The sequence below is a fragment of the Rhodoferax fermentans genome, assembly GCF_002017865.1.
GTDB lineage: Bacteria > Pseudomonadota > Gammaproteobacteria > Burkholderiales > Burkholderiaceae_C > Rhodoferax > Rhodoferax fermentans.
The window spans coordinates 343,524-400,469 of the sequence record NZ_MTJN01000002.1; the positions used below are offsets into that span (position 1 = coordinate 343,524).

A 56,946-nucleotide genomic window follows, 5' to 3' on the forward strand; every position below is an offset into this window, starting at 1 on the left:
AGCAGCAGCGATCACAGCGGCGAGTACGAGAGTTTTGTTCATTTGTAATTACCTAAAAAAAAAGACAATTTCCGGAAATTGTTGATGCAGTCACCTGCATCCCAACAAGCATACATCGCTGAAGCGAGCGTTGCTTGGGGCTTGATTATAGTCACCATACCAATGGTTTCTACCATTGACATACCACATATCTTATGCTTACAGCCTAAATCAGGTGCAACCACCCTGCCACGGCCCATGCAGCAAGCAGCTTCTGAGCCTGCTTGCTGAGCTTTTGCAGCTCTTTGGCGCTCAGGCTTTTCTGATTGGCCAGCAAACGCATCAGCTCGGCATCCCGGCCAGCAGCCAGAAAACTCTCGCCGTTGATAAAAATGTGCTGCTGATCGAACATCATCCTGGTGCGGCGATCCAGTTGCACCGCACATCCGGCCAGCTCGACCTCGTCTTCCTGCGGCAAGGCTTCAAACCAGACCTGAGGCTTGGGTTCGGTCATGTATTCACCCAAGCCCCGCGCCAATGCCAGCGGGTCCTTGAGTGCATCCTCGACCGCTTGGTGGGCAAACGCCAACATGGCGGCCGGTATCTCGGCCGCTTGTGCCACCGCAGGCTGGCTGGCGTCGCGGTACAACACCTCACCGAGTTCATCCTCGGCCTGCTCCGCCACACGTTGCAACAGCTCGCGTGCCAACTCGGCTTTTTTGGGGATGCGAAAACCAATCGAGTAGGTCATGCACTCCCCCTGGGCGATGCCATCATGGGCATAACCTGGCGGCAGGTACAACATATCTCCCGGCTCAAGCACAAATTCCTGCTCCGGGACAAAGTTGTTCAGGATGCGTAACGGCACACCGTCCTGCAACACCGGCTTTTTCTGCCGCCCGATGCGCCACAACCTGCGACCATGGGCTTGCAACAAAAACACGTCGTAACTGTCGACGTGCGGCCCCACACCGCCACCGTCCGTGGCGTAGCTGATCATCACATCATCGAGCCGGGCATCGGGCACAAAACGAAACTGGTTCATGAGTTGGTGCACAGACTCGTCATGCAGGTCCACACCCTGCAACAGGATGGTCCAGCCGGCTTGTTTGAACGGGGGCAAGGCTTTGCGCTGAAACGGCCCGTGTTTGAGTTGCCAGCCAGGATTCTTACCCGGTTGTTGCACCACCAGACGTGAGGCCATATCCTCGTCTGCGGCCAGGGCCATCAGCTCGGAGCGGCTCAACAGGGGGGTGAACTGAGGCAGAGCCTGGCGCACCAGCAGGGGCTTTTTTTGCCAGTAGCGTTTCATGAACTGCTGCGGGCTGATGCCGCCCAGCAAAGGCAGGGCTTGGGTGATGTCCATGGAATGCTCCTCTAATGCGACAATTCTAGGTATGAAAATTACTGAACAATGCGTAGCCGCTTTAAGCTGGACCCTCAGCGACACCCTCGGTGAAGAACTGGACGTGCTCCAGGACCCGGTTGAATTTCTGATCGGCGGGGATGACCTGTTCCAGATCATTGAAGACGCGTTGCAAGGCTGTAGCGCAGGCGACACCGTCAAACTGCAGATCGAACCCGAACAAGGGTTTGGCGAGTACAACGAGCAACTGGTGTTCCTTGAAAGCCGCGCGCTGTTCCCCGATGAACTCGAAGAAGGCATGAGTTTTGACGGCAGCGCCCTACCCGCTGGCTGCAACCCCGATGCACCACATGACGCGCTCTACACCGTGACCGAGATCTATCCGGAACATGTGGTGCTGGACGGCAACCACCCGCTGGCAGGTATTGCCTTGCGCCTTAGCCTGACCGTGCGTGCGGTGCGTGAAGCCACCGAGGAAGAAATTGGCAGCGGCACCGCTGGCACCGGTTTTTTCCGGATCACACCGATGCTGCAGGCACCCGGCAGCGACAGCCTGCACTGAATGGCGCGGGCGCCCTCAGGCGCCCGTAACACTCAGGCTTTGCCGGTGGAGCCATAACCGCCCTCGCCGCGCTCGCTGGCGGGAAACTCGTTCACCACCTTGAAACGCGCCTGCATCACCGGCACCACCACCAGCTGGGCGATACGCTCCATCGGCTCGATGGTGAACGCAGTACTGCTGCGGTTCCAGGCGCTGACCATCAGCTGCCCCTGGTAGTCGCTGTCAATCAGCCCCACCAGGTTACCCAACACAATGCCATGTTTGTGACCGAGCCCAGAGCGCGGCAGGATCAACGCGGCGTAGCCTGGGTCCTTGAGGTAAATCGCCATGCCCGTGGGCACCAGTTGCCAGGCATTGGCTTGCAAGGTCAATGGCGCGTCCAGACAGGCGCGCAAATCCAGCCCAGCGCTGCCCGGTGTGGCATAGGTGGGCAGCTGATCGGTCAGCCGCGGGTCAAGAATCTTGATGTCAATATCTAGCATTTTTAGCCTGTAGCCCTTGTTTTGTGTGCGATGTCCGCTATTAATTTACGAGCTAATGCCAACTTGGTGTCACGCGACAACTCGCGCACACCTTGCTCGTCCACCAGCAACAAAGTGTTGTCATCCTGACCAAAGGTGGCCGGACCGATGTTGCCCACCAGCAGAGGCACGCCCTTGCGCAGCCGCTTGGCTTGGGCATTGGCCACCAGGTCCTGGCTCTCTGCCGCAAAACCGACGCAAAACAGCTCGCCGCTTTGCGCACGGGGTGACTGCGCCAGCGTCGCCAGGATGTCGGGGTTCTCTACAAAGCTCAGCGTGGGCGCTTGGCCCGAGCCGTCTTTCTTGATTTTCTGTTCGGCCTCTTGCGCCGGGCGCCAGTCGGCCACTGCGGCAGTTGCTACAAAAATATCAGCTACTGGCGCTTTATCCATAACGGCTTCAAGCATATTTGATGCTGAACGCACATCTACCCGGGTGATGCCACGCGGCGTCGGCAGGCAAACCGGACCGGCCACCAGCGTGACCTCGGCGCCCGCCTCGCGCGCGGCGCGGGCAATGGCAAACCCCATCTTGCCACTCGACAGATTGGTGATGCCACGCACCGGGTCCATCGCCTCGTAGGTCGGCCCGGCGGTCACCAGCACATGCTGACCTGTGAGTAACTTGGGCTGAAAAAAAGCGATCAGCTCGTCCAGCAGGTCCTGGGGCTCCAGCATGCGACCGTCACCCGTTTCACCACAGGCCTGCTCGCCACTGCCCACCCCCGGCACCACCGCGCCATCGGCCACCACCTGCGCCAGATTGCGCCGGGTGGCCGGATGAGCCCACATTTCGCGGTTCATGGCCGGCGCTAACAAAAGAGGTACTTTGTCAGCGGGTCGCGCCAAGCACATCAGGCTCAGCAACTCATCGGCCTGACCGTGCGCCAACTTGGCGATGAAATCGGCACTGCAGGGGGCAATCAGGCAGGCATCGGCTTCGCGACTCAAGTTGATGTGCGCCATGTTGTTGGCTTCACGCGCGTCCCACTGCGAGGTGGCCACGGTGCGCTGGCTCAGCGCCTGCATCGTCACCGGGGTGATGAACTGCTCGGCAGCGGCCGTCATCACCACCTGCACCGTCGCACCTGCTTTGATCAGCAGTCGGCACAGCTCGGCCGACTTGTAGCAGGCAATTCCCCCAGTGAGTCCCAGAACAATGTGTTTTCCAGCAAGATCTTTCATGCGCCGCAATGTAACAGAGCCGTACTCGGTTACATGGCCGCAACAAGGCGGCCTTCTATAATCCTTTTTTACCAGCTCCATGAGCGTGCAGCTCCCCTCGACATGACCAAATTTGTCTTCGTCACCGGCGGCGTGGTGTCTTCCCTGGGCAAGGGAATCGCCTCAGCCTCACTCGCCGCGATCCTTGAATCACGTGGCCTCAAAGTCACTCTGATCAAATTGGATCCCTATCTGAATGTCGACCCCGGCACGATGTCGCCATTTCAGCATGGTGAAGTGTTTGTGACCAATGACGGTGCGGAAACCGACCTTGATCTGGGCCACTACGAGCGTTTTATTGAAACGCGCATGAAAAAGGCCAACAACTTCACCACCGGCCAGATCTACAAAAGCGTGCTCGAAAAAGAGCGCCGTGGTGACTACCTGGGCAAAACCGTTCAGGTGATCCCGCATGTGACCAACGAAATCCAGGACTTCATCAAACGCGGTGCCGACTTTGGCACGCCCGACGCGGTGGATGTGGCGATTGTGGAAATCGGCGGCACCGTGGGTGACATCGAGTCGCTGCCGTTCCTGGAAGCAGTGCGCCAGCTCAGCCTGCGCTTAGGCCCGAACCAGGCCGCTTTTGTGCATCTGACCTATGTGCCATGGATCGCTGCAGCGGGTGAACTCAAAACCAAGCCAACACAACACACGGTGCAAAAGCTGCGCGAGATCGGTATCCAGCCCGACGCTCTGTTGTGCCGCGCTGACCGCTGCATCCCAGACGACGAGCGCGAAAAAATCTCGCTGTTCACCAATGTGGCGCAATGGGGTGTGATCTCCATGCCCGACGTCGACACCATTTACAAAGTGCCGCGGGTGCTGCATGAACAAGGCCTGGACGGTCTGATTTGTGACAAGTTGCGCCTGAACACACCACCTGCCAACCTCAAACGCTGGGATGACCTGGTGAATGAAACCGAACACCCCAAGGGCAATGTCTCGATTGCCATGGTGGGTAAATATGTCGAATTGAGCGACAGTTACAAGTCACTCAACGAGGCGCTACGCCACGCGGGCATGAAAAACCATGTGCACGTCAACATCAGTTACATCGACTCGGAAACCCTCTCGCCTGACAACGTGGCGCAGTTGGCCAAGTTTGACGCGATTTTGGTGCCTGGTGGTTTTGGTGTGCGGGGTGTCGAAGGCAAGATCTGCGCGGCGCGTTTTGCCCGCGAAACCAAGATTCCTTACCTGGGCATCTGCTTGGGGATGCAAGTGGCCACCATCGAATTTGCACGCCATGTGGCCGGTTTAACCGACGCCAACAGCACCGAATTTGTGCCCGATTGCCCCCATCCTGTGATTGCCCTGATCACCGAATGGAAAGACGCGGACGGCAGCATCAAGACACGCACCGAAGACTCGGACCTGGGCGGCACCATGCGCCTGGGCGCTCAAAGCTCGGACGTGGTCAAGGGCACGCTGGCGCACAAGATTTATGGCAATGTGGTCACCGAACGGCACCGCCACCGGTTTGAAGCGAATGTGAATTACCTCGACAAGCTGCGCCAGGCCGGGCTGGTGATCTCGGCGCTGACCCAGCGTGAACACCTGACTGAGATCGTCGAACTGCCGCAAGCGGTGCACCCGTGGTTCATGGGGGTGCAGTTCCACCCCGAGTTCAAGTCCACACCCTGGGCTGGCCACCCGCTGTTCAACGCGTTTGTGCGCGCAGCCCTGGACCAACAAGTCACCTCCACCCCTGAGAAAGCGTTGGCCTGATGAAACTCTGTGGTTTTGAGATTGGCCTGGATCGGCCGTTTTTCCTGATTGCCGGGCCCTGTGTGATCGAGTCCGAGCAATTGCAAATGGACACGGCGGGCACGCTGAAAGAGATCACGACCAGCCTGGGCATCCCGTTCATTTTCAAAAGCAGTTTTGACAAGGCCAACCGTTCCAGCGGCAACACCTTCCGTGGTCCGGGCATCGACAAAGGCCTGGAGATTCTGGCCAAGGTCAAACGTGAACTGGGTTTGCCGGTGCTCACCGACATCCATTCTGAAGACCAGATCGCCCAGGTGTCGTCGGTGGTGGATGTGTTGCAAACCCCGGCCTTTTTGTGCCGCCAGACCGATTTCATCCGCGCTGTGGCCCAGAGTGGCAAACCAGTGAACATCAAGAAGGGGCAGTTCCTGGCCCCCGGTGACATGAAAAACGTCATCGACAAAGCCCGTGCAGCGGCGCGTGAAGCGGGTCTGGTGGAGGACAACTTCATGGCCTGTGAACGTGGCGCCAGTTTTGGCTACAACAACCTGGTGAGCGACATGCGTTCACTGGCCATCATGCGTGACACCCAAGCGCCCGTGGTGTTTGATGCCACCCACTCGGTGCAACTGCCCGGCGGCCAAGGCACCAGCAGTGGCGGCCAGCGCGAGATGGTGCCGGTGCTGGCACGTGCGGCTGTGGCCGTGGGTGTGGCTGGCCTGTTCATGGAAACCCACCCGAACCCGGCGCAAGCCCTGAGCGATGGTCCCAATGCAGTGCCCCTCAAACACATGAAAGCCCTGCTGGAGACCCTGTTGGACCTCGACCGGGTTACCAAAAAGCATGGCTTTCTTGAAAATGACTTCTCGGCGTGATTCAATCACGCCCCATCTATAACCCCTTTTCCCGTGTGTTTAACTACTGAAAGAAGCCAATGAGTGCAATCGTAGATATCGTAGGTCGTGAAATTCTGGACTCCCGTGGTAACCCCACGGTCGAGTGCGACGTGTTGCTGGAAAGCGGCACCATGGGTCGTGCCGCAGTCCCAAGCGGCGCTTCTACCGGAAGCCGCGAAGCGATCGAGCTGCGTGACAATGACAAAACCCGTTACCTCGGCAAAGGTGTCCTCAAAGCCGTCGAACATATCAACACCGAAATTTCGGAAGCCGTGCTGGGTCTGGATGCGTCGGAACAAGCCTTCCTGGACAAGACCCTGATCGACCTGGACGGCACCGAAAACAAATCCCGCCTGGGCGCCAATGCGATGTTGGCCGTCTCCATGGCTGTGGCACGTGCTGCCGCTGAAGAGTCCGGCCTGCCGCTGTACCGCTACTTCGGCGGCATGGGTGGCATGCAGATGCCCGTGCCGATGATGAACGTCATCAACGGCGGCGAACACGCCAACAACAACCTGGACTTGCAAGAGTTCATGATCATCCCAGTTGGCGCCCCCTCTTTCCGTGAAGCCCTGCGTTACGGCGCAGAAGTGTTCCATGCGCTCAAGAAGATCCTGCACGACAAGGGCATCAGCACCGCTGTGGGTGACGAAGGTGGTTTTGCACCCAAGGTTGAAGGTGGCCACGAAGCCGCGATCCAGCTGATTTTGCAAGCGATTGACAAAGCCGGTTTTGTGGCTGGTGAACACATCGCCCTGGGCCTGGACTGCGCTGCCAGCGAGTTCTACAAAGACGGCAAATACCACCTCGAAGGTGAAGGCCTGGTCTTGAGCGCCGAAGAGTGGACCGACATGTTGGCCACCTGGGTCGACAAATACCCGATCATCAGCATCGAAGACGGCATGGCCGAAGGCGACTGGGATGGCTGGAAAGTCTTGACCGACCGTCTGGGCAAAAACGTGCAGATCGTTGGTGACGACTTGTTTGTGACCAATACCAAGATCTTCAAAGAAGGCATCGACAAAGGCATTGCCAACTCGATCCTGATCAAGATCAACCAGATCGGCACCTTGACCGAAACCTTCGCCGCCATCGAAATGGCCAAACGCGCCGGTTACACCGCCGTGATCAGCCACCGCTCTGGCGAAACCGAAGACTCGACCATTGCCGACATCGCCGTGGGTATGAACGCCTTGCAGATCAAGACCGGTTCCCTGAGCCGCTCTGACCGCATGGCCAAGTACAACCAACTGCTGCGCATCGAAGAAGACTTGGGTGAAGTCGCTTCCTACCCTGGCCGCGCTGCGTTCTACAACCTGCGCTAAACGCCAGTTGTGGGCAGACGCCTCGTCCCGACCCTGCTGATCACGCTGCTGCTGCTGTTGCACGCGCAGCTGTGGTTGGGCCGGGGCAGTTTGCCCAAGGTGGCGCAATTACGCGCCGACCTGAGCGACCAGCTTCAGAAAAATGAGCAGTTCCAGCAGGCCAACAGCCAGCTGGAGGCCGAGGTGCAAGACCTCAAGGAAGGCCTCGAAATGGTCGAAGAAAAAGCCCGGATGGAACTGGGCATGGTGAAAACCAACGAGATCTATGTACAGATGTCGCGTTGAGGCCGACCCGCTCGGCCTTGAACGGATGGCAGGCTGACTTCAAGCCCCTTGCCACAAAAATCCCTCTCACTGCGTGTTGACCCCAGATCGCCGCCTACAATGGAGCCGTCTGTCGTGTTCGCTGGGCTGTATATTCCTTGAACCAATGCTCATTGAGCCAGGGCTTGGAACATTGTGTTGTTGGCGTGATCATCTCGCGTTAGATGAACCCAAGACGACGCTGACCTCGCCCACCTGAACCCCGGTTCAGGATGCCGGTCTGGTGCCACGGCAGACACCTTTTTTTGATATGGCCAATGCACTTTGAACCCTCCCTGATTCTTGCCCTAGGCCTGCTGGGTCTGATCTCGGGCTTTTTGGCGGGGTTGCTTGGGATTGGTGGCGGCATGATCATGGTGCCGTTTATCACAGCCATTCTCTCCAGCCAGGGTGTTGACCCGCAGCTGTCCATCAAGATGGCCATTGCCACCTCCATGGCCACCATCGTTTTCACCTCCGTGTCGAGCTTACGGGCGCACCACAAACGTGGCGCCATCCGCTGGGACCTGGTCAAAAGCCTGGCGCCAGGCATTGTTCTGGGCGCGGGCATCGCCAGCATCGGGGTGTTTGCCGTCCTGAAGGGCTCGGCCCTGGCCTTGGTGTTTGCCTTGTTTGTGGGATTTTCCGCCACCCAGATGTTTCTGGACAAAAAGCCTGCGCCAAGCCGCTCGGTGCCTGGGCCGATGGGTTTGGTCGGTACCGGTTCGGTGATCGGCTTTTTGTCAGGGCTGGTCGGGGCTGGTGGTGGTTTTGTCAGCGTGCCTTTCATGACCTGGTGCAATGTGCCGATTCACGCGGCGGTGGCCACCTCGGCCGCCCTGGGCTTCCCGATCGCCCTGGCCAATGCGCTGGGTTTTGTGGTGAGTGGCTCGGGTGTGGCCCATCTGCCGCCCTACTCCCTGGGGTACATCTGGTTGCCCGCTCTGATGGTGATTGCCAGTTGCAGCATCCTGACCGCCCCCTTGGGTGCGGCAGCGGCCCACAAACTGCCTGTCAAACGTCTCAAACGGGTGTTTGCCAGCGTCTTGTACCTGCTGGCGACTTACATGTTGTACCGCGCGGTGGTCAGCTGGTAAGGCGTGGCCCCATTGCTGGTATCAGGTAGGTCACGCACTTGTCTCGGTGAAGGCCACAGCTGTGGCCCCCGTCTGGTTCAGGCGTCCACCCAGGCACACTCACACGTGAAGTGACGCAGAAAGGGCGGCTGTTTGGTGATCTTCACACCACGAATGCTGGCAGCCTTGTCCTTCACCTCGGCAATCACTTCGGCAGCGTAGTCAAAGTGGCTCTGGGTGTACATGCGCCGCGGGAACGCCAAGCGCACCAGCTCCATGCTGTGGTAGGTCTCGGTGCCATCGGCCAGGCGTTTGCCAAACATCACAGAGCCGATTTCCACACCGCGAATGCCGCCCTCGAGGTACAGGGCATTGCACAAAGCCCAGGCCGGGTAATGCGCCACCGGCATATCAGGCAATACGGTACGTGCGTCGATGTAGACCGCGTGGCCACCGGTGGGTTTGACGAAGCTGACACCCGCCGCCTCCAGCCGTTCACCCAGGTATTCGGCGGTGCGCAGTCGGTAACGCAAATAGTCTTCCTGCATGCCCTCCTCCAGCCCCACCGCCAGCGCCTCCAGGTCGCGCCCAGCCAAGCCGCCATAGGTGGGGAAACCTTCGGTCATGATCAGTACGTTGCGCACCGCGTCCATCCACTCTTCGCTGCGCAGCACGATGAAACCGCCGATGTTGACCATGCCATCTTTCTTGGCACTCATGGTCGCACCGTCGGCATAAGAGAACATCTCTTGCACAATGGCCTTGATCGAGGTGTGTTCATAACCCGGCTCGCGCATCTTGATGAACATCGCGTTCTCGGAAAAACGGCACACATCCATGATGAAAGGTTTGCCGTATTTCTTGAGCAAGGCAGCATAAGCGCGGATGTTGGCCATCGACACCGGCTGGCCACCACCGGTGTTGTTGGTGACGGTGATCATGCCAAATGGGATCTGGTCGCCGCGCGCTTTGAGCAAAGCCTCGACCCGCTCCAGGTCGATGTTGCCCTTGAACGGGTGGATGGTGGCGGGTTGCGTCCCTTCGGCAACCACCAGATCCAACGCCTCGATACCGAGGTACTCCAGGTTGGCACGGGTGGTGTCAAAGTGGCAGTTGTTGGGCACCACGTCGCCTTTTTTGCAGACGGCGGTGAACAGCACTTTTTCTGCGGCCCGGCCCTGGTGGGTCGGCACAAAGAAGTTCATACCGGTGATGTCCTGGATGACTTTTTCCAGCCGGTAGAAGCTGCGTGCACCGGCGTAACTCTCGTCACCTTCCATGATGGCGCCCCACTGGCGACTGGACATGGCGCCGGTACCGGAGTCGGTCAACCAGTCGATCAACACATCTTCGGCGTGCAATTTAAAAACGTTGAGTTTGGCCGCTTCCAGCAGGTGCACCCGCTCTTCACGGGTCGTCATACGAATGGGTTCAATGCTCTTGATGCGAAAGGGTTCAATCAGGGTTTTGGGCATGTTTTGCTCGTCTCAGTCAATGGAGGCGAGAAGGTAGCATCGGGCTTGGTCGCATGGTGTCGCTAAAAACCAACATGTTTGACAACTATCCGGCGACCAGACTGCCATAGCCAGCACCCCGTTTAGACCACGGAAGCTGGCAAAACACGCTCAGAGCTTGAAGACTGCCACCGTTTGCACCAAGTCATTGGCCTGGGACTTCAAGCTACTGGCGGCAGCGGCCATTTCCTCGACCAGGGCCGCGTTTTGCTGGGTCACCCGGTCCATTTGTGTGACGGCCTCACCGACCTGTGACACACCCAGGCTCTGTTCGCGGCTGGCTGCGCTGATCTCACCCACCACGTCCACCAGTCGGGCGATGCTGCTGACTACCTCGTTCATGGTGCTGCCCGCCTGATCCACCAGCGCTGTGCCAGTGGACACACGTTCCACGCTGGTACTGATCAGGTTCTTGATCTCTTTGGCGGCTGCGGCACTGCGTCCGGCCAAAGACCGCACCTCACTGGCCACCACGGCAAAACCACGCCCCTGCTCCCCGGCGCGGGCGGCTTCCACCGCCGCGTTCAGCGCCAGGATATTGGTTTGGAAGGCGATGCCGTCAATCACCGCAATGATGTCGCTGATCTTGCGCGAGGCCTCGTTGATGCCACCCATGGTCGCCACCACGTCGGCCACCACCCGACCACCCTGCACCGCCACACTGCTTGCATGTACCGCCATCTGGCTGGCCTGGGCAGCGCTGTCAGCGTTGTGCTGCACTGTGGCACTGAGCTGTTCCATGGAAGCCGCAGTTTGCTCCAGCGCACTGGCCTGGCTTTCGGTGCGGTCCGACAAGTCCTGGTTACCCTGGGCGATCTCGGAACTGGCAGTGGCCACACCTTCCGAGCCGTCGCGCACGTGCCTCACGATGGCTGCAAAACGGTCACGCATGGTTCGCAAGTCATACAAGATGCTGCTGTTGTCCTGGGCTCGCAGTTCAATGTGAGTGGCCAAATCACCTTGGGCAATCCGCTGGGTCAGGTCACTGACAACACTGGGTTCACCCCCCAGCTGGCGCAGGATGCTGCGTGAGATCAACCAGCCAAAACCCGCCAACAGAGCCAGCAGCAACAGGGTGCCAGCCGCAAAACCGCCGGCCCGACGCCAGACCGCCGCATTGACGTTGTCAACATACACCCCGGAGCCAACGACCCAGCCCCAAGGCCCAAAACCTTTGACATAAGAAATTTTCGGCACCGGCTCGGTGTTGCCTGGTTTGGGCCAGACATAGCTGACAAAACCATCACCTGCCGTTTTGACCTGCTTGACGAAGTCAACAAAAATGAATTGTCCGGTGGGGCTTTTGAGGCCTGAGACGTCCGTGCCTTCGAGTTCCGGTTTGATCGGGTGCAGCACCACGTGGGGGTGCATGTCATTGATCCAGAAATACTCGGCACCGCTGTAACGCAGTTGACGCAGTGTGTCGATGGCTTGCCGTTGGGCGTCATCCTGTGTCAGTTTGCCCTGTGTTTCTAGCGCGTGAAAACGCGTCAGCACACCCTGAGCAACCTCGACCGTCTGGCGAACGGCTGTTTGCCGTTCTTCCAGGATCAGGGCACGTTCAGACCACAGGAACACACACGCCAACAACACCAGACCCAACATGGCACCGGTGATCAGCAGGGTCAAACGCCAAACAATACTCATCGATGTCAATGTGGGCATACGTGTTGCCTCCGTGTGATCAGCGCTTTTGCAGCGCCATGGCGACCCCCCGATTTGCAAGTTCATCGGCTCGCTCGTTACCTGGGTGACCATTATGACCACGCACCCAGCGCCACTCGATCTGGTGAGTGCCACCGTTCACCAAAGCATCCAGCCGTTGCCACAGATCAACATTTTTGACAGGCTCCTTGGTGGCGGTTTTCCAGCCGCGCGCCTTCCAGCCCGGCAGCCACTCGGTCATGCCTTTGAGCACATACTGGCTGTCCACATGCAGCGTGATCTTGCAGGGGCGCTTGAGCGCCGACAAGGCCTCGATCACCGCCATCATCTCCATGCGGTTGTTGGTGGTGTCGAGTTCACCGCCACACAACTCCTTTTGCGCCTCTGGCGACTTCAGCAACGCGCCCCAGCCACCCGGGCCAGGGTTGCCCTTGCAGGCGCCATCGGTATAAATATCAATGCTGTTCAATGTGTTTGTCCATGTGTTTAAGTTTGTATGTCATTTTGGCCTGTAGCCCTCATGTTACCTGAGCTATTAGCTACAGTAACAGGAGCAACCGCCAAGCGCCTGACGGCCTTTCGGGCCGGGTTGATCAAGGTCATGCTGCGCACCCGCTTGACCGCCACCAGACAGTACACCGAACCCAGTATCGGCCACCAGCGCGCACCCGCCTTGTCCATCCAGTTGAAGCGCTGCAACCAGGCCTGGCTGGAGCAGGCGGGCCGGTAGCAGCCAAACTGGCTGTCTTCGATCTCCAGATTCAGCAGACTCAGCCAGTCACGCAATCGCAAATAGCCGATGCATTCCCCCGCCGAGGGCAACAGCAGGCGTTGCGCGCCCATCCAGCTAAACCAGTTCGGTCGCCGCTGGCAAAAGCCCCACATACTCAAGGGATTGAGTCCACAAATCACCACCCGGCCTTCAGGGACCAGCACGCGCGCCACCTCACGCAAGACGCCGTGCGGATCGGCGGACAACTCCAGCGCATGCGGCATCACCACCAGATCGAGGCTGTTGGCCGAGAACGGCAAGGCTGAGAAATCCGTGACCAGCGCCACCCGTGGGCTTGTGGCTGACTCTTGCGGCAGGATCGTGGCCTCAGCCGGGGTGGGGGTGGCCAACCAGCGGTGTGGCATGCGGTTGGCCTCGAGTGCATCGAGCTCGGGCAAGCCCAGTTGCAAGGCGTGATACCCGAAAACATTCGCCACCGCCTGCGCCATTTGGACACGCTCCCAAGCCAGCAGATACTGCCCTGGTGGCGAGGCCAACCAATCGTGCATCCCTATAATTTGACCGCTCATGAACTTAATTCCACTGCCTGCTTTCAACGACAACTACATCTGGATGCTGCACGATGGACAGCGTGCCCTGGTGGTGGACCCCGGCGATGCCCAGGTTGTTTTTGCGGCCATCAAACGCTTGGATGTCCAACTCGAGGCGATTCTAGTCACGCACCACCATCACGATCACACCGGCGGTGTGGCCGAACTGCGCGAGGCAACCGGTGCACGGGTGTTCGGGCCGCTGCTGGAGCAGGTGCCCGAACCTTTGATGCGCCTGGCCGGTGGTGATGTCATTGAGTTGCTGGGTTGGCGCCTGCAGGTGATCGACGTGCCCGGACACACCGCTGGCCACATTGCCTTCTACACCGAACCCGAGGGCGAGGACCCGCTGCTGTTCTGTGGTGACACCTTGTTCAGCGCGGGCAGCGGACGCCTGTTTGAAGGTACCCCTGCGCAAATGCTCAACTCGCTGGGCAAACTGGCCGCCTTGCCTGACCACACCCGCGTCTGCTGTGCCCATGAGTACACAGCCAGCGGCCTGGTCTTTGCCCATGCCGTTGAGCCCGATAACCAGGACGTGGTCAACCACCAGGCCACTGTCCAAACGCTGCGTGAACAGCACTTGCCCAGCCTGCCTTCGAGCATCGGTCTGGAAAAAGCCATCAACCCTTTTTTGCGGACACACCTCCCCAGTGTGATCCGCGCCGTGCAGCAATTTGACGCCACCGCGCAAGACCCGGTGGGTGTTTTTGCGGCGCTGCGAACCTGGAAAAATCAGTTTTGACACATTTTTTGAAATCGGCAGCCCTGCTGTTTTGCCTCGTTTTGGTAGGCTGCGCCAGCACCACCCCAAGTGGTCAACCGGACACCTACACCCTGGCCACCACACCCGGCGCACCCGGTGTGCGCAGCGACAACAACCCGCCGGGATTGCGCAACCCGGTCTACCCCAGTGGCGGTTTGCGCGCCTTGCCGAGCCTGACACTGAGCTCACTGCCGGTGCATGCCCTCACCCCGCCGGCCAACATGTGGGACCGCATACGCCTCGGCTTTGCCATGCCCGAACTCGACAACGACCTGGTGCGTGACCGCGAACAGTGGTACGCCACCCGACCCGACTATGTGCAACGCATGACCGACCGGGGTGGCAAATACCTGTTCTACATTGTGGAAGAGCTGGAGCGGCGCGGCATGCCCACCGAGCTGGCCCTGCTGCCCTTTATTGAAAGCGCGTTCAATCCGCAGGCGGTCTCCAGCGCCCGGGCGGCTGGCATGTGGCAGTTCATGCCCGCCACCGGCAAATACTTTGAACTCAAACAGAACATGTTTCGGGATGAGCGGCGTGATGTGCTGGCCTCCACCCGCGCCGCGCTGGACTACCTGCAGCGCCTGTACGGCATGTTTGGCGACTGGCACCTGGCCCTGGCCGCCTACAACTGGGGCGAAGGCAGTGTTTCCCGGGCCATTGCCAAAAACAAGAAGCTGGGCCTGGGCACCAGCTACCTTGATCTGAAGATGCCGATGGAGACGCAGTTTTATGTGCCCAAGCTGCAGGCGGTCAAAAACATCGTGGCCGACCCGGACAAGTTCAACACCCGTTTGCCCGCCATTGGCAACCACCCGTATTTCCAAACGGTGGAGATCCGCCGCGACATCGATGTGGCGCTGGCGGCCAAACTGGCCGAGGTGCCTTTGAGCGACTTCCGGGCGCTCAACCCATCAGCCTCCAAACCGGTGCTGTTGGCGGCAGGCACACCCACCATTTTGCTGCCCTGGGACAACGCCGAGGTGTTTCAGGCCAATCTGGAGGCCTATGGCGGCAGCGGACTCGCCAGCTGGACCGCCTGGATTGCACCGACCACCCTCAAACCGGCTGATGCCGCGAGCCGCTTCAACATGTCAGAGAACGAGCTGCGTGAGGTCAACAACATCAAGGGCCGTATGCTGATCCGTGCTGGCTCGACCTTGCTGGTGCGCCGTGACAGCAGCGTGCTCAATGACGTGAGCAACCATGTGGCTGACAACGGCCAGCTGTCGTTGGCGCCCGAGGTGGTGCTGCGCAAGACCAGCGTCAAAGCAGGCAAAAAAGACAGCGTGGCCTCCCTGGCCAAACGTTATGGTCTGAACGTGGCGGAAGTCGCACGCTGGAACAACGTCAATGCGTCAGCCGTCTTCAAAGCCGGTCAAAAAGTGGTGGTGTATTTGCCTGCACGTGCAAGCCGGGCCGTGAGGGCGGCACCGTCAAGCAAAGCCGCACACTCATCGCAGAGCAGCAATACCAAAAAAGCCGCCAAGGTGCCTGCGCGCAAAAAAACAGTTGTGGCGCCCAAGAAAACGGCACCCGCCAAGAAGAAGTGATCTGAGTGAGGCCGGGCGTTTGGCCACAGCGCCAGGCACCAGCCCGATTCGGTGCGCTACCGACCCGCGTTTTTAACGGTAGCCAGCAAACAAAATGCCGATGTTGAGCCCCAAGCCCAACAACCACACCACACTGCGCAGGCTCGCCTGGTTGGCCACATACAGCAGGATGTAGACCAGCCGCAGCACCACAAACAGGGCGGCCAGCACATCCAGCCGGGCCTGGTACGCGCCCAACTGGTGGGCGATCACCACCGCACCAATGAAAAACGGCAGCGCCTCAAAACTGTTGGCTTGCGCGGCATTGGCGCGGGCACGCCAGCCAGTCTGGCCAGCCAACCAGGCACGCGGGTGTTTGTTGTCAAAACCCCCTTGCTGTGGCGGCTTGGTGAACGTCCCCCACTTGGCGATACCGGCACACACAATCGGCAACAAAGCCGCGATCAACACACACCAGTAAGCCAAGGTGAACGAGGGCAACAGCATGACAACTCCTGAGGGGTTAACGCCGGTCGACCAGCGCGTGGGCAATGGTGCCCAAATCGACATATTCCAGCTCGCTGCCCACCGGCACACCCCGGGCCAGACGGGTGAGCTGCAGGCCCCGGCCTTTGAGGCCTTCTGCAATCACATGCGCCGTGGCTTCGCCCTCGGCGGTGAAGTTGGTGGCCAGAATCACCTCGTGCACGGTGCCATCGAGCGCCCGGTCAAACAGCTTTTTCAAACCAATGTCCTTGGGGCCGATGCCGTCCAGCGGGCTGAGTTTGCCCATCAGCACAAAGTACAGGCCCTTGTAAGCGCCGGTACGCTCCACCGCCGACTGGTCAGCCGGGGTTTCGACCACACAGAGCTTGCTGGTATCACGCCGCTCATCCAGGCAGGTGGCACAGACCTCGGCCTGGGTGAAGGTGTGGCACAGCGCACAGTGCTGGATGCTGTGGGTCGCCTCATTCAAGGCCCGCGCCAGCGTCTCGGCGCCCGCACGGTTGTGCTGCAACAGGTGAAACGCCATGCGCTGCGCCGATTTCACCCCCACGCCCGGCAGGCAGCGCAGCGACTGGATCAGCACTTCTAGCGCATTGGTGTCAGACATAGGTGCGGATACTCAAAGAAAATGTATTTGCAACGGCATGGCGGGCGTAGCGAGCCAGCGTCAGCCTAGGCGGACGGAGCGCAGCAACCGGAACGTACTTCTTTGTACGTGAGGATTGCGAGCAGCGCCCAACGACGGATCACGCTGGCTCGGTAGCCACCCTCAGAAAGGGAATTTCATGCCACCGGGGAGGCCTGGCATCCCTGCGGTGATCTTGCCCATCTTCTCGGCCGAAGTCTCCTCCGCCTTGCGCAGCGCCGCATTAAACGCCGCCGCCACCAGGTCTTCGAGCATGTCTTTGTCGTCGGTCAACAAACTCGGGTCGATGGTGACACGGCGCACCTCGTGTTTGCAGGTCATGGTGATCTTGACCAGGCCCGCGCCGGATTCACCGCTGACTTCGATGTTGCCCAGATCGTCCTGGGCCTTTTTCATGTTTTCCTGCATCGCCTGCGCCTGCTTCATCAAGCCGGCGAGTTGTCCTTTGTTGAACATGGGGTTCCTTCAGTTGGTGATAAAAAAGATTCTCGAGCACCTGCGCATCACAGCGGCTTGATGCTGCCAGGCACAATTTTCGCGTCAAATTCCCGCATCATCGACTGCACAAACGGGTCGTCAAAAACGATTTTTTCGGCAGCCAACTGGGCTTGCGCCGCTGCCGCCGCGTTGCGCTTGGCCGGGCTGTCGGTGACACGCCCCACCTCAATCACCAGGCGCACCGGGTGCCCGACGGCGGCCAAGGCGGTGGTCAGGCGGTCTTTGCTGCCAGCATGGTTGAGCGACTCGCGCTCGACGCGCAGCAGCCAGTCGTTGTTGTCACGCGCCACCAGCTGTGACTGCAAGGCCAGTTCACGCGCCATGGCGTTGATGGCTTCGGCGGCAACCAAGGCCTGCACCGTGTTATGCCAGAAGTCACCCTCGGGCGTGGTGCTGATCGCGTGGGGGGTGCTTGCGGCCACCACATCACGTGCTGAGTCGGCCTGCACCCGCACCGGGAATGCTTCAATGTTTGTAGCTACTTGCCCTTGATCCACAAGGGCTGGTGTCTGATTCTGCTCAAAATTCTTACTGGCAAGCGGCGGCTCAGAGGGGTCTCTGACCGGCAGGCGCTGACCTTCTGGCACAAGCTGAACTGCTTCATTTTCAGGAGCTACTGACCCTTGAGATACGAGGGCTACAGGTTGATTTTGTTCATCTGGCTCGGCGCCATCGTCCAGCGCAGTGCCAACAACCTGGGCCACCGGAGCAACCGGCTGAACCGGCGCAACAGGTGCACTGGGTGGCGACGGCGCCGGGCGCTCAGGCGCGGGCTGCGGGGTTTTCAGTGTTTTTTTTTCAGCCACAGCGCGGATGGCGCCGGTCGCCGGTTTAAACGCCAGCAGCCGCAGCAGCACCATGGTCAGCGCCGCGTAGTCGTCGGGGGCCAGACCCAGCTCGGTACGGCCATGCAGGCAGATGCTGTAGAGCAACTGGGTTTCATCCATCGGCAGCAGTGCGGCCAGGCGTTGCAACTCGGCTTGTTCGGGGTCGGTGTCGTCCTCAGCCGCCATGCCAGGCACCGCCTGTAACACCGCCATGCGTTGCAATACCGCGCTCATTTCCTCCAGCGTCGAGGCGGCACTCAGGCCATTAAGGCGCAGCGTCTCGGAGGTATCGACCACCGTCTTGCCATCCCCTCGAGCCAGCGCGTCAATCAGGCGAAACACATGCGAGCGGTCCACACTGCCCAGCATCTGGCGCACCGTGGCCTCGGTCAGCGCACCGGAGCCAAAAGCAATCGCCTGGTCGGTCAGGCTCAGGGCGTCGCGCATGGAACCACGGGCGGCGCGCGCCAACAAGCGCAGCGACTGCACATCGGCGGCCACCTGCTCAACCTCCAGCACCTTGTGTAAATGTTCGCGGATGGTTTCAGGCGCCATCGGGCGCAAATTGAACTGCAAACAACGCGACAACACGGTGACCGGCACTTTTTGCGGATCGGTCGTGGCCAGCACAAATTTCAGGTACTCGGGCGGCTCTTCCAGCGTCTTGAGCATGGCGTTGAAGGCGTGCCCGGTGAGCATGTGCACTTCGTCGATCATGAAAACCTTGAAACGGCCCTGCACCGGCTTGTACACCGCCTGCTCCAGCAGCGACTGCACCTCGTCCACACCTCGGTTCGAGGCGGCATCCAGCTCGGTGTAGTCGACAAACCGGCCGCTATCAATATCCGTGCACGCTTGGCAGACACCACAAGGGCTGGCGGTGATTCCACCTGTGCCATCTACCCCTTGGCAGTTGAGCGACTTGGCCAGAATACGCGACACCGTGGTCTTGCCAACCCCGCGCGTGCCGGTGAACATGTAGGCATGGTGCAGCCGCTGCGTGCTCAGGGCGTTGGAGAGCGCCTGCACGACGTGGTCCTGCCCGACCATTTCGGTGAAGTTGCGGGGGCGGTACTTGCGGGCGAGCACGAGGTAGGACATCCGGCGATTCTAAGGTGCCCCACCCCACCCACCGTGGCGCCCAAGCCCGACTTGGCATGTTGCCGGGATTCCAATGCAAGACGCCCGCGACCCATTACAATAGCGAGTGACGGGCCTTCCCACATGGTGAAGCGGCCAACCGGGTCAGGTGGGGAACCAAGCAGCCCTAACTGTGGAGCCAGTGCTGGGGTTAAGGTCCGTCAACTCCCCTTTTCTCTCTCAATACACCTGCATCCGTTTGGCCTGTTCGATCAGCTCTGCGCGGAAATCCGGGTGTGCAATGCCAATGAGTTCGCGGGCACGCTGTTTGGCGGATTTGCCGTGTAACTGAGCCACACCAAATTCAGTCACCACATAGTTCACGTCATTCTTGCTGGTACTGACATGGGTGCCGGGTGACAACACCGGCACGATGCGCGAGATGCTGTCGCCCTTGGCGGTGGACGGCAAAACAATGAAGGACTTGCCACCGTTGGACATGTTGGCGGCGCGCACAAAGTCGGCCTGGCCGCCCGTACCCGAATACTGCACATGGCCCAGGCTCTCGGAGCCGCACTGGCCCAGCAAATCAATCTGCAAGGTGGCGTTGATGGCCACCAAGTTGTCGTTTTTACCAGCCAAGGCAGGCGGGTTGGTGAAGTCAACCGGGTGTATTTCGAGCGCCGGGTTGCGGTCCATGAACTGGTACAGCCGCTTGGAGCCCAGCGCAAAGGTGGCCACCATCTTGCCGGGCAGGTAGTTTTTGCGCTTGTTGGTCACCGCGCCGCTCTCCACCAGGGTCAGGATGCCGTCGCCAATCATCTCAGTGTGGATGCCCAGATCGTGTTTGGTGGTCAGTTGCATCACCACCGCATCCGGGATGCCGCCATAACCAATTTGCAGGGTGGCGCCATCGTCGATCAGATCGGCCACATATTTGCCAATGGCTTCCTGCACCGGCCCAATTTGCGGCAGGCCCACCTCCAGCACCGGCTCATTGCTTTCCACCAGCGCCGCCACCTGCGAGATGTGCACATGGCAGTTGCCAAAGGCAAACGGCACGTTGGGATTGACCTCCAACACCACGGCACGCGCTTTCGCAATGGCGGCCATGGTGTAGTCGGCCGCCAGGCTAAGCGAGAAGTAACCATGTGCATCCATGCCCGATGCCATGCTGAACACCACATCGGCTGGCATCTGATCGCGCCGGATCAGGCTGGGGATTTCTGAAAAGTAGTTGGGAATGAAGTCGACCCAACCGGCCTGCCCGCCCGCTCGGGTGGCCGCACCGTAAAACAGGGCCACGTGGCGGATGTGGTCCACGGTGTCGGGGTCCAGATAGGCGTATTTGCGAATCGCCAGAATCTGGGCCACCTTCACATCCAGCAGACTGCGCCTGATCTCCGACAGCGCAGTCAACAGCGCGGGCGGCTCGCCCACGCCAGTTGGCACCACAATCATGTCACCGTTTTTGACCAGCCGGACCGCATCGCTGGCGGCCATCTTTTTCTGTGCATACAGCTGCTGAACACTCATGTTGTCTCCCGTTGAAGGCTTAGGTGAACGAAACGTGCTGACCACGACGCCTGTGTGCCAGGGCGCGTGTTGGGGCTGCCGATGCGGACATCGGGAGCTATATCTTACATAGCGATATACCCTTATTCCAATTGGTCTAGAAGCTCATTTCTTGCTCAAGTAGTTCAACACGCCCTGCCCCGCCTTGGCGCCACTGGCCAGGCAGGCAGTCAGCAGGTAACCACCGGTGGGTGCCTCCCAGTCCAACATTTCACCTGCACAGAACACACCCGGCAACGCTTCGAGCATCAAGTGGTCGTCAGCGGCCTCGAACAACACACCTCCAGCGGTGCTGATGGCCTCGTCTATCGGCCGGGTGGCCTGCAACGTGATGGGCAAAGCCTTGATGGTTTGCGCCAGCACAGCCGGGTCGTGCATCTGCTCTTTGGACAGGGTTTCGTGCAACAACGCCGCCTTGATACCTTCGATATGCAGGCGGCTTTTGAGGTGGCTGGAGAGTGATCGGGTGCCGCGCGGGTAAGCCGCCTGCGCCAACACCCACTCGGGCGAGCGATCCGGCAACAAGTCCAGGTGAAACGTGGCTTGGCCGCTGGCAATGATCTCGTCACGCAACAGATGAGATGCGGCGTAGATCAGGCTGCCTTCCACCCCGGTGGCCGTAGCGACAAACTCACCCCGCCGCTGGAACTGCACACCTTGCGAGGTGGTCAGTGAAATCGCCACCGACTTGAACGGCTGCCCGGCAAAATGGCTAGCAAAGTGGTCGCTCCAGCCACCCAACACGTCAAAACCACAGTTGGCGGGTAACAGTGGCGCCACCGCCACACCCCGGTCACGCAACCAGGGCACCCAGGCACCGTTGGAGCCGAGCCGAGCCCAGCTGCCGCCCCCCAGCGCCAACACCACCGCGTCGGCCTGCACCTGCACCGGGCCGTGAGGCATGTCAAAGTGCAGGTTACTCAGAGCGTCCTCGCCGGTGCTCCAGCCCGTCCAGCGGTGGCGCATCTGAAACTGCACCGCCGGGCCGTTCTCCGGATGGCGCAGACGGCGCAGCCAGGCGCGCAGCAAAGGCGCAGCTTTCATGTCGACCGGAAAAACGCGGCCCGAACTGCCCACAAAGGTCTCAATCCCGAGTGAACTGGCCCAGCTGCGCACGTCGCCCGAGTCAAAGGTCTCAAAAATCGCCTCAATCTGCTGGCGACGTTGCCCATAACGAGAGGCAAAAATATCCGCAGGTTCGGAGTGGGTCAGATTCAACCCCCCTTTTCCCGCCAACAGGAATTTGCGCCCCACGCTGGGCATGGCGTCATACAGGCAAACCGCGACCCCAGCCCGCGACAAGACCTCGGCTGCCATCAATCCGGCCGGGCCGGCGCCAATCACACATACATTTTTCATAGGAATTAAAACTTTCTTTCGCTGGTTTTGACTGGCCTGCTAGCCACATGGCTAAGGCAGGCCTCGTCGGTGAGCCGGGGATATTTCTGTCACAATTTCGCTATTAATTATTTTTTTAAAAATCTGTAACAGGAACAAACATGGCTAGTGAACTGATCAAACATGTGTCCGATGCCTCTTTCGAGACCGATGTCCTCCAATCCGGCGTGCCGGTGCTGGTCGATTACTGGGCTGAATGGTGTGGCCCTTGCAAAATGATCGCGCCGATTCTGGACGAAGTATCGACGGCTTACGAAGGCAAAGTGCAGATTGCCAAAATGAATGTGGATGAAAACCGTGACATCCCGGCGAAGTTTGGCATTCGTGGCATCCCAACCCTGATGCTGTTCAAAAACGGCCAGCTGGCAGCCACCAAGGTGGGAGCATTGAGCAAGGCCCAACTGACTGCTTTTATTGACCAGCAACTCGCCTGAGTTAACGTGGTAGCGGGCCGCGCTGCGCCCGCGTTTTCCTGCAGCGCAAAACCCGGTTTTTTCCTGTCATAATCCGAGCACTCGCCAACTGTCCCAGTGGGTTGGTCAGAGTCTCCGGCAGAGGCTAACGCGACTTCTCACAACAAGTCCGGCCGTCAAATCCTCCCCCACATTTGCTTTTCACATTGATTGCGTCAATCCATGCATTTAAACGAACTCAAGGCACTGCACGTGTCAGAAGTCCTCAAGCAAGCCGAAGATCTTGAGATTGAAAACACCGGGCGCATGCGCAAACAGGAGCTGATGTTTGCGATCATCAAGAAACGCGCCCGCGCCGGGGAACAGATTTTTGCCGACGGCGTGCTCGAAATCTTGCCCGATGGCTTTGGCTTTTTGCGCAGCCCGGACACCAGCTACACCGCTTCGACAGACGACATTTACATCAGCCCAAGCCAGGTGCGGCGCTTCAACCTGCACACCGGCGACATGATCGAAGGTGAAGTGCGCACACCCAAGGATGGTGAGCGCTACTTTGCCCTGAACAAGCTCGAAAAGGTCAACGGCGGCGGCCCCGAAGAAAACAAACACAAGGTTATGTTTGAAAACCTGACGCCGCTGTTCCCCAAAGAGCAGATGCGTCTTGAGCGCGACATCAAGGGTGAAGAAAACATCACCGGGCGCATCATTGACATCATCGCCCCCATTGGCAAAGGCCAGCGCGCACTGCTGGTGGCCCCGCCCAAGAGTGGCAAGACGGTGATGATGCAGCACATCGCCCACGCCATTTCGGCCAACTACCCCAACAGCCACATGATGGTGCTGCTGGTGGATGAACGCCCTGAAGAAGTGACCGAAATGCAACGAACCGTCAAGGGCGAGGTGATTGCCTCCACCTTTGACGAACCCGCTGCCCGTCACGTGCATGTGGCAGAGATGGTGATCGAACGCGCCAAACGCCTGGTCGAGCTGAAAAAAGACGTGGTGATTCTGCTGGACTCGATCACCCGTCTGGCTCGCGCCTACAACAACGTGGTGCCCTCTTCCGGCAAGGTGTTGACCGGTGGTGTGGATGCCAATGCATTGCAACGCCCCAAGCGTTTCCTGGGTGCCGCCCGCAATGTGGAAGAAGGTGGTTCACTGACCATCATCGCCACCGCGCTGGTGGACACCGGCAGCCGCATGGACGAAGTGATTTTTGAAGAGTTCAAAGGCACCGGCAACTCGGAAATCCACTTGGACCGCCGTCTCTACGAAAAACGGGTGTTCCCATCGATCCAGCTCAACCGCAGTGGTACACGCCGCGAAGAGTTGCTGCTGCAGCCAGAAATTTTGCAAAAGACCCGCATCCTGCGCCAATTCCTCTACAACATGGACGAGATCGAATCCATGGAGATGGTCTTGAAACAGATGAAAGCCACCAAGAACAATTCCGAGTTCTTCGACATGATGCGTCGGGGTGGCTAAGCACAGCTGGTCTATAATCCAAGGCTTTTCGCGAAAAGTACGAGCGGCTTTGAATTGCACATCGGGTTTGTGCAAGGGCTGACGCGGCTAACGCAACTGATGGAGAACACATGAAAAAAGGCATTCACCCCAATTACCGCGAAATTTGCTTCCAGGACATGTCCAATGGGTTCAAATTCGTCACCCGCTCTTGTGCCAGCACCAAGGAAATGATCACTTTGGAAGATGGTCGCGAGTTGCCTTTGTACAAGCTCGATACCACCAGCGAATCGCACCCCTTCTACACCGGTACACAAAAATCGGTGGACAACATGGGCGGCCGTGTCGAGCGCTTCCGCAACCGCTTCGGCAAAACCGCTGCCAAGTAAGCACTTCTTGCGTTCTGCCAAAGGCAGCCGGGTCATTCCGCGCTGCCTTTTTCTTTGCGCAAAACATCCCTTCCATCGGAGCGGGCCCCCACCGTGAATCTCCCCACCCCGGCCATTGTTGCCCAGGATGCCGTACGCCGCCTACCCCGTGTCGCGTTGTGGCTGTTTTGCCTGGCCTATGTGTTACCCGGGTTCCTGGGGCGTGGCCCCTGGAAACGTGAAGACATCACCACGCTGGGCTATATGGCCGAACTGGCCAAAGGCTCAGCAGACTGGTTACACCCCTCGCTGAGCGGTCAGGCGCCCGAAGTGCATGCCTTGCTTCCCTATTGGTTGGGGGCCTGGGCCATGCAGCTGGCTCCCGCCTGGGTGTCGGCGGACTGGGCGGCACGTTTGCCCTTTGTGCTGCTCCTGGTCGCCACACTGCTGGCCACCTGGTACGGCACCTATTACCTGGCACGCAGTCCACTGGCCCAGCCGGTGGCGTTTGCCTTTGGCGGCGAGGCCAAACCCACGGACTACGCCCGCGCTGTGGCGGATGGTGGCCTGCTGGCCTTCATCGCCTGCCTGGGTTTGGCCCAACTCGCCCACGAAACCACGCCGGCACTGACGCAGCTTTGTTTCACCGCACTGGTGTTTTACGCCACGGCGGCCCTGCCCTACCGTGTTTTGATGCCGGGCATCGCAGCGGTGGCCGGACTGCTGGGCATGACCCTCTCGGGTTCACCGAGCATGGCCTTGGCGCTGGGCGTGGGTTGTGCTGCCATTTACCTGCTCGAATCCAGCCACAACAGCAATGAAACCGGTACCCGCAAACTCAGGGCGGCTGGTCTGCTGGTCATCACACTCGTGTGCGCAGCGCTATCGACCTGGCTCAATCTCTGGCAATGGCGGATCGACTTGCCACACGCCAGCTGGCACGAGTGGCAAAGCCTGGGTCGGCTGTTTTTGTGGTTCACCTGGCCAGCCTGGCCGCTGGCACTGTGGACACTTTGGCGTTGGCGGCACCTGCTGCTGGGTGAGCGTTTTGCAAGCCGACATCTGTGGCTGCCCCTGTGTTTTGCCCTAGTGGCCAGCGCAGCGACCTTGACCACCCATGCGGCGGACCGATCGCTGTTGCTGGGTTTGCCAGCCCTCGCCGCGCTGTCCGCATTTGCCTTGCCAACCCTGGGGCGCAGTGTGGCAGCCTTGATTGACTGGTTCACGCTGATTTTTTTCAGTGGTTGCGCGCTGATCATCTGGGTGGTGTGGATCTCCATGCAGACCGGATTCCCCGCGCGACCAGCGATGAATGTGGCCAAACTGGCACCAGGGTTTGTGCACAGTTTCTCACTCATTCCTTTTTTAATAGCATTATGTGCAAGCCTGATATGGGCTTGGCTCGTATATTGGCGTGTAGGTCGACACCGCGCGGCGCTCTGGAAGAGTGTGGTCCTGCCTGCCGGTGGCGCTGCTTTGTGCTGGCTGTTGTTGATGACACTGTGGTTGCCCTTGCTGGACTTTGCCCGCAGTTATGTGCCGATGGTGCAACAGGCTGCCAAGTTGCTGCCTGAGAACCCAGGCTGTGTGTCCACGCTAGGGCTGAGCCGCAGCCAGACCGCCGCTTTGCAACTGCATGGTCAGCTCAGCCTCATGCCCTCCAGCTCCGGGGCCAAGTGCGCCTGGCTGATCGCCAACGGGGAGAATCCCATCACCACATCTGGCTTTGTCCCCGGCAAACCCTGGCTGCTGCGCGGCAGCATCCACCACCCGGCCACGCCTGACGAAAAAATCTATATCTTTGAGCGCCAGGCTCACTGATGTGTGGCACGCAGGCGGGTTGCAGGGAACGTGATGCGAAATCTCGCGCCCTGACCCAGCTTGCTCTCGATCGCCAGATGGGCACCGTGGCGTTGCGCCACGTGTTTCACAATCGCCAAGCCCAGACCGGTGCCACCGGTTTCACGGGAACGACTGCGATCAACACGGTAAAACCGTTCGGTTAAACGCGGAATGTGTTCGGGTGCGATACCTGGACCCGCATCCACCACCTCAAACTCAGCCTGCCCATCTGGCAACTGCCTGAAGCTGACCCCGATGTGACCACCCGGCGGTGTGTAGCGAATGGCGTTGCTGACCAGATTACCCATGGCACTGTGTAACTCAGTGGCCACGCCGGCGATCTCGCCTTCAAAGGCACAGTGGAAGTCCAATGCATGCACTTGCTGCTCATTGAGGTTGACCACCGCTGTCAGGGCACGCGCGTCTTGTTCCAGTTGCCGCATCAAGGTCGGCACAGAACTCCAGGTGTCCACACTGGGCGCCGGACTACCCTCGAGCCGCGACAGCATCAACAAATCACTGACCAGACTTTGCATACGCATCGACTGCTGCGCCATCAGCGTCAGGTAACTGTCTCGCTCATCAGCGGCCAACTCCAGGGTCTGCAAGGTCTCCACAAAACCAGCCAACACGGTCAGGGGTGTGCGAATTTCATGAGACACATTGGCCACAAAGTCACGCCGCATGGCTTCGGCCTGCTCAACCGCAGTCACGTCACGCGACAACAACAAGAGGCGTCCCCCACCATAGTGGTAGAGCTGTACCGACAGGCGAACCGGGCGTGTTGCCGTGCTCTCGCGCCCGGCCATCAGCAATTCATGGTCAAAAGCCCGCCCGGACAAGTAAGCCGCAAAGGCTGGGTCACGCACCAGATTGACCATGTATTGCTGCAGATCACGCTGCGCATCCAGACCAAAGTGCACCGCAGCTGTCTGGTTGCACCATTCGATGCGAGATTGGTTGTCCAGCAACATCACGCCGTTGGGAGACGCCTGCAGCGCGGACAGAAAATCATGGAGGCGGTTTTCACCCTCTTCAATGGTCCGGCGTTGCGAGCGCAACAGCCGCTGAGCCCGCTCCAGGACTTCGCCCCACAACCCCCATTTGATCGGGGGCGAGTCTGCGCGCTCCGGGCTCAACCAGTGCAGCGCCTGGGCAGCGCGGGTGGTGTCAAGCACCAGCCACAACGCCGAACCACCCAGGGCGCCCAGCAAGGCATCCACCAGCTGACTCTGCCCCGTCAGGCCAAGAAACCAACCCAGAACCGCGCCTGCCAACTGGAAGGCGACAAAGCCGCAGATTCGCAAAAACATCAATAATTCTTCTCGGCAGACTATGCCACAGCAGAGGAGGTACCAGTACTCTGATTCTGGGTGGTGATGCGGTAGCCAGCACCGCGCACGGTTTCGATCATCGCAGCCGCGCGTTCGCCCAGCGCTTCACGCAGCCGCTTGACGTGGACATCCACGGTGCGTTCTTCGATAAACACATGGTCACCCCAGACCTGGTCCAGCAGCTGCGAGCGGCTGTGCACACGCTCGGCGTGGGTCATCAGGTAATGCAACAGTTTGAATTCCGTCGGACCCAGCTTGAGCGCCTGGTCACCAAAGCTCACCCGGTAGGTGGCGGCATCCAGACTGAGCTGACCCATGGTGACCAGCGTGGCTTCCTGCTCGGGGGCACGACGGCGCAGCACGGCGCGAATACGGGCCAACAACTCCCGTGTTGAAAACGGCTTGCTGATGTAATCATCAGCACCAGCATCCAGACCTGCCACGCGGTCTGGCTCATCACCACGCGCGGTCAACATGATGATGGGCACATCTTTGGTGCGAGGATGGGCACGCCAACGTTTGGCCAAGGTCAACCCTGACTCACCGGGCAGCATCCAATCCAACAGGATCACATCTGGCAACACCGAGTCGAGTTCGGCCTGAGCCGTTGCGCTGTCCATCGCCCAAATCGGACGGAACCCACTGTGGCGCAAGTTCACCGAGATCAGCTCGGCGATGGCGGGCTCATCCTCGACGATCAGCACACAGGGGACTCGCCTCATTTCACCACCGACTCAATCTCGTCCATGGCCGCGTGCCGCACATCAGCCCCTTTGACGATGTAGATGATCAGCTCGGCGATGTTTTTGGCATGGTCACCAATACGCTCAATGGCCTTGGCCAAAAACAGCAGATCCAGACTTGGCGAGATCATGCGCGGGTCTTCCATCATGTAGGTGATGAGTTTGCGCACAAAGCCGTCGAACTCCTTGTCAATCAAGTCATCTTCCTTGAGGATGGACAAGGCAGCCGAGGTGTCCAGACGGGCAAAAGCATCCAATGCTTTTCTGAGCAGGCCGGAGGCCAGATCAGAGGCTACCCGCAGCTCCAAGGAAGGCAATGCGCGCGGTGCACCACTGCTGATGATGGACAACACCATACGCGCAATTTTTTCTGCCTCATCCCCCACACGCTCGAGGTTGGCGGTGGCCTTGGAAATGGCGATCAACAGCCGCAGGTCGCGGGCGGTTGGTTGACGCCGGGCAATGATGCTGGAGAGCTCACGGTCAATATCGACTTCCATCGCATTGACCTTGGCCTCGGCGGTGACCACCTGCTGGGCAACTTCCACACTGAACTGCGACAAGGCATAAATGGCCTGTCGGATTTGCGATTCCACCAGCCCGCCGAGTTCCATGACACGGGTCGAAACGGTGCCCAGCTCGCTGTCAAATTGGGACGATAAATGTTTTTCAGGCATGAGATTCCTCGGTGATGACTAACCAAACCGGCCAGTGATGTAGTCTTCAGTTTCCTGGCGGTTGGGCTTGAAGAAGATTTGCTCGGTGGCACCAAATTCAACCAGATCACCGAGGTACATATACGCCGTGTAGTCGCTGCAACGTGCAGCCTGCTGCATGTTGTGGGTGACGATGACCACGGTGTAATCCTGTTTGAGTTCGATGATCAGCTCTTCGACCTTGGCCGTAGAGATCGGGTCCAGCGCAGAACAGGGTTCATCGAGCAGGATCACCTCGGGCTTGATGGCCACACCACGGGCAATACACAGCCGCTGCTGCTGACCACCCGACAGGCTGGAGCCACTTTGCTTGAGCTTGTCCTTGACCTCATTCCACAGCGCCGACTTGCGCAGTGCCCACTCCACCCGCTCTTCCATATCGGTGGGGCTCAACTTCTCAAACAGTTTGACACCAAAAGCGATGTTGTCGTAGATGGACATGGGGAAAGGCGTGGGCTTCTGGAACACCATACCGACTTTGGCGCGCAGCAGTGCCACATCTTGTTTGCTGGTCAACAGGTTTTCACCGTCGAGCACCACCTCACCCTGGGCGCGTTGTTCCGGGTACAGCTCGAACATGCGGTTGAACACCCGCAGCAGCGTGGACTTGCCACAACCAGAGGGGCCGATGAAGGCCGTGACCTTCTTCTCGGGAATATCGAGGTTGATGTTTTTGAGTGCGTGAAATTTGCCGTAGAAGAAGTCCAGGTTCTTCACCGCAATCTTGGCAGGCTGTGTTTTTTCAGTAGTCATGGTCATGAAGTTGTTTGAGGTGTGTCTACGGGTCTAGTTCTTTTGACGTGTCAACACACGCGCCAGAATGTTCAGGCCCAGAACCGCCAGGGTGATCAAGAACACACCCGCCCAAGCCAGTTGCTGCCAGTTTTCATAGGGGCTCATGGCAAATTTGAAGATGGTGACGGGCAAACTGGCCATGGGTTCACTCAGGCTCGAGGTCCAGAACTGGTTGCTCAAAGCCGTGAACAACAAAGGTGCGGTCTCACCTGCAATCCGAGCCACCGCCAGCAGAACACCTGTGACCACCCCAGCCCGTGCCGAGCGCATGGTGATGCTCAAAATCACCTTCCATTTCGGTGCACCAAGTGCATAGGCTGCCTCACGCAGGCCCGGTGGCACCAGTTGCAACATGTTTTCGGTGGTACGGATCACCACCGGAATCACAATCAGGGTCAGTGCCATGATGCCCGCATAGGCCGAAAAGGACTTGAACCGTGTGACCACCACCGCATACACAAACAAGCCAATCACAATCGACGGCGCCGACAGCAGGATGTCATTCACAAAACGCGTGACGTTGGCCAGCCATCCCTTGGTATCAAACTCCGCCAGGTAAATACCTGCCATGATGCCAATGGGCGTGCCCACAAAAGTGGCCAACATCACCATCAGGAACGATCCATAGATGGCGTTGAGCAAGCCCCCTTCGTCGTTGGGTGGCGGCGTCATTTGGGACAGTGCGGCCCAAGTCAAACCGGCCGTACCGAGCCGAACGGTTTCAAACAGAATCCAGAACAACCAGAACAAGCCAAAACCCATTGCCATCATCGACAGCACCAGGGCAATGATGTTGACCCGTTTGCGTGCAGCATAACGGGTGGCACGCATCTCGGTCAAAGCTTTGGCTCGCAGCAAGGTCTCAGCGGTGCTCATGACTTGGTTCCTTCACTCTTCTTCAGCTGTGACAGCAGCAGCTTCGACAACGAGAGCACCACAAAAGTGATAAAAAACAATACCAGCCCCAGGTACATCAGCGACGCCTGGTGCAAACCTTCACCTGCCTCGGCAAACTCATTGGCCAAGGCCGAGGTGATGCTGTTGGCAGCCTGGAACAGACTCAGTGAATCCAGCTGGTTGAAGTTGCCGATGACAAAGGTCACCGCCATGGTTTCCCCAATGGCGCGACCCAAGCCGAGCATGATGCCACCCACCACACCCGCTTTGGTATAGGGCAAGACCACGGTGGAGACCACCTCCCAGGTGGTGGCACCCAGGCCGTAGGCAGACTCTTTAAGCAGGGTCGGGGTCACCTCAAACACATCACGCATCACTGCCGCAATGAACGGAATGATCATGATGGCCAGAATGATGCCAGCCGACAAGATACCGATACCCACTGGCGGGCCTGAGAACAGTGCTTCCAGATACGGCACGCCCAGGAACATCTTTTGCAGAGGTTGCTGCACATAAGTAGACAAAATGGGACCAAACACCAGCAAGCCCCACATGCCGTAAACAATCGACGGGATGGCCGCCAGCAGCTCGATCGCCGTCCCCAGAGGACGCTTGAGCCAGGCTGGCGACAACTCGGTCAAAAACAGGGCGATGCCAAAACTGACCGGCACCGCAATCAGCAGCGCGATGAACGAAGTCATCAGCGTGCCGTAGATCATCACCAGGCCGCCAAACTCTTCCTTGACGGGATCCCAGGTGGTGGAGGCCAAAAAGCCCAAGCCGTATTTGCTGATCGCAGGCCAAGCACTGACCGTCAAGGACAGCAAAATGGCGATCAGCAAGCCCAGCGTCAGCCAGGCCGCACCCTGGGCCAACCAGCCAAAAAGGCGGTCAGCCAAAGGTCCCGAACGTGCTGTCTTGACAGGAGGAAGTCTGTTCATATCACGCGCGTCAGTGTTAGGTGAAGGGATGGTCTCATCCCGCGCAGAAAGTGTAGCTGACACGTATGGCTCTCCTGCTGTCAAATGTACGGGCTAAGACGGTGGTTTACTTCAATGCCACAGGTTTGCCAGAGGCATCCTTGACGTTGGCCCATGACTTCTCGATGGTGGAAATCACCGAATCAGGCAGCGCCACGTAATCCAGGTCGGCAGCTGCTTTGTCACCGTTTTTGAAGGCCCAGTTGAAGAACTTGAAGGTTTCGGTGGCATTGGCTGGCTTGTCCTGCACGTTGTGCATCAGGATAAAGGTCGCCGTGGAAATGGGCCAAGTGCCTTTGCCTGGCTGGTCAGTGATCAGCTGGTAAAAGGATTTATTCCAGTCAGCACCGGCAGCTGCCGCCTTGAAAGCTTCTTCGCTGGGTTCCACAAAAACGCCATCCTTGTTTTTCATCAAGGTGTAGGTCATCTTGTTTTGCTTGACGTAGGAGTACTCAACATAACCAATCGAATTTGGCAGGCGGTTCACAAACGATGCCACACCTTCGTTGCCTTTACCACCCGCACCCACCGGCCAGTTGACCGCTGTGCCCTCACCCACCTTGGATTTCCACTCAGCATGGACGCGGCTCAGGTAGTTGGTGAAGTTGAAGGTGGTGCCAGAACCATCCGCACGGCGCACCGGCGCGATGTCTGCATCAGGCAAAGCCAAACCTGGGTTCAGTGCCTTGATGGCGGCATCGTTCCATTTGGTGATCTTGCCCAGATAAATGTCACCCAGAACCTGGCCGTCCAGCTTCATTTGACCCGGACCAATGCCCTTGATATTGATCACCGGGACCGTGCCACCAATCACAGTGGGAAACTGAAACTGGTTTTTGGCTTTCAAAACATCGTCGGTCAGCGGCATGTCGGAGGCACCGAAGTCAACGGTCTTGGCATCGATTTGTTTGATGCCTGCACCCGAACCCACAGACTGGTAGTTCACCTTGACACCGGTGGCCTTGTTGTAGTCGGCTGCCCATTTGGCATACAGAGGTGCGGGAAAGCTGGCGCCAGCGCCAGTGATTTCTTGCGCACTGGCAGAGCCCATGCCGATAAAAGCCAAGGCCGTGGTGGTCAAAATGGTTTTGAACGTGTTGGTCATCATGTAGAACCCTTTCAAGGTTAGAGCAGAAAAACGGAAATGCCTGCTGAACGAACCGTAATTTAAGACACGAATATGTCAGTAACGTGACAACAACTGTGACGCCTCTTGAACAGTTGTCTGGTTTATGCGACTGTCACACGTTCGTCATCAAAATCCGCAGCACACTGGGATACCCTAAGAACCGAGCCATGCGCTGGGCGCTGGCGACGACATCAAGCGGGCCGCCAACAGCGGCCCGCATTCACTCTACCTACGGAAAGAAGCTACATGCTTGCGATCAAGAAAGCCCGCAAACTCATCGAAACCAACCCCAGTGATCCGGCTGCGCAAATCATTGCCCGCCTGGTGCTGGCGTTGGAAAGTGCAACCAGCATTTCGGTGGCGCAGCTTTACCAACTCGACGACAAACGGTTCGAACTGGCGCTGGAAATACTCGACGAATGGCGGCTTGACCGGCATTACGCCAGCAAACTTCGCCTGCTCGACTCCAGCAACCTGGCGCAGGAACTGGAAGCCTCTGCGATCAATCCACAACTGGCCCCGACCGCGTAAGCGCTTGCAAGCAGCGGCAGACTGACCCTGCCACAGGCCTCACACAGCCGCGCAAACAGCCCGTTGTGTGAGGCAAGTCCGGACCTCCAGCATCAATATCGATAGCTTTCAGCCCTTATGAATCAAGGGCTAGAGGCCAAATATCCTTAAAAGCCAAACAACCCGATCGACCGGTCGCTGTGCGTTGCGCTGCCGACCGGCAGCCCTCCCTCAAAATAGCAGCTGACAACACAATTCAGAGTCACTGAAATGTCTTGTACTTGCCATCAACACGTCACATGCTGGCGTCACCATCACGTATCCAAACTGCGGAGCGTGACATGCAAGCACTGCCTCAACCCACTTTGTTCCCGGCTGAGCAGGCGCTCTTTGAAGCCTTGCGACGGGTTGACAACGGTCTGACGCCACCCTCCCCCCTGCCGCCTGGCCACGACCCCTCAGAGTCCGGCCGCTCCCATTACCGCGCCATTTTTATATCTGACCTGCATCTGGGCACACCGGGCTGCCAGGCCCAGGCCTTGCTGAGTTTTATCAAGGCCAACCGCAGTGACTACCTGTACCTGGTGGGTGACATCGTGGATGGCTGGCAGCTGCGCCGGCGCTGGTATTGGCCGGAATCACACAACGATGTGGTGCAAAAGCTGCTGCGCCGGGCGCGCAAAGGCTGCCGCATCATTTATGTGCCGGGCAACCATGACGAATTTGCGCGCGGCTTTTTTGGCCACCAGTTTGGTGGCATCGAGGTCTCGGACGACGCCATCCACACCACCGCCGACGGCCAGAAACTCTGGGTGACCCACGGTGACGCCTTTGACGGTGTGATCCAGTGCGCCAAATGGTTGGCCTACCTGGGTGACAACCTGTACGAGTTCACCCTCAAACTCAACCGCTACCTCAACCATTGGCGCACCAAACTGGGCATGCCTTACTGGTCCTTGTCGGCCTACCTCAAACACAAGGTCAAAAAAGCCATGATGTATGTGGCCGATTTTGAAGAAGCCCTGGCCCACGAGGCCAAGCGCCGTGGTCACCACGGCGTGGTGTGTGGCCACATCCACCGTGCCGAAATGCGCCACATCGACGGCATCCTGTATTGCAACGACGGCGACTGGGTGGAGAGTTGCACCGCCTTGGTGGAACACCACAATGGGCGGCTGGAACTGGTGCACTGGGCGCCTTCGGCGGTCTCTCAGAGTCAAGTGGATACAACAGCGGCCTGCCAAACCGTGTAAGCCTTTGGCCAAATCGTCACAGAAATGTCATGCGCGTTTCATAAACTGCGCCGCTGGCCCACGGCTCCTCCATCTTGATGAACGACTTACACGTATTGACGTCTTTTTTGCCACCTGTCGCACAGTTCCATGCGAGGGGAAGCCGCTGTGCCGCCTCTGAGCCTCTGACGCCTGTTCTGAGTTCCAACGCGGTACGGCGTGGTCGTGGCACCCTGGCGACTTTGCTGCGGCGCAAAATGCTGTACCCGGTGTTTCAGCCCATCGCCTCACTCGAAGACGGCGGCATCTATGCCCATGAGGCGCTGATCCGGGGGCCGGAAGGCTCGCCGCTGCACACCCCTGACAAACTCTTGCAGGCGGCTGAGTTTGAGAGCCTGAACTTTGAATTCGAAAACCAGTGTGTGCTGACCGCCATGGCACGCTGGGGCAGTTTGCGTGAGGCCGGACGCCTGTTTCTCAACATCAGCGCGGACGCACTGATCCAGGCGCTGGCGCAATGCGAGTTTGAGGGTCTGATGACCATGGCCAACACACTGGGCATCTCGCCACGCATGCTGGTCCTGGAGATCACCGAATACGAGCGGGTGGCGGACATGGACCAACTGGCCGTGGCGGTGCGCCAGATCCGCGCTGCGGGTGTGAGCTTGGCGCTGGACGATTTTGGGGATGGCCGTTCGAGCTTGCGCTTGTGGTCCCAGATCAAGCCTGAGTTTGTCAAGATTGACAAATACTTCACCAAAGACATCAGCCAGTACGCCGACAAACTCAAAACCATCCAGGCCTTGCAGCAGATCGCGGCCATTTTTGGCACCTCGCTGGTTGCCGAAGGCATTGAAACCGAAGAGGACCTCCATGTCCTACGCGACCTGGGTATTCCATATGGGCAAGGTTACCTGCTGGGGCGTCCGGCCCACGTGCCACGCTTCCAAATTGAACCCAAGGCCCGGGTGACCTTGCGCGACCGCAGCATCGCCGTGTTTCCAGAGATGCGACGCACGGCCAGCGCGGGCTCGATCAGCCGCCTGGCGGTGATCAAGGCGCCAACCGTCAGCCCGAGCGCCACCAACGACGAGTTGGCGCGTTTGTTTTTCAGTCACCCCAAGCTGCATGCCATCGCTGTGGTGGACGAAGTCCGCCCTGTGGCCATCATCAACCGCACCACCTTCATGAACGAATACAGCAAGCTGTATTACCGCGAAATTTGGGGGCAAAAATCGTGCATGAGCCACGCCAACCTGGAGCCCCGGGTGGTCGAGCGCAACCACAGCGTGGACGACCTGGTCGGCATCCTGACCTCGGACGACCAGCGTTATCTGGTGGACGGCTTCATCGTCACCGACAACGGGCGTTATGAAGGCATGGGAACCGGTGAACAGCTGGTGCGCTCGGTGACCGAAACCCGTATCGAAGCGGCCCGCCACGCCAACCCGCTGACGTTTTTGCCCGGCAATATCCCGATCTCACAACACATTGAACGGCTGTTGGCCAGCGGTGTGCCGTTTGTAGCCTGTTATGCCGATTTGAATAACTTCAAACCCTTCAACGACCAGTACGGCTACTGGCGCGGGGACGAAATGATCCGACTGCTGGCCAGCCTGTGCCAGGCACATTGCGACCCGCGACGGGATTTTGTTGGCCATGTGGGTGGGGACGACTTCATCTTGCTGTACCAAAGCGACAACTGGCAGATGCAGTGTGAAGCCATCATTGCGGAATTTGCGCAGCAGGCTCGCGCCTTGTTTGACGAGACTGCGCGCGAGGCCGGTGGTATTCAGGCCGAAGACAGGCACGGTGTGCCACGTTTTTTCCCGCTGACCACCTTGTCCATCGGTGCCGTCATCATCCACCACGACGAGTTCACCAATGCCGAACAGGTGGCCTCGGTCGCGGCACGCGCCAAACACGATGCCAAGACCAGCGAGAAAGGCCTGCAGATCCGTGTCAACAAAGGTATGTTGTTAGCAAGTTTATAGCAACAATCCCTTTTCCAATAAGGGCTGGACGCACTTTTTGCCAACAAGAACAGCACACCAGGCCGATCTCAGAACAAGGCCACTTCCTGCCCCAGCATCATCCGGGTGACCAGGGTTACCCCGCCGGCGGTGACATGAAAACGTTTGGCATCTTCCACCGGGTCCAGGCCAATCTGGGTGCCCTCCGGCACCGTGCAATTCTTGTCAATGATGCATTTTTTCAGGATGCAGTTGGCACCCACCTGGACATTGGACAAGATGATCGCGTCCTCCACCAGGCAATGGTTGTGGATACGCACGTCCGAGAACAACATGCTGCGCCGCACCGTGGCACCGCTGATGATGCAGCCACAAGCCACCAGAGAATCCAGGGCTGTGCCTTGGCGGCCGGGTTCGTCGTGCACAAACTTGGCGGGCGGGCTGTGCGGCTGCCAGGTCCAGATCGGCCACTCGTTGTCATACAGGTTCAGATGCGGCGTGACCTGAACCAGATCCATATTGGCCGCCCAATACGCGTCCAGACTGTGCACATCTCGCCAGTAGGCGGGTTTGTCGAGGTCTCCCACGCGGCTGTCTGCGTAGTTCTGCGCGTACACCCGATGCTCGCGCACACAATGCGGAATCACGTCTTGGCAAAAGTTGTGGCTGGAGTTGGGGTCATCCGCATCCCGCTGCAACTGGGCGTACAAGAAGTCGGCGTTGAAAACGTAAATGCCCATGCTGACCATCACCGAGGCACTCTCACCGCCCTGAGGCGGCTCGGTAGGGCTGCCCAGCCCCACCACACGCTGCGTGTCATCCAGCACCAGCGACGCAAAACGCTGCGCCTCACTGGCAGGCACCGGCATACAGGCCAGGGTCAGGTCGGCCTGGCGCTCCACATGCGCGGCCAGGATGCGACCATAGTCCATGCGGTAGATGTGGTCCCCCGAGAGCACCAGCACATAACGCGGCGCCGCCCTGCGGATTTCACGCAGGTTCTGGAACACCGCATCCGCACTACCCCGGTACCACTGCGACTCGTTGAGTTGCTGCTGGGCCGGCATGATCTCGATGAACTCGCCCAGGCGACCATCCAGAAAACTCCAACCCAGTTGCAAATGCCGGATCAGGCTTTGCGCCCGGTACTGGGTGGCCACACCCACGCGCCGTACCCCGGAATTTACACAGTTGGACAACACAAAATCGATGATGCGGAACTTGCCGCCAAACGCCAGCGCCGGTTTGGAACGCCAGTCGGTCAACTCGTGCAGGCTGCCAGCATGGCCGCCCTCCAAGACCATCGCAAAGGTGTTGCGGGTGACCTGGCTGACAAAACGCGGTTCATGGCGGCGCCCGCTGCGCTCGTCTTGCTCTGGCTCGAATGTCATGGTGTGTCTCCTGGTTTAGACCAAGCGCCAGCGCCGACAGTCTCAGGTCAGCAACAGCGCCGAATTGGGCAATCTGAACTGGGCGGCCACATCGCGCAGTCCTGCGGCCTGGTCCTGCAGGTTCTGCGCCGCTGCGGCCGACTCTTCGACCACCGCCGCGTTCTGCTGGGTCAGGCTGTCGAGCTGGGTCACCGCCTGGTTGATGTTGGTCATCGTGCCACTCAGGGCCAGACTGCCAGCATGGATCTCGCCAATGACCGCCGAAACACGTTTGACTGAGTCCACCATATGCACCATGGTGTCAAGCGCTTGTTGGGCCTTCTGGGTACCGAGTTCGATCTTGCTGGCAGAAGACCCGATCAGTGACTTGATCTCACGGGCCGCCACCGCAGACCGGTTGGCCAATGTCCGCACCTCGGCCGCCACCACCGCAAAACCACGTCCTTGCTCACCGGCACGCGCTGCTTCCACCGCAGCATTGAGCGCCAGAATATTGGTCTGAAAAGCAATGCCATCAATCACGGAGATGATTTCCACGATCTGGCTGGACGAGGTGTGGATGTCCTGCATGGTCTGCATCACTTCGGTCATCACGGCGCTGCCCTGGGTGGCCTCCAGACTGGCTGATTTGGCCAGCGCATCACCCCGGCTGGCGGCCTCCAGCGAGCTGTGCATGTTGGCCACCACATCCTCGATGGAGGCGGCTGTTTGCTGCAAATAGGACGCGGCTGTCTCGATCCGGCTCGACAAATCCAGATTGCCAGCGGCAATCTCGGTGGAGCCTTGGGCCACGCTGTGGCTGGCGGTCTGCACCTGGTGTACCAAGCTGTGCAAAGACGTTTGCATGCGGCTCAGGGCAATCAGCAGTCGGCCGGCTTCATCGCGGTTGTGGCCGTCAAAGTGGTGCGTCAAATCGAGCGAAGCCACCCGGTCGGCGGTGTCCACCGCCAGCTGGATCGGTGTTTTGATGCTGCGAATCAGCCAGACCGACAACACTGCGCTGAGCAACAAGGCACACACGCTGAAGACCACCAGGCCCCAGCGCGCGTTCAGGCTCAGTCCAGCAATCCCCTGCGCCGAGGTGTCGATCTTGGCCCGCTGGGCATCACCGAGTTGTTTCACTGCAGCCTGCAGCTCATTGGCTGCGGGTGTGAACTGTTCGGTGTAGGCCTGCTCGATTTTGGCGGTGACGCCACCGTCACGCGCCGCAATCAGATCCTGCAGTGATTTGGCAAACCGGGAGTTGGCAGCTTGCATGCGCGCTAGGGTGGCCTGATCTTCTGGCACGGTGAGTTTGTCACCGAGTTGAGCCAGCAAGGCCGCTACCTGGTCGGCCGTCTGTTTGATCTCAGGCATCAGGGCGTCACCTACCTGGGGCTCAGAACTCAAGGCCAAACCTTTGGTCCGGGCCACATTCACCAGAATATGACGCTGCAGGTCAGCTGCCAGGCGCTCGGTGGCCATGACCTCACCCACCATGCGCTCGGTGTCCCCACTGACACGTTGCAGCGACCAGAACCCAATGCTTGAGCCCAACAAAGCCACCGCAAGAACCAGCGCCAGAACGACCGCTATCTTGCGCGAAAACGAGCCCGTGGCCCCGGTGGCAGACGCGTCATAACGATGTGACATGAACGACTTCTCTTTCCGAATCATCGACCTGCGCTGGCCAGACAAATGACGCCCCAAGACCAGCACTGAGCCTGTAGAAAGTATTGTGTGTCACTGATATTTCAGCGATGTGACAGCCACTGCGCCACACGTGCCAAGACCCAGGGACCGTCGTCCAGCGGCAGATCGTGCCCGGCGCCAGGATGCACTTGCAAGGGGCATTGCCAGACCGCCGCCAGACTGCGTGAACAGGCCACACTGACAAGCTGGTCCAGCTCGCCAGCCAACAACAGACTGGGCACGGCCAAGGGGCCAGCAGGCGCACAAAAGCGGGCTGCCGCCCCCAGCTGGCACAGGGCATTGCGGCCCGCCACCGGGTTGGCACGACGCAGCGCCAGCCACTGCGGCAACACCGAAGTATCCTGCCGACGGCTGGTGAGACGCAAAATGGTGTGCTCACACAGCTCGGCCGAGGTGCCGGGCCAGGCCAGGCGCAGCAGGCTGAGGTAGTTGGCGGGTCGCAGCCGCTGGTAAAACGGGTTGAAGGGCCGCATGCTGGTGTTGATGAGCACCTGGGCGGCCACCTCATGCGGGTGGCTGTGTGACCACGCCACGGCCACCATCGCACCCAGCGACATCGCCAACAGATGGTAGGGTGGCGCCATCTGGCGTTGGGCCAGCTGAGCACGGCAGTCCGCGACCAGGCCCTCGACAGTCGTTGGGCTGCGCTGGTGGTTCAGACGCCCGTTACCAGGCAAGTCCAGGGTCACCACCGTGTCCCCTGGAAAAGCCTGCTGGAACAGGCCCAGAAAGTCACCCCAATGTCGGCTCTCCCGGGTCAGTCCACGCAACAAAATCCAGGTGGCCATGGGTGTTCAGTACCAGTCTTGCAAAGCTTGGGCATGGTGTTGCGCCCGGGTCTCTGGGGTGGGCAACCACAGGCGGTAACCACAGGCCGCACGCGACAAAAAGTCCAACAGCAACTGGTGCTGGCGCAGCACACGCTGCTGGCGATGCTCGATCAGCGGGTTGAACATGCCGTGGCGCGAAAACAGTTGACGCGGATTTTTCTTGACCCACAGCCAGGAGCCCATCTCCAGTGTCAAAGGCAAAAAAACCCGATCTGACTGCGCACAGGACTGCAGATACAAGTGATCCCACACATCACCATGCGCCAGATACTGCAGACTTTGCGGCTCGATCAGGTAGCGGTGATGGTTGTTGGACTGCACAAAAATGTGTTTGAGGGCTTGCATTTCCGCCAGGTGTGCCATGGGCGCACGTTTGTGCGCAAACGGAAACCAGACACGGTCACGCGCACCAAAGCCGGAGTGACAGTCAACCGAAACACTGAACTCACGCGTCAGCAGCTCAGCCGCCACCACCTCGCACAGCGCCTGGTTTTCAATCTCCATCAACCCGCTTCTGGGGCCGCGATACCAGGGCAGTCCCGAACTGATGCGCTGCCCCCCCACCAGAAACGGCACCGGGTCACTGGCATTGACCGGTGCATTACGCATCAGATCCACCCCATTGGGGTTGGCACGCGTGCCCAGCGCCATGCCACCTGGGTTGATGATTGGCATGAACACCAGGCGCACGGTTTCGAGCTGCCGGTGCAAGGCGCTGTCCCACTGCAGCCGCATCACCAGGCTGTGCAGGTACGCAATCACCACCTCCGCCCCAATGCGCTCCAGACCATGCACCCCCCCAAAATAGCCCACCCCAGGTACAGCCACATCGGGGTTACCAAGGCAGATGACATGCACCGGGTAGCTGCCCCCTCCGGGCAGACTCACCTGGCAGGCCACGCGGGACGACAAACGCCCGGCACCCAGTTCGATGACACGCTCCAGCGCATCCAGCTCAGGCAACTTGGGTGCCGTCACGGTTTTTGGGGGCCAAGGGGGCGTTGTGCAGGCAACATGCGACAAGAGGCTAGTAGACAGACATGTCAAGCGCGTGACACAGGGCAAACCCAGCTGTTATGAACCCTGTCACACGGTCGTCACACAGGGTGGCTAACTTCGTCACCAGACCGCAGCCCTGACACACCCACACCATGCCCCTCAAAGCCAATTTTTTTCGCCTGTTGGCCATACCCGCCTGCCTGGTCTGGGGCATCCTGGAGCTGATTTCGCTGCAGCGCGCGCGCCGCTTGACCAAACGCTGACCTATGGACAGCTGCAAGACCTGGGCGCGCCTGGCGCCGTGTGAGCGCAGCACCCCCTCAACGGTTCACATCCGTTTGCCCCGGGTCTGACGGCTTTCCAGATGTTTGAGTGCCAGGAATGTGATAACCCCAATCAGCACCGCCCCACCCAGAAACGCGCCATAAGCTATCGGCCAGGGAATGCCTTGGGTCATCATGGAAAACTCGGACATGCCTCCCATACCCGCCAGAATATTGATGGGTGTGAACACCACACCAAAAACCGTCAGCTGGTTGATGCGCCGGTTCTGGTTGATGTTGATGAAACCAATGGTGGCATCCATCAGGAAGTTGATCTTGTCGAACAGAAACGAGGTGTGGCTGTTGAGTGACTCGATGTTGTGCAGGATCTGCCGCGCGTCCTCCCCTTGTGAGGTCGACATGATCTTGCTGCGAATCAAAAAATGGATGGCACGCTGGGTGTCCAGGATGTTGCCCCGAATGCGCCCATTCAAGTCCTCCTCCTCGGCAATGTCACCCAGAATGGCGGCGGCCTCGCGATCGGTGATGCCCTCACTGAGCACCTGGCGCCCGACCTCACCCAAGGTGGCGTAAATGTCTTCGAGCGAGTCGGCCGAGTACTCCACATCGGCGCCATACAAGTCCAGCAGCACGTCGGTGCAATCAGACACATAACCCGGCTGGGTCAGGGTGCGCCGACGCTGTAGTCGAAACACCGGCAACTCCTGGTTGCGCAAGGTGAACAGGACCCCTTGATGCAACACAAAACTCACCGGCACACTGCGCGACTTGCCCTCGCGGTCCAGCAAAAAGTTGGAATGCAGGTGGATATCACCGTTTTCTTCAATGCGGTAGCGTGAGCTCGCTTCCAGGTCGGTCACATCATCGGGGTCCGAGAAATTCAAGCCAAAGTGCAGACCGACAAAATTGCGCTCGGCTTTGCTGGCACCCAGCAGGTCAATCCAGATCGGTTGCAGACCTTCCAGGCTTTTGCGACCTTCCACGGCAATTTGCCGCAGGCGGCCATCCACCAGCACAAAGGCGTTGATCTGGCTTTCATTGAAGGCAGGCTCCCGGCTGTCTGCCAGCAGCGCCCGAAGTGAATCGGAGATTTCCCACAGGACGTCGTTCTGCCTCTCGGCAGACAGTTGTGCCCACAACAGCATCGCCTCGTCTGCTGGCAGGGATTCCAGAATGGTGCCAATCTCGCTGGCAGACCATGGAGACAGCAGATTGTGCAGCTCGGCCACATGCTGGCGCTGAACCAGCGTCTCCACCATGGCCTGACGCGGCATGCTCTGGTTGTGAACCAAACTCTCGATGCGTTTTTGTTTTTTGAGCAGCTCAGACACTTTGTCTGCGGCCAGACTCATGCTGCCACTCTCACAAGCAAACTCACTTTTGGATGTGCCGCATGAATTCGCTGTTCTGATCCTTGATCAGACGGCTATATGGAACGGTCCAGTCCTGCTGCAGACCGGTGATCGGCTCCATCGCCTTGCTGTCCTCAAACTCGGCTTGCGCCTGTTGGCACAACGGGTCATCAGGCCCATAACGGCGGTAGAGCTTGTGAAACAGTCGTTCGAGATTGTCCAAGTGCCTTGTCATGATGATTCCAAGCTTTCAGACCACAAACATGTGGGCATGTTAGCCAATGGACAAGTCATCCAGATGACAAATCGCCAAAGCATTGACCCAAGGCAACAATCGGTCAATCGCCAACAAACACGGCAGCCATTTGGCCAAACTGTCATCAAGTTTTCACACAAAAAGACTAGGAGATCAGGCGTATCCAGAGATCACAAGAGCCTGGACAACACGATGTCGGTGGTGCGTTGGATGCTATGCTGGTACCCGTCAAAAAATAGCAAACACCAACATGCAAGATGGAATGCGCCTGGCGGCAGTGGATTTGGGCTCCAACAGTTTTCGCCTGGAAATGGGTTACTTGGAGGACGGCAAGTTCTGTCGTAGCGACTACCTCAAAGAAACGGTGCGACTCGGCAACGGGCTCGACCACCAGTCCAGACTGACTCCCCAGGCCATGCAACGGGGCTGGGACTGCCTGGGCCGCTTTGGTGAACGTTTGCGCGACTTCGCCCCGGACCGGCTCAGCGCGGTCACCACCCAGACCTTGCGTGAGGCCCACAACCGCGACGAGTTCCTGACCCAGGGCAGCCGCTTGCTGGGCCACGCCATCGAGGTGATCTCGGGCGAGCAGGAAGCCCGTCTGATTTACCAAGGTGTGGCACAGGCTCTGCCCGATACCACCGACGAGCGTCGTCTGGTCATCGACATTGGCGGGCGCTCCACTGAATTGATCATTGGCAGCGGCAAACAGACCCGGCAAATGGCCTCTTACCCGGTAGGCAGTGTCGGCTGGTCGATGCGCTACTTTGCTCACGGAGAACTCAGCGCACCCGCCTTCGCTGCTGCGGAGCAAGCCGCCAAGACGGTGTTGGCACCCGCATTGGCTTTCTGCGCCCCCCACCACTGGGACAAGGCCTACGGCTCAGCAGGCACCGTCAATGCGGTGGTGGATGTGCTGGCGGCTGCGGGCTGGCCGCCTGGCCACGTGAGTCAGGACGGCCTGGACTGGCTGCTGGAAAAATTGCTGGCCGCCCACAGCGCCGGTCAACTCAGCATGATGGGGCTGCGTGAAGACCGCAAGGCCATCATTGGCGGCGGCCTGAGTCTGATGCGGGCGCTGTTCGCCCTCTTGGGCATCACCCGGCTGGAGCAGTCGCTCGGTGGCCTGCGCCATGGCCTGCTGATGGACCTGATGCGTCAACCAGCCTGAGCCTCACCCGGTCTCTCTCGCCCACAAAAAAAGCCCGACGTCTGCCGGGCTTTTTTTGAGTCACACACAGCCCAGGGGCTGTGGCAAATCACTTACATGTGGTCGATCATGACCTGGCCGAATCCGGAGCAGCTCACTTGGGTTGCACCTTCCATCAGGCGGGCGAAGTCATAGGTGACCTTCTTGCTCTTGATCGAGCGTTCCATCGACTTGATGATGGCATCGGCCGCTTCAACCCAGCCCATGTGGCGCAACATCATTTCAGCGGACAGGATTTCGGAACCCGGGTTCACATAGTCCTTGCCAGCGTACTTGGGAGCGGTGCCGTGGGTGGCTTCAAAACAAGCCACCGAATCCGACAGGTTGGCACCGGGGGCGATGCCGATACCACCCACCTGTGCGGCCAGCGCGTCAGACACATAGTCACCGTTCAAATTCAAAGTGGCAATCACACTGTACTCAGCCGGGCGCAACAGAATCTGTTGCAGGAAGGCGTCGGCAATGCTGTCCTTGATGGTGATTTCCTTGCCGGTTTTCGGGTTCTTGAACGAACACCATGGGCCGCCGTCGATGGGCGCTGCGCCAAACTCTTTTTGTGCCAGCGCGTAAGCCCAGTCACGGAAGCCACCTTCGGTGAACTTCATGATGTTGCCCTTGTGCACAATGGTCACGCTGGGTTTGTCATTGTCAATCGCGTACTGGATGGCCTTGCGCATCAGGCGCTCGGTGCCTTCGATCGACACCGGTTTGATACCAATGCCCGAGGTGGCGGGGAAACGGATCTTGGTGACGCCCATTTCCTCTTGCAAGAACTTGATGATCTTTTGCGCCTTGGGCGACTGGGCTTCAAACTCGATACCAGCGTAGATGTCTTCGGAGTTTTCGCGGAAGATCACCATATTGGTCCTGTGCGGCTCTTTGACTGGGCTGGGCACACCGTCAAAGTACTGGATCGGGCGCAGGCAGACATACAGGTCCAGCTCCTGGCGCAGTGCGACGTTGAGCGAACGGATGCCACCACCCACCGGTGTGGTCAGCGGGCCTTTGATCGACACCACATACTCGCGCAGGGCGGCCAGGGTTTCTTCAGGCAGCCAGACGTCGGGGCCATAAATCTTGGTGGATTTTTCACCGGCATACACTTCCATCCAGTGGATTTTTTTCTTGCCGCCGTAAGCCTTGGCCACGGCTGCATCCACCACCTTGATCATCACCGGGGTGATGTCAAAACCGGTGCCATCACCTTCAATGAACGGGATGATCGGCTGATCCGGCACGTTCAGCGAATAGTCGGTATTGACGGTGATTTTTTGGCCTTCGGAAGGCACCTTGATGTGCTGGTACATGAATATAAGTCTCCGTGGATGGATCAAAAACAAGGCTCACCCACTCGGAATGAACCAGAATTTCATTCTAGACGCAATACTTGACTATTTTCCTCCTAATCACCTGCAAGTGCGTGCCTTGCGCCTGCATCCAGCGACAACACATCACCCGCCCCGTGCCATCCACTGCAGCATTTGCGTGAAAATGAGGCCATGAAAAAACTTCTCATCACCCTCTTGTGCTGGGCCGCCGCCAGCGCCAGCCAGGCCCAGAACGCACCCCAAATGGACCTGCCACGTGTCAAGCTCAGCGCTGGTATGTACCTGATCGACACCCAGGTGGCAAGCACCCCCGAACAGCGCGAAATCGGCCTGATGTTCCGCCAGCAAATGCCCCAAAACGAAGGCATGTTGTTTGTGTTTGGCTCACCGGCCGAACAATGTTTCTGGATGAAAAACACCCTCTTGCCACTGACCGCCGCCTTTGTGGCCGACGACGGCAGCATCGTCAATCTGGAAGACATGAAACCGCAAACCACCGATTCCCATTGCTCGAAAAAACCGGTGCGTTATGTGCTGGAGATGAACCAGGGCTGGTTTGTCAAAAAAGGCATCAAGGCCGGGACCAAGCTCGGTGGTGAACCCTTTGCCAAATAGACTACTGGATTGATAGCTATCAGCCCTTGATATACAAGGGCTAGAGGCAGATTATGCTTATAAAAAAGCCACCGCGAAGGTGGCTTTTTTTGTGGGCAAAAACGCGTTGATCAGGCGAAATTGGCCTGGGCAAACGACCAGTTGACCAGCTTGTCGAGGAAGGTTTCGACAAACTTCGGACGCATGTTGCGGTAGTCGATGTAGTAGGCGTGTTCCCACACGTCGACCGTCAGGATGGCGGTGTCGCCGGTGGTCAGCGGGGTGCCAGCAGCGCCCATGTTGACGATGTCAAGCGAGCCATCGGCCTTTTTCACCAGCCAGGTCCAGCCCGAACCGAAGTTGCCCACAGCAGACTTCACAAAGGCTTCGCGGAAGGCGGCGTAGCTGCCCCACTTGGCGGTGATGGCGGTGGCCAGGGCGCCGGTGGGTTCCCCGCCGCCGTTGGGGGTCATACAGTTCCAGAAGAAGGTGTGGTTCCAGATTTGCGCGGCGTTGTTGTAGATGCCGCCGCTGGACTTCTTGACAATCTCTTCGAGAGTGAAGTTTTCAAACTCGGTGCCTTTTTGCAGGTTGTTGAGGTTGACCACATAAGCGTTGTGGTGCTTGCCATGGTGGAATTCCAAGGTCTCTTTGGAATAGTGGGGGGCCAAAGCGTCGATGGCAAAGGGCAAAGCGGGCAAGGTGTGTTCCATAATTTCCTCAGAGTGGTTTTGCGAAAAATCAAATTGTAGAAAGTTTCAGGTGATTTGGTCGGTCACGGTCAATTCAACCGTGCCGTCCATGAGGGTGGCAGACAAGGCCTGCCCGGCATGGGTCTGGCTGACACGCGTCACGGCCTGGCCTTGTGCATCGCTGAGCCAGGCGTAACCCCGCTCCAGCACCAGATGGGGGTCCAGCAAACCCAGGCGCAGCTCGGCGCGCTCCAGCCGCTGGGACTGCGTCTGTAAACCACGGTTCAAGGCCAACGGCGGCTGCGCTGCCAGCCGCTGCAGATATTGGCTGCGCAACTGCAGCGTATGCCGGGTGCCACTTTGCAAACGCTGGGCGCAGGCACTCAAGCGCAGCTTCTGGCCCGCGAGTTTGGCCGAGGGCCGACCCAGCCGTGCCAACGCGTTGTCCAGGCGCTGGTGTTGCCGGTCCAGATGACGCTCCAGCGCGTCTTGCAGGCGACGCTGCACCGCATCCAAAGCACCCAGCCAGGCCTCACGCGGCTGGGCCACCAACTCGGCAGCTGCCGTGGGGGTGGGAGCACGCAGGTCAGCGACAAAATCAGCGATGCTGAAATCGGTTTCGTGGCCCACACCGCAAATCACTGGTACCGGGCTCTGTGCAATGGCCCGGGCCAGCGCCTCGTCGTTGAAGGCCCACAGGTCTTCCAAAGCGCCACCACCGCGCACCAGCAGGATCACATCGACCGGTGGTGGTGGCGCCACCCCACGCGCTCGTTTGTATGGCAAATCGGCCTCTGGCCCTTTTTCTACCTGGGCCAGACGGTACAAAGTTGATAGTGACTGAATCAGCTCTGCGGGTGCCGCCAAGCCCTGCACCGAAGCTGGCACCAGCACCACCGGGATGTGGGGCACCCGCCGGCGTAGTGCTGTCACCACATCATGCAAGGCCGCCGCACCCAGCGAGGTGACCAGCCCGATGGCGCGTGGCATGACCGGCAAGGGGCGTTTGCGCGATACATCAAACAGACCCTCGGCCTCCAGCTTGGCTTTGAGCAACAAGAACTGCTCAAACAGGTTGCCCTGCCCGGCGCGGCGCATGCTCTCGACAATCAGCTGCAGGTCACCACGCGGCTCATAGACACCGAGTTTGCCCGTCACCTCCACCAGCTCACCGTCGCGTGGCGCAAAGTCCAGAGTGCTGGCGGCACGCTTGAACATGGCGCAGCGCAACTGGCCGTTGGCATCTTTCAACGTGAAATAACAGTGGCCACTGGCCGCGCGCGAAAAGCCCGACAACTCCCCGCGCACCGTCACCGGGTTAAAGCGCGCCTGCAGCGCATCGGCAATCGCTCTGCACAAGGCGCCCACGGCCCACACCAGGGGTTTACCCTGTGTATTTTTTATATCAAACATGACACAAACCCGTTGACAAATGGCGTGAGCCGGAGACGCCAAATACAAGTCGTCCACAGTTTGGTGAAACTACCCGGGACCCAAAAACAGGAGCGAAGAATCTCGCAACTTCGGTAAAGACCGTTGATTTCATTGAATTTTTTACTGCCTAATTTGTCATCAAGGTGTCAGGATCCAAGCTGCACGCGGCTTGCAGCCACTTGCACCAGGGCTTCTCCACAAAGTTATCCACAGAAATTGTGGGCAGTCGGTGCGCTTCACGGCACAAGGGCTGCGCCATAATTGCCCGGCTATTCTCACGAGCGGAGTCCCAATTTGTTTTCCATCATACAAGCCGCAGGCTGGCCGATCTGGCCCTTGATCGCCTGCTCCATCCTGGCGCTGGCCCTGGTGATCGAGCGTTTTCTGAGTCTCAAAGTGGCCAAGGTGGCGCCCCCCAGTTTGCTCGACGAGGTGATGACGGTGACCCGCAACGGCGTCCCTGGTGCCGAAGTCATCAACCAGCTGGAGAAAAATTCGGCACTGGGCGAGGTGCTGGCCAGTGGCCTGCGCACCCTGACCCAGAACCCGCGCTGCAGCGACGATGAGTTGCGCGCCGGCATGGAAAGCACCGGCCGCCTGGTGGCGCACCGGCTGGAGCGTTACCTGAGTGCGCTGGCCACCATCGCCTCGGCCGCGCCGCTGATGGGCCTGTTTGGCACGGTGATTGGCATGATCGAGATTTTTGGCTCACAAACACCCAGCGGCGCCACCGGTGGCAACCCGGCGCAGCTGGCGCATGGCATTTCGGTGGCCTTGTACAACACCGCGTTTGGCCTGATGGTGGCGATCCCGGCGCTGATTTTCTGGCGCTATTTCCGCGCCCGGGTGGATGAGTATTTGCTCACGCTGGAACTGGCCGCCGAACATCTGGCACGCCACCTGATCAGTTTGCGCAAATAGGCCATGAATTTCCGCCCCCGCCCCAAGGAAGAGCCCGAGATCAACCTGATCCCGTTCATCGACGTGTTGCTGGTGATCCTGATCTTTTTGATGCTCTCCACCACCTACAGCAAGTTCACCGAGTTGCAGCTGCGTCTGCCAGTGGCCGATACCGAGGCGCAGCGTGATTACCCCAAAGAGGTGCTGGTGTCGGTCAGCAGTGAAGGCAACTTCAGCGTCAACAAACTGCCGGTACTGGGCCGCAGCGTGGCGGAATTGGCTGATGCCTTGCAAACGGGCGCCAAGGCAGGTGCAGAGTCGGTGGTGATCATTTACGCCGATGCTGCGGCGCGCCACCAGTCGGTCATCACGGTGATGGAGGCCGCTAAACGCGCTGGCCTGTCCCACATCACCTTTGCCACCCAGTCATCCGGCGCCAACTAGTGCGCCGGTGCCAGCAGCAGCCTGGACAACACCCTTTTTTCTCAGACCCACGGTCGGCCCCATGCCCCCTTCACCCACCCCTGCCTGGCAGCAGACCTTGTTACGCGCCTGGACACAGCGCGGGCTGCTGGCCTGGTCGCTGTGGCCGCTGTCCCTGCTGTACAGGCTGCTGATTGGGCTGCGTGCTGCCTTGTTCCACACGGGCCTGTTGGCGACACGGCGTGTGGCGGTGCCGGTGGTGATCGTGGGCAATGTGGTGGCGGGTGGCGCTGGCAAAACCCCGGTGGTGATCGCGCTGGTGGAGCACCTGCAGAGACGCGGCATCCGGGTGGGTGTGATCTCGCGTGGTTATGGCCGCAGCCTAGCGGGTTGCCAGGAAGTCACCCAGCAGCGCGCAGCGCAAGAGGTGGGGGACGAGCCGGCACTGATCCACCGGCGCACTGGCGCACCGGTGTTTGTGGCCGAGGAACGCGTGCACGCCGCCCAGGCCTTGCTGGCGCGCCACCCGCAAACCCAGATCATCCTGAGCGACGACGGCCTGCAACACCTGGCCTTGCACCGTGACCTGGAGATTGGTGTGTTTGATGAGCGTGGTGTCGGCAACGGCTTTTTGCTGCCAGCGGGGCCTTTGCGCGAACCCTGGCCACGTCGGCTGGACCTGGTGCTGCGTTCAGGCACAGCGCCCACGTTTGATGGTTTTCGCATCCGGCGCACACTGGCTGACCATGCGGTGACGCAGGACGGCAGCCAGATCCCGCTGCGTGAGCTGGCAAGCCAGCCAACAGCCCCCCTGTTGGCGCTGGCCGCGATTGCCCAGCCCGAGGTGTTTTTTACCATGTTGCGCCAGCTAGGTCTGACACTGCAGAGCACGCTGGCGCTGCCGGATCACTACGATTTCAAGAGCTTCTCTGCCAATGAATACAAGGGCTACAGGCTGATTTGCACCGAAAAAGACGCGGTCAAGCTGTGGCCACTGTGTCCCGATGCCTTGGCCGTGCCGCTGATGGCGGTGTTGCCAGACGAGGCCTGGCAGGCTTTTGACAGCCGGATTGACACCCTGTTGGCCCCCGCCACGCCCCCCTGAGAAGCTATCATCACGCCATGGACACACGACTACTTGAACTGCTGGTTTGCCCGGTCACCAAAGGACCGCTTGAATACAACCGCGAGACGCAGGAACTCACCTCGCGCAGTGCCCGCCTGGCCTACCCGGTGCGCGACGGCATCCCGATCCTGCTCGAAAACGAAGCCCGCACACTCACCGACGAAGAACTCGGGCTCTGAGCCCACACGCCACCACTGCACCGAGGAGTTTTCCCGTGAGTTACACCGTCTTGATCCCGGCCCGGATGGCCTCCACCCGCCTGCCCAACAAACCCCTGGCCGACATTGCCGGTGTGCCAATGGTGGTGCGGGTGGCGCAACGCGTGATGTCACTGACCCAATCGCAGGAAGCGGTGCGGGTGGTGGTGGCCACCGACAGCCCGGAGATTGTGGCGGCCTGTCAGGCCCACGCGGTGGATGCCATCCTGACCCGCGCCGACCACCCCTCGGGCTCAGACCGCCTGGCCGAGGCTTGTGGCCTGCTGGGTCTGGCCGATGACGAGATTGTGGTGAATGTCCAGGGTGACGAGCCACTGATGGCCCCCACCCTCGTCACTGCTGTTGCGGCCTTGTTGCAAAATACGCCGCAAGCCCATATGAGCACGGCGGCACACACTATTGATACTGTAGCGGACTTCCACAACCCGAACTTTGTCAAAGTGGTGCTGGATGCGCAGAACATGGGCCTGTATTTCAGCCGCTCACCGATCCCCTACCCGCGTGACAATCCGGCCCAGCTGCCCAGCCCGCTGCCACTGCGCCACATCGGCATTTATGGTTATCGCGTGGGTTTTCTGCGCCAGTTCCCGCAGTTGGCGCAGGCACCGCTGGAGGTCACCGAGGCGCTGGAGCAGCTGCGAGCCTTGTGGCACGGCTATCGGATCGTGGTGCACGTCACCGAACACGCCCCTGGCGCGGGGGTCGACACCCCGGAAGACCTGGCGCGCGTGCGTCAGGTTTTTGACCAGACATCGGCCAAGCTGTAAGCCATCCGGCAGCTGGCCCATGCTATTCTGAACCACCCACGTTTCGTGCTTTGGACCCGTCCAACTGAGCAGAGAACGGTTTTGATTTTTTTATAACTTCCCGAGGACACGCATGAAACTGATCTTGTTGGGCGCACCTGGCGCTGGTAAAGGCACCCAAGCCACCTTCATCTGCCAGAAATACGGCATTCCACAGATTTCCACCGGCGACATGTTGCGCGCCGCTGTCAAGGCCGGCACACCGCTGGGCATCCAGGCCAAGGCCATCATGGACGCCGGTGCCTTGGTCAGCGACGACCTGATCATCAACCTGGTCAAGGAACGCATCACCCAGGCCGACTGCGCCAACGGCTTTTTGTTCGACGGCTTCCCGCGCACCATTCCGCAAGCTGACGCAATGAAAGCCGCCGGTGTCAAACTCGACTACGTGCTGGAAATCGACGTGCCGTTTGACGCCATCATCGAACGCATGAGTGGCCGCCGCTCACACCCGGCCTCTGGCCGCACCTACCATGTCAAGTTCAACCCACCCAAGGTGGCCGGTGTGGACGACGTGACCGGTGAGCCGCTGGTGCAACGCGCCGACGACCAGGAAGAAACCGTCAAGAAACGCCTGGAGGTCTACAGCGCCCAGACCCGTCCGCTGGTGGACTACTACTCGGCCTGGGCCAAAAGCGAGCCCGCAGCCGCCCCCCAATACCGCGCCATCAGCGGCACCGGCAGCGTTGAGGACATCACGGCCCGGGCGTTTGCCGCATTGGCCAGCTAACACTGTTTGCCCTGGCTCCCCACAGCCTGATGCCCTGCCTGGGCCTCAGGCTTTTTTTATGGCCTATGCCTCGCCAAAGAGGCGGCTGGCCTCAAAAACCCGGTAGCTTCTGTGCTCAGACCCGGTGCCAACCGACACCGAGTCAACCTCCGAGCCCCCCACCCGGAAGCTGAACCGGCTGCCAGCGTGCCCGGGAATGAGTTCCACCACACGCTCAACCAGCACAGCGCGCAGGCCCACTGCCGCCTGCAGAACCATGATTCGCAGCTCAGCGCTGTCCTGCGACGCAGCCTGGCCCTGCGCCAAACGCATGTCCACCAATGGCAGAGACTGCTCGCGCCACTCCAGAGCGCCTGGCAAAGTCTGGTGTTCACGCAGCTGTTGACGCAGGCTGTCGCTGGGGCGGATGATTTCGCGCAGCTGCAGCATGGGCGCAGCCCAGAGCTGGCCACTGTGAAAAACCACCCATGACCCGGTACTCGCTGCGCTGTGGTTCTTGATCAACAGAGGAGACACTGCACTCTGACGTTGCGCCGACTTGGCCTTGGCAATGGCGTGGCTCAGGGGAACCAAATCGATGAGTTTCTGGGCATCCAGCAGGTAGATGCGCGCACCCTCAGCGTCCAGCAGACTGCCGCTGGCCACGGCCTGCAGGGCACTGCTCAACGCCACCTCCGTCTGCACCGAGGCCGCTGGAAACGATCCGACCGAGACCAGGTCCTGCACACCAAAAGCCAGTTGGCGGTCTGCCAGACTCAGCACCAGCAGCCAGGACGGTTGCGCGCGGTCAAGGGCAGGCAAACCCAGCATCTGGCTCAGATCAACCACCGGCACATCGTGGTCACGCCAGCGCGCCATGCCAAGAAAGCCACCACCAAGTCCTGCCATGGCTTGTATCGGCAAGGGCATGGCCACTTCTCCAATCACTTCGGCAGGCAGTGCCAGCAGTTGGCCGCCCACACGCAGCACAGCGCATACCGGGGTTGGCTTCAGGTCGACATCACGACCAGGTAGCGCTTGCACCTCTTGCCCGCTTGTGCCCCCGGGTCCAAGCACATCGCTCCAGATGTGTGTGAGCGCCGCCAGACGCAACGGGTCGAGCAGCGCCAAGGGGGCTTTGCCGCCGCCCACCTCCACCACGCTGTGAAACAGCTCGGTCGAATCACGGTCATGGCACACCGGGTGCACGGCATCGTCTGTGGTACGCAGCAGCCCTTTGACCGCATCGACCCGGACTGCGAGCAACTTGCTGTTGGCCCTGAGCACCAACAGTGTCATGGGCACTGCCTGGCCTGGATGGGTGGCCGGGCGGCCCATCCACTGCGCCAAATCAATCACCGGAACCATCTGGCCACGGTGCGAAACAACGCCGTACAAGGCGCCTTGGGTACGGGGAATGCGGGTGAGATCCGCAGGCTCTACCAGGGCATTCACCACGTGGCAACAAGGCACACCAAAACACTGCTCGGCCACCTCAAACAGGGCAATGTCGATGTTGTTGTTCATCGTGCGAAAACCGGACAAGGTGGTTCCGCAGCGGTCAGGGAACCTGAATGCGTTGTTGCAACTCGGCCAACAGTGTGCTCACATTGCGGGTGGCATTGGCCTGTTCTGCCGTTGCCTCGGTGATCAGACCGACCGATGTGGAGGTGCTGCCCACCGAGGTCACGATCTTGTCGAAGGCTACCTCCACCTGCGCGGAAACATGGCCGCCATCATCCACCCGTTGCACGGTTTCACGGATCAGCTTGGCGATCTCGCGCGCGGCCAAGGCCGACTTTTCAGCGAGTTTGCGCACCTCATCGGCAACCACCGAGAAACCCAAACCATGTTCACCGGCGCGCGCAGCTTCGATGGCCGCGTTGAAGGCCAGCAAATTGGTCTGGCTGGCGATCTCGCCAATGGTGTCCACAATATCCTGCACACTTTGCGAGGACTTCTGAATTTGCGCGATGGATTCTCTGGACTTGGCCAGCAACAGGCTGCCTTCACTGGCATCCTGCTGCGTTTGCTGAGCCAGCTTGCTGGACTCGTTCGAATTCTGGGAGATACGCTCGATGGAGGCGGACAGCTCATCGAGCACCGAGGTGATGGCTGCGATCTTCTCTTGAACCTGGACCTCAGCGTTGACCCGCTCGGTGATGTCCGTGGCGAACTTCACGATCTTGTAGGGATGCCCTTTCAGGTCAAAAATCGGGTTGTAGGTGGCCTGGATCCACACTTCGGCCCCATGTTTGCCAAACCGCTTAAACCGCCCGCTCTGGAATTTGCCCTCAGCCAGGTCAGCCCAGAAATGGCGGTAAGCCACCGACGTCAGCAAGGCCTGGTCGCAGAACATTTTGTGGTGCTGCCCAACAACTTCCTCGGCGGTGTAGCCAAAAGTGCGCAGGAAATTGGCGTTGGCCTGCAATACATGGCCACGCATGTCGAACTCGATGATGGCTTGTGAGCGTGAAAGCGCTTGAATTTTTTCCTCAAACTCGGCGTTGCGAAGCTTGGCCCCAGTGATGTCGGTGGCAAATTTGACCACTTTGATCGGCACACCCTCTGGATTAAAAATCGGGTTGTAAGAGGCCTGTATCCACACGTCTTTACCCGTCTTGCTGACCCGAAGGTACTCACCCGCATCAAATTCACCTTTGCCCAGACGCTCCCAAAACATCAGGTAGTCCGAGGTGCGGGTGTAGGCAGGGTCACAAAACACACGGTGGTGTTGGCCCACAATCTCCTCTTCGGTGTAGCCAAACGTGTTCAGGAAGTTCTGATTGGCATGCAGGATGCGACCCTGCAAATCAAATTCGATGATGGCCTGAACCCGGTGGATGGCCGCCACCATGGCAACCAATTCCGTCTGCTGTGTGTCCTTGGCCAAAGTGGCGTTGTCCATGTCTTTCTCCCTTCAGGCTACTGAAGCAGTTACAAGTTCTGAAAGCTTGCGGTGCGCAAATACCAACACAAGCGTATGCCGCCTTGGCTTGAAATTCAAGCCAAGCGGCGCAGAGCTACAACATTTGCAGCACTCTGACTTTTCAATAATTGGCTTCCAAGCGACTCAGACCTCTAGCCATGGCCTGAGATCACAGTCAGATGTCAAAAGCTTTCCCACTCATCACCGCCCGCCTTGGCTGCGCTGCTGTGGCTCAAGGCAGCAGCTTGGGGTGCTGTCTTGGCAGCGACCTTCTTGGCCGGGGTCATCGCCTTGGGTGCACTGACCACCGCGCTGGTGCGTGCTGCGGGTGCCGAAAAACCGTGATCCTGTCCCGCCGCAAGTTTGAACACTGCCACAGTGCCCACCAGGTCTTGCGCCTGGCTCTTGAGGCTGCTGGCCGCTGCGGCCATCTCTTCCACCAGGGCTGCGTTTTGCTGGGTGACCTGGTCCATCTGCTGGATGGCTTCCCCTATCTGGCCCACACCCTGGCTTTGTTCGGTGCTGGCGGCGCTGATCTCACCCATGATGTCGTTGACCCGGCGAATGGAGGCCACGACTTCGGTCATGGTGGTACCGGCCTGGTCGACCAGGGCTGTACCTTGTTCGACCCGCTCGACACTGGTGCTGATCAGGGTCTTGATTTCTTTGGCGGCTTCAGCACTGCGGCCTGCCAAGCTGCGCACTTCACTGGCCACCACCGCAAAGCCCCGGCCTTGTTCGCCAGCTCTTGCGGCTTCCACCGCAGCGTTTAATGCCAGGATGTTGGTCTGGAAGGCGATGCCGTCGATCACACTGATGATGTCGCTGATCTTGCGGCTAGCTTCGTTGATGCCTTTCATGGTGTCCACCACCTGTGCGACGACTTCACCGCCCTTGATGGCCACAGAGCTGGCGTTTTGGGCCAGTTGGTTGGCCTGACGGGCGTTGTCGGCGTTCTGTTTGACGGTGGAGGACAGTTCCTCCATGGAAGCGGCTGTTTCCTCCAGGGCGCTGGCTTGTTCTTCGGTGCGTTGGCTCAGGTCGTTGTTGCCTTGGGCGATTTCGGAGCTGGCGGTAGCAAC

General features: G+C 59.3%; 56 protein-coding genes and 1 other RNA gene (2 of these 57 running past the window's edge). 24 read left to right on the forward strand and 33 right to left on the reverse strand.

The genetic code is table 11. From position 1 onward, the window contains the following. Together RF819_RS01665 and RF819_RS01670 are read right to left on the reverse strand one after the other, a co-directional pair. Positions 1–42, reverse strand: partial view of a hypothetical protein gene (locus RF819_RS01665; protein ID WP_078363366.1) — the 5' portion only. 180 nt of this gene lie to the left of the window's left edge; 42 of the gene's 222 nt are visible here — the first part of the coding sequence; the start codon lies at positions 40–42; its stop codon lies beyond the left edge, outside the window. Positions 43–205: 163 nt separating this feature from the next. Continuing rightward, entirely contained in the window at positions 206–1,345 is a 1,140-nt protein-coding gene (locus tag RF819_RS01670) for a cupin domain-containing protein (RefSeq protein ID WP_078363367.1), read from the reverse strand. Positions 1,346–1,376: 31 nt separating this feature from the next. Between RF819_RS01670 and RF819_RS01675 the strand changes: the two genes are divergently transcribed. After that, complete coding sequence (locus RF819_RS01675; RefSeq protein ID WP_078363368.1) at positions 1,377–1,907, forward strand: FKBP-type peptidyl-prolyl cis-trans isomerase; 531 nt, start codon at positions 1,377–1,379, stop codon at positions 1,905–1,907. A 32-nt stretch (positions 1,908–1,939) separates the two neighbouring features. Here the strand turns inward: RF819_RS01675 and dut are convergent, their stop codons facing one another. Together dut and coaBC are read right to left on the reverse strand one after the other, a co-directional pair. Next, on the reverse strand, positions 1,940–2,389 hold the full coding sequence (dut, locus tag RF819_RS01680) for a dUTP diphosphatase (RefSeq protein ID WP_078363369.1): 450 nt from the start codon (positions 2,387–2,389) through the stop codon (positions 1,940–1,942). Between the two features lie 2 nt (positions 2,390–2,391). Beyond that, a complete protein-coding gene (gene coaBC / locus RF819_RS01685) occupies positions 2,392–3,612 on the reverse strand; it encodes a bifunctional phosphopantothenoylcysteine decarboxylase/phosphopantothenate--cysteine ligase CoaBC (RefSeq protein ID WP_078363370.1) in 1,221 nt (406 codons plus the stop codon). Positions 3,613–3,714: 102 nt separating this feature from the next. On the opposite strand from coaBC, the gene RF819_RS01690 reads away from it, so the two are divergent. From RF819_RS01690 to RF819_RS01710, 5 genes are all read left to right on the forward strand, one after another. Beyond that, positions 3,715–5,382: a CTP synthase gene (locus RF819_RS01690; protein ID WP_078363371.1), complete on the forward strand. Its 1,668-nt coding sequence runs from the start codon at positions 3,715–3,717 to the stop codon at positions 5,380–5,382. Then, the gene (gene kdsA, locus RF819_RS01695; protein WP_078363372.1) at positions 5,382–6,239 is read left to right on the forward strand and encodes a 3-deoxy-8-phosphooctulonate synthase; all 858 of its coding nucleotides are present in this window, start codon (positions 5,382–5,384) and stop codon (positions 6,237–6,239) included. Before RF819_RS01690 ends, kdsA begins: the two co-directional genes overlap by 1 nt. A 59-nt stretch (positions 6,240–6,298) precedes the next feature. Next, a complete protein-coding gene (gene eno / locus RF819_RS01700; RefSeq protein WP_078363373.1) occupies positions 6,299–7,585 on the forward strand; it encodes a phosphopyruvate hydratase in 1,287 nt (428 codons plus the stop codon). A 9-nt stretch (positions 7,586–7,594) separates the two neighbouring features. Continuing rightward, positions 7,595–7,870 (forward strand): septum formation initiator family protein, encoded by a 276-nt coding sequence (locus RF819_RS01705; protein ID WP_078363374.1) that lies wholly within the window; start codon positions 7,595–7,597, stop codon positions 7,868–7,870. A gap of 296 nt (positions 7,871–8,166) precedes the next feature. After that, positions 8,167–8,985, forward strand: coding sequence for a sulfite exporter TauE/SafE family protein (locus RF819_RS01710; RefSeq protein WP_078363375.1), 819 nt, complete (start codon positions 8,167–8,169; stop codon positions 8,983–8,985). Between the two features lie 77 nt (positions 8,986–9,062). Here the strand turns inward: RF819_RS01710 and RF819_RS01715 are convergent, their stop codons facing one another. The 4 genes from RF819_RS01715 to RF819_RS01730 all read right to left on the reverse strand — a co-directional run bounded on the left by RF819_RS01715 (position 9,063) and on the right by RF819_RS01730 (position 13,445). After that, positions 9,063–10,439, reverse strand: a complete 1,377-nt coding sequence (locus tag RF819_RS01715; protein WP_078363376.1) for a tryptophanase — start codon at positions 10,437–10,439, stop codon at positions 9,063–9,065. A 150-nt stretch (positions 10,440–10,589) separates the two neighbouring features. Next, positions 10,590–12,143 (reverse strand): methyl-accepting chemotaxis protein, encoded by a 1,554-nt coding sequence (locus tag RF819_RS01720; RefSeq protein WP_274610616.1) that lies wholly within the window; start codon positions 12,141–12,143, stop codon positions 10,590–10,592. Between the two features lie 19 nt (positions 12,144–12,162). Further along, positions 12,163–12,612, reverse strand: coding sequence for a ribonuclease HI (gene rnhA / locus RF819_RS01725; protein WP_078363378.1), 450 nt, complete (start codon positions 12,610–12,612; stop codon positions 12,163–12,165). A gap of 17 nt (positions 12,613–12,629) precedes the next feature. Continuing rightward, on the reverse strand, positions 12,630–13,445 hold the full coding sequence (locus RF819_RS01730; protein WP_242473134.1) for a class I SAM-dependent methyltransferase: 816 nt from the start codon (positions 13,443–13,445) through the stop codon (positions 12,630–12,632). Between RF819_RS01730 and gloB the strand changes: the two genes are divergently transcribed. Together gloB and RF819_RS01740 are read left to right on the forward strand one after the other, a co-directional pair. Continuing rightward, on the forward strand, positions 13,444–14,211 hold the full coding sequence (gene gloB / locus RF819_RS01735; RefSeq protein ID WP_078363380.1) for a hydroxyacylglutathione hydrolase: 768 nt from the start codon (positions 13,444–13,446) through the stop codon (positions 14,209–14,211). The genes RF819_RS01730 and gloB overlap by 2 nt on opposite strands. Continuing rightward, the gene (locus tag RF819_RS01740; protein ID WP_078363381.1) at positions 14,208–15,785 is read left to right on the forward strand and encodes a transglycosylase SLT domain-containing protein; all 1,578 of its coding nucleotides are present in this window, start codon (positions 14,208–14,210) and stop codon (positions 15,783–15,785) included. The genes gloB and RF819_RS01740 overlap by 4 nt, the downstream gene beginning before the upstream one ends. Before the next feature lie 72 nt (positions 15,786–15,857). On the opposite strand, the gene RF819_RS01745 is transcribed toward RF819_RS01740, so the two are convergent. From RF819_RS01745 to dnaX, 4 genes are all read right to left on the reverse strand, one after another. Further along, a complete protein-coding gene (locus RF819_RS01745; protein ID WP_078363382.1) occupies positions 15,858–16,271 on the reverse strand; it encodes an MAPEG family protein in 414 nt (137 codons plus the stop codon). 16 nt (positions 16,272–16,287) lie between these two features. Then, the gene (recR, locus tag RF819_RS01750) at positions 16,288–16,878 is read right to left on the reverse strand and encodes a recombination mediator RecR (RefSeq protein WP_078363383.1); all 591 of its coding nucleotides are present in this window, start codon (positions 16,876–16,878) and stop codon (positions 16,288–16,290) included. Positions 16,879–17,040: 162 nt separating this feature from the next. Then, on the reverse strand, positions 17,041–17,373 hold the full coding sequence (locus tag RF819_RS01755) for a YbaB/EbfC family nucleoid-associated protein (protein WP_078363384.1): 333 nt from the start codon (positions 17,371–17,373) through the stop codon (positions 17,041–17,043). Between the two features lie 47 nt (positions 17,374–17,420). Next, positions 17,421–19,343, reverse strand: coding sequence for a DNA polymerase III subunit gamma/tau (dnaX, locus tag RF819_RS01760; RefSeq protein WP_078363385.1), 1,923 nt, complete (start codon positions 19,341–19,343; stop codon positions 17,421–17,423). 108 nt (positions 19,344–19,451) lie between these two features. On the opposite strand from dnaX, the gene ffs reads away from it, so the two are divergent. Beyond that, an RNA gene (gene ffs / locus RF819_RS01765) (signal recognition particle sRNA small type) lies at positions 19,452–19,548 on the forward strand. A 14-nt stretch (positions 19,549–19,562) separates the two neighbouring features. Here ffs and RF819_RS01770 read toward each other — a convergent pair. Next, positions 19,563–20,858 carry an acetyl-CoA hydrolase/transferase family protein gene (locus RF819_RS01770; RefSeq protein ID WP_078363386.1) on the reverse strand — a complete coding sequence of 432 codons (1,296 nt, stop codon included), beginning with the start codon at positions 20,856–20,858 and terminating at the stop codon, positions 19,563–19,565. 144 nt (positions 20,859–21,002) lie between these two features. Then, positions 21,003–22,256: a TIGR03862 family flavoprotein gene (locus RF819_RS01775; protein WP_078363387.1), complete on the reverse strand. Its 1,254-nt coding sequence runs from the start codon at positions 22,254–22,256 to the stop codon at positions 21,003–21,005. A 140-nt stretch (positions 22,257–22,396) separates the two neighbouring features. Between RF819_RS01775 and trxA the strand changes: the two genes are divergently transcribed. The 4 genes from trxA (at position 22,397) to RF819_RS01795 (ending at position 26,361) form a co-directional block, all read left to right on the forward strand. Continuing rightward, positions 22,397–22,729: a thioredoxin TrxA gene (gene trxA / locus RF819_RS01780; RefSeq protein ID WP_078363388.1), complete on the forward strand. Its 333-nt coding sequence runs from the start codon at positions 22,397–22,399 to the stop codon at positions 22,727–22,729. Between the two features lie 201 nt (positions 22,730–22,930). Then, the gene (gene rho / locus RF819_RS01785) at positions 22,931–24,193 is read left to right on the forward strand and encodes a transcription termination factor Rho (protein WP_078363389.1); all 1,263 of its coding nucleotides are present in this window, start codon (positions 22,931–22,933) and stop codon (positions 24,191–24,193) included. A gap of 110 nt (positions 24,194–24,303) precedes the next feature. After that, positions 24,304–24,561, forward strand: coding sequence for a type B 50S ribosomal protein L31 (locus tag RF819_RS01790; protein WP_078363390.1), 258 nt, complete (start codon positions 24,304–24,306; stop codon positions 24,559–24,561). A 93-nt stretch (positions 24,562–24,654) separates the two neighbouring features. Then, positions 24,655–26,361 (forward strand): hypothetical protein, encoded by a 1,707-nt coding sequence (locus RF819_RS01795; protein WP_078363391.1) that lies wholly within the window; start codon positions 24,655–24,657, stop codon positions 26,359–26,361. Here RF819_RS01795 and phoR read toward each other — a convergent pair. The 7 genes from phoR to pstS form a co-directional block, all read right to left on the reverse strand. Continuing rightward, the gene (gene phoR / locus RF819_RS01800) at positions 26,355–27,695 is read right to left on the reverse strand and encodes a phosphate regulon sensor histidine kinase PhoR (protein ID WP_078363392.1); all 1,341 of its coding nucleotides are present in this window, start codon (positions 27,693–27,695) and stop codon (positions 26,355–26,357) included. The genes RF819_RS01795 and phoR overlap by 7 nt on opposite strands. Before the next feature lie 20 nt (positions 27,696–27,715). Then, positions 27,716–28,438 (reverse strand): phosphate regulon transcriptional regulator PhoB, encoded by a 723-nt coding sequence (gene phoB / locus RF819_RS01805; protein WP_078363393.1) that lies wholly within the window; start codon positions 28,436–28,438, stop codon positions 27,716–27,718. Further along, positions 28,435–29,136, reverse strand: coding sequence for a phosphate signaling complex protein PhoU (gene phoU / locus RF819_RS01810; protein WP_078363394.1), 702 nt, complete (start codon positions 29,134–29,136; stop codon positions 28,435–28,437). The genes phoB and phoU overlap by 4 nt, the downstream gene beginning before the upstream one ends. Before the next feature lie 18 nt (positions 29,137–29,154). Next, positions 29,155–29,934, reverse strand: a complete 780-nt coding sequence (gene pstB, locus RF819_RS01815; protein WP_078363395.1) for a phosphate ABC transporter ATP-binding protein PstB — start codon at positions 29,932–29,934, stop codon at positions 29,155–29,157. A 27-nt stretch (positions 29,935–29,961) separates the two neighbouring features. Beyond that, the gene (gene pstA / locus RF819_RS01820) at positions 29,962–30,846 is read right to left on the reverse strand and encodes a phosphate ABC transporter permease PstA (protein ID WP_078363396.1); all 885 of its coding nucleotides are present in this window, start codon (positions 30,844–30,846) and stop codon (positions 29,962–29,964) included. Continuing rightward, positions 30,843–31,808 (reverse strand): phosphate ABC transporter permease subunit PstC, encoded by a 966-nt coding sequence (gene pstC, locus RF819_RS01825; protein WP_078363397.1) that lies wholly within the window; start codon positions 31,806–31,808, stop codon positions 30,843–30,845. Before pstC ends, pstA begins: the two co-directional genes overlap by 4 nt. Positions 31,809–31,914: 106 nt before the next feature. Further along, the gene (gene pstS, locus RF819_RS01830) at positions 31,915–32,952 is read right to left on the reverse strand and encodes a phosphate ABC transporter substrate-binding protein PstS (protein ID WP_078366718.1); all 1,038 of its coding nucleotides are present in this window, start codon (positions 32,950–32,952) and stop codon (positions 31,915–31,917) included. A 270-nt stretch (positions 32,953–33,222) separates the two neighbouring features. Between pstS and RF819_RS01835 the strand changes: the two genes are divergently transcribed. The 3 genes from RF819_RS01835 to RF819_RS01845 all read left to right on the forward strand — a co-directional run bounded on the left by RF819_RS01835 (position 33,223) and on the right by RF819_RS01845 (position 36,712). Further along, positions 33,223–33,507, forward strand: a complete 285-nt coding sequence (locus tag RF819_RS01835; protein WP_078363398.1) for a hypothetical protein — start codon at positions 33,223–33,225, stop codon at positions 33,505–33,507. A 320-nt stretch (positions 33,508–33,827) separates the two neighbouring features. Next, positions 33,828–34,739 carry a UDP-2,3-diacylglucosamine diphosphatase gene (locus tag RF819_RS01840; protein WP_078366719.1) on the forward strand — a complete coding sequence of 304 codons (912 nt, stop codon included), beginning with the start codon at positions 33,828–33,830 and terminating at the stop codon, positions 34,737–34,739. Between the two features lie 77 nt (positions 34,740–34,816). Further along, positions 34,817–36,712 (forward strand): GGDEF domain-containing protein, encoded by a 1,896-nt coding sequence (locus tag RF819_RS01845; RefSeq protein WP_078363399.1) that lies wholly within the window; start codon positions 34,817–34,819, stop codon positions 36,710–36,712. A 68-nt stretch (positions 36,713–36,780) separates the two neighbouring features. Here RF819_RS01845 and glgC read toward each other — a convergent pair whose 3' ends face one another. From glgC to RF819_RS01875, 6 genes are all read right to left on the reverse strand, one after another. Beyond that, positions 36,781–38,082, reverse strand: coding sequence for a glucose-1-phosphate adenylyltransferase (glgC, locus tag RF819_RS01850; RefSeq protein WP_078363400.1), 1,302 nt, complete (start codon positions 38,080–38,082; stop codon positions 36,781–36,783). Between the two features lie 42 nt (positions 38,083–38,124). Further along, positions 38,125–39,714 (reverse strand): methyl-accepting chemotaxis protein, encoded by a 1,590-nt coding sequence (locus RF819_RS01855; RefSeq protein WP_158081216.1) that lies wholly within the window; start codon positions 39,712–39,714, stop codon positions 38,125–38,127. A 101-nt stretch (positions 39,715–39,815) separates the two neighbouring features. Then, positions 39,816–40,562: an alpha/beta fold hydrolase gene (locus RF819_RS01860; protein WP_078363402.1), complete on the reverse strand. Its 747-nt coding sequence runs from the start codon at positions 40,560–40,562 to the stop codon at positions 39,816–39,818. 6 nt (positions 40,563–40,568) lie between these two features. After that, positions 40,569–41,582 carry a M14 family zinc carboxypeptidase gene (locus RF819_RS01865; protein WP_200224317.1) on the reverse strand — a complete coding sequence of 338 codons (1,014 nt, stop codon included), beginning with the start codon at positions 41,580–41,582 and terminating at the stop codon, positions 40,569–40,571. Between the two features lie 349 nt (positions 41,583–41,931). Then, the gene (locus RF819_RS01870) at positions 41,932–43,239 is read right to left on the reverse strand and encodes a CorA family divalent cation transporter (protein WP_200224320.1); all 1,308 of its coding nucleotides are present in this window, start codon (positions 43,237–43,239) and stop codon (positions 41,932–41,934) included. A 22-nt stretch (positions 43,240–43,261) separates the two neighbouring features. Then, positions 43,262–43,474 (reverse strand): hypothetical protein, encoded by a 213-nt coding sequence (locus RF819_RS01875; RefSeq protein ID WP_078363403.1) that lies wholly within the window; start codon positions 43,472–43,474, stop codon positions 43,262–43,264. A gap of 271 nt (positions 43,475–43,745) precedes the next feature. On the opposite strand from RF819_RS01875, the gene RF819_RS01880 reads away from it, so the two are divergent. After that, positions 43,746–44,666: a Ppx/GppA family phosphatase gene (locus RF819_RS01880; protein WP_078363404.1), complete on the forward strand. Its 921-nt coding sequence runs from the start codon at positions 43,746–43,748 to the stop codon at positions 44,664–44,666. A gap of 92 nt (positions 44,667–44,758) precedes the next feature. Here the strand turns inward: RF819_RS01880 and icd are convergent, their stop codons facing one another. After that, entirely contained in the window at positions 44,759–46,012 is a 1,254-nt protein-coding gene (icd, locus tag RF819_RS01885; RefSeq protein WP_078363405.1) for an NADP-dependent isocitrate dehydrogenase, read from the reverse strand. Between the two features lie 192 nt (positions 46,013–46,204). Here icd and RF819_RS01890 point away from each other — a divergent pair, with 192 nt between their 5' ends. Next, complete coding sequence (locus tag RF819_RS01890) at positions 46,205–46,648, forward strand: DUF192 domain-containing protein (protein WP_078363406.1); 444 nt, start codon at positions 46,205–46,207, stop codon at positions 46,646–46,648. A 110-nt stretch (positions 46,649–46,758) separates the two neighbouring features. Here the strand turns inward: RF819_RS01890 and RF819_RS21605 are convergent, their stop codons facing one another. Both RF819_RS21605 and xseA read right to left on the reverse strand, forming a co-directional pair. Next, positions 46,759–47,340, reverse strand: coding sequence for a superoxide dismutase (locus RF819_RS21605; protein WP_242473136.1), 582 nt, complete (start codon positions 47,338–47,340; stop codon positions 46,759–46,761). 45 nt (positions 47,341–47,385) lie between these two features. Continuing rightward, on the reverse strand, positions 47,386–48,732 hold the full coding sequence (gene xseA, locus RF819_RS01895) for an exodeoxyribonuclease VII large subunit (protein WP_242473139.1): 1,347 nt from the start codon (positions 48,730–48,732) through the stop codon (positions 47,386–47,388). Between the two features lie 315 nt (positions 48,733–49,047). Between xseA and RF819_RS01900 the strand changes: the two genes are divergently transcribed. The 6 genes from RF819_RS01900 (at position 49,048) to adk (ending at position 52,956) form a co-directional block, all read left to right on the forward strand. Next, positions 49,048–49,674, forward strand: coding sequence for a MotA/TolQ/ExbB proton channel family protein (locus RF819_RS01900; RefSeq protein WP_078363407.1), 627 nt, complete (start codon positions 49,048–49,050; stop codon positions 49,672–49,674). A gap of 3 nt (positions 49,675–49,677) precedes the next feature. Beyond that, a complete protein-coding gene (locus RF819_RS01905; protein WP_078363408.1) occupies positions 49,678–50,097 on the forward strand; it encodes an ExbD/TolR family protein in 420 nt (139 codons plus the stop codon). Positions 50,098–50,158: 61 nt separating this feature from the next. Beyond that, positions 50,159–51,181, forward strand: coding sequence for a tetraacyldisaccharide 4'-kinase (gene lpxK / locus RF819_RS01910; RefSeq protein WP_078363409.1), 1,023 nt, complete (start codon positions 50,159–50,161; stop codon positions 51,179–51,181). 17 nt (positions 51,182–51,198) lie between these two features. Next, positions 51,199–51,381, forward strand: coding sequence for a Trm112 family protein (locus tag RF819_RS01915; protein WP_075587109.1), 183 nt, complete (start codon positions 51,199–51,201; stop codon positions 51,379–51,381). Between the two features lie 35 nt (positions 51,382–51,416). Then, complete coding sequence (kdsB, locus tag RF819_RS01920; protein ID WP_078363410.1) at positions 51,417–52,187, forward strand: 3-deoxy-manno-octulosonate cytidylyltransferase; 771 nt, start codon at positions 51,417–51,419, stop codon at positions 52,185–52,187. Between the two features lie 112 nt (positions 52,188–52,299). Next, complete coding sequence (gene adk / locus RF819_RS01925) at positions 52,300–52,956, forward strand: adenylate kinase (protein WP_078363411.1); 657 nt, start codon at positions 52,300–52,302, stop codon at positions 52,954–52,956. A 63-nt stretch (positions 52,957–53,019) separates the two neighbouring features. Here adk and RF819_RS01930 read toward each other — a convergent pair whose 3' ends face one another. From RF819_RS01930 to RF819_RS01940, 3 genes are all read right to left on the reverse strand, one after another. Continuing rightward, positions 53,020–54,480, reverse strand: coding sequence for a chemotaxis protein CheW (locus RF819_RS01930; RefSeq protein ID WP_143541549.1), 1,461 nt, complete (start codon positions 54,478–54,480; stop codon positions 53,020–53,022). 16 nt (positions 54,481–54,496) lie between these two features. After that, positions 54,497–55,843: a methyl-accepting chemotaxis protein gene (locus RF819_RS01935; RefSeq protein ID WP_078363413.1), complete on the reverse strand. Its 1,347-nt coding sequence runs from the start codon at positions 55,841–55,843 to the stop codon at positions 54,497–54,499. Between the two features lie 203 nt (positions 55,844–56,046). Then, positions 56,047–56,946 carry the 3' portion of a methyl-accepting chemotaxis protein gene (locus RF819_RS01940; protein ID WP_078363414.1) on the reverse strand. It continues 819 nt past the right edge of the window, so 900 of the gene's 1,719 nt are visible here — the last part of the coding sequence; its start codon lies beyond the right edge, outside the window; it ends in the stop codon at positions 56,047–56,049.

Coding starts and splice junctions, on each gene's coding strand:
- eno (WP_078363373.1), top strand. CDS start 6,299: ATGAGTGCAATCGTAGATATCGTAGGTCGTGAAATTCTGGACTCCCGT.
- trxA (WP_078363388.1), top strand. CDS start 22,397: ATGGCTAGTGAACTGATCAAACATGTGTCCGATGCCTCTTTCGAGACC.
- phoR (WP_078363392.1), bottom strand. CDS start 27,695: ATGTTTTTGCGAATCTGCGGCTTTGTCGCCTTCCAGTTGGCAGGCGCG.
- RF819_RS01670 (WP_078363367.1), bottom strand. CDS start 1,345: ATGGACATCACCCAAGCCCTGCCTTTGCTGGGCGGCATCAGCCCGCAG.
- RF819_RS01690 (WP_078363371.1), top strand. CDS start 3,715: ATGACCAAATTTGTCTTCGTCACCGGCGGCGTGGTGTCTTCCCTGGGC.
- dut (WP_078363369.1), bottom strand. CDS start 2,389: ATGCTAGATATTGACATCAAGATTCTTGACCCGCGGCTGACCGATCAG.
- RF819_RS01710 (WP_078363375.1), top strand. CDS start 8,167: ATGCACTTTGAACCCTCCCTGATTCTTGCCCTAGGCCTGCTGGGTCTG.
- xseA (WP_242473139.1), bottom strand. CDS start 48,732: ATGTTTGATATAAAAAATACACAGGGTAAACCCCTGGTGTGGGCCGTG.
- gloB (WP_078363380.1), top strand. CDS start 13,444: ATGAACTTAATTCCACTGCCTGCTTTCAACGACAACTACATCTGGATG.
- RF819_RS01730 (WP_242473134.1), bottom strand. CDS start 13,445: ATGAGCGGTCAAATTATAGGGATGCACGATTGGTTGGCCTCGCCACCA.
- adk (WP_078363411.1), top strand. CDS start 52,300: ATGAAACTGATCTTGTTGGGCGCACCTGGCGCTGGTAAAGGCACCCAA.
- RF819_RS01770 (WP_078363386.1), bottom strand. CDS start 20,858: ATGAGTGTTCAGCAGCTGTATGCACAGAAAAAGATGGCCGCCAGCGAT.
- phoB (WP_078363393.1), bottom strand. CDS start 28,438: ATGAGGCGAGTCCCCTGTGTGCTGATCGTCGAGGATGAGCCCGCCATC.
- dnaX (WP_078363385.1), bottom strand. CDS start 19,343: ATGTCCTACCTCGTGCTCGCCCGCAAGTACCGCCCCCGCAACTTCACC.
- RF819_RS01675 (WP_078363368.1), top strand. CDS start 1,377: ATGAAAATTACTGAACAATGCGTAGCCGCTTTAAGCTGGACCCTCAGC.
- phoU (WP_078363394.1), bottom strand. CDS start 29,136: ATGCCTGAAAAACATTTATCGTCCCAATTTGACAGCGAGCTGGGCACC.
- RF819_RS01860 (WP_078363402.1), bottom strand. CDS start 40,562: ATGGCCACCTGGATTTTGTTGCGTGGACTGACCCGGGAGAGCCGACAT.
- pstS (WP_078366718.1), bottom strand. CDS start 32,952: ATGACCAACACGTTCAAAACCATTTTGACCACCACGGCCTTGGCTTTT.
- RF819_RS01715 (WP_078363376.1), bottom strand. CDS start 10,439: ATGCCCAAAACCCTGATTGAACCCTTTCGCATCAAGAGCATTGAACCC.
- icd (WP_078363405.1), bottom strand. CDS start 46,012: ATGTACCAGCACATCAAGGTGCCTTCCGAAGGCCAAAAAATCACCGTC.
- RF819_RS01855 (WP_158081216.1), bottom strand. CDS start 39,714: ATGTCACATCGTTATGACGCGTCTGCCACCGGGGCCACGGGCTCGTTT.
- RF819_RS01905 (WP_078363408.1), top strand. CDS start 49,678: ATGAATTTCCGCCCCCGCCCCAAGGAAGAGCCCGAGATCAACCTGATC.
- RF819_RS01840 (WP_078366719.1), top strand. CDS start 33,828: ATGCAAGCACTGCCTCAACCCACTTTGTTCCCGGCTGAGCAGGCGCTC.
- RF819_RS01790 (WP_078363390.1), top strand. CDS start 24,304: ATGAAAAAAGGCATTCACCCCAATTACCGCGAAATTTGCTTCCAGGAC.
- RF819_RS01915 (WP_075587109.1), top strand. CDS start 51,199: ATGGACACACGACTACTTGAACTGCTGGTTTGCCCGGTCACCAAAGGA.
- RF819_RS01845 (WP_078363399.1), top strand. CDS start 34,817: ATGAACGACTTACACGTATTGACGTCTTTTTTGCCACCTGTCGCACAG.
- RF819_RS01875 (WP_078363403.1), bottom strand. CDS start 43,474: ATGACAAGGCACTTGGACAATCTCGAACGACTGTTTCACAAGCTCTAC.
- RF819_RS01890 (WP_078363406.1), top strand. CDS start 46,205: ATGAAAAAACTTCTCATCACCCTCTTGTGCTGGGCCGCCGCCAGCGCC.
- RF819_RS01835 (WP_078363398.1), top strand. CDS start 33,223: ATGCTTGCGATCAAGAAAGCCCGCAAACTCATCGAAACCAACCCCAGT.
- RF819_RS01755 (WP_078363384.1), bottom strand. CDS start 17,373: ATGTTCAACAAAGGACAACTCGCCGGCTTGATGAAGCAGGCGCAGGCG.
- coaBC (WP_078363370.1), bottom strand. CDS start 3,612: ATGAAAGATCTTGCTGGAAAACACATTGTTCTGGGACTCACTGGGGGA.
- RF819_RS21605 (WP_242473136.1), bottom strand. CDS start 47,340: ATGGAACACACCTTGCCCGCTTTGCCCTTTGCCATCGACGCTTTGGCC.
- pstC (WP_078363397.1), bottom strand. CDS start 31,808: ATGAACAGACTTCCTCCTGTCAAGACAGCACGTTCGGGACCTTTGGCT.
- pstA (WP_078363396.1), bottom strand. CDS start 30,846: ATGAGCACCGCTGAGACCTTGCTGCGAGCCAAAGCTTTGACCGAGATG.
- RF819_RS01775 (WP_078363387.1), bottom strand. CDS start 22,256: ATGAAAAATGTATGTGTGATTGGCGCCGGCCCGGCCGGATTGATGGCA.
- lpxK (WP_078363409.1), top strand. CDS start 50,159: ATGCCCCCTTCACCCACCCCTGCCTGGCAGCAGACCTTGTTACGCGCC.
- kdsA (WP_078363372.1), top strand. CDS start 5,382: ATGAAACTCTGTGGTTTTGAGATTGGCCTGGATCGGCCGTTTTTCCTG.
- RF819_RS01935 (WP_078363413.1), bottom strand. CDS start 55,843: ATGGACAACGCCACTTTGGCCAAGGACACACAGCAGACGGAATTGGTT.
- RF819_RS01880 (WP_078363404.1), top strand. CDS start 43,746: ATGCAAGATGGAATGCGCCTGGCGGCAGTGGATTTGGGCTCCAACAGT.
- RF819_RS01870 (WP_200224320.1), bottom strand. CDS start 43,239: ATGAGTCTGGCCGCAGACAAAGTGTCTGAGCTGCTCAAAAAACAAAAA.
- recR (WP_078363383.1), bottom strand. CDS start 16,878: ATGTCTGACACCAATGCGCTAGAAGTGCTGATCCAGTCGCTGCGCTGC.
- glgC (WP_078363400.1), bottom strand. CDS start 38,082: ATGACATTCGAGCCAGAGCAAGACGAGCGCAGCGGGCGCCGCCATGAA.
- rho (WP_078363389.1), top strand. CDS start 22,931: ATGCATTTAAACGAACTCAAGGCACTGCACGTGTCAGAAGTCCTCAAG.
- RF819_RS01745 (WP_078363382.1), bottom strand. CDS start 16,271: ATGCTGTTGCCCTCGTTCACCTTGGCTTACTGGTGTGTGTTGATCGCG.
- pstB (WP_078363395.1), bottom strand. CDS start 29,934: ATGACCATGACTACTGAAAAAACACAGCCTGCCAAGATTGCGGTGAAG.
- RF819_RS01720 (WP_274610616.1), bottom strand. CDS start 12,143: ATGCCCACATTGACATCGATGAGTATTGTTTGGCGTTTGACCCTGCTG.